The 50,379-nt window shown below is 40.8% G+C and carries 53 protein-coding genes; 4 read left to right on the top strand and 49 right to left on the bottom strand.

Translation table 11 applies throughout. The features are described from left to right. The 11 genes from OCV72_RS10015 to proC form a co-directional block, all read right to left on the bottom strand. Positions 1-937: TIGR03943 family putative permease subunit (locus OCV72_RS10015; protein WP_055283609.1), on the bottom strand; the 937-nt coding region annotated here is incomplete at its 3' end. A gap of 34 nt (positions 938-971) precedes the next feature. Continuing rightward, positions 972-2,090, bottom strand: a complete 1,119-nt coding sequence (locus OCV72_RS10010) for a CobW family GTP-binding protein (RefSeq protein WP_055283607.1) — start codon at positions 2,088-2,090, stop codon at positions 972-974. Positions 2,091-2,357: 267 nt separating this feature from the next. After that, positions 2,358-4,340 (bottom strand): sodium-translocating pyrophosphatase, encoded by a 1,983-nt coding sequence (locus tag OCV72_RS10005; protein WP_055283604.1) that lies wholly within the window; start codon positions 4,338-4,340, stop codon positions 2,358-2,360. A gap of 149 nt (positions 4,341-4,489) precedes the next feature. Then, on the bottom strand, positions 4,490-5,230 hold the full coding sequence (gene truA / locus OCV72_RS10000; protein ID WP_055283602.1) for a tRNA pseudouridine(38-40) synthase TruA: 741 nt from the start codon (positions 5,228-5,230) through the stop codon (positions 4,490-4,492). A 98-nt stretch (positions 5,231-5,328) separates the two neighbouring features. Then, a complete protein-coding gene (locus OCV72_RS09995; RefSeq protein ID WP_028087076.1) occupies positions 5,329-6,153 on the bottom strand; it encodes an energy-coupling factor transporter transmembrane component T family protein in 825 nt (274 codons plus the stop codon). Beyond that, positions 6,150-7,004, bottom strand: a complete 855-nt coding sequence (locus OCV72_RS09990) for an energy-coupling factor transporter ATPase (RefSeq protein WP_055283653.1) — start codon at positions 7,002-7,004, stop codon at positions 6,150-6,152. The genes OCV72_RS09995 and OCV72_RS09990 overlap by 4 nt, the downstream gene beginning before the upstream one ends. Before the next feature lie 5 nt (positions 7,005-7,009). After that, complete coding sequence (locus OCV72_RS09985; protein ID WP_055283600.1) at positions 7,010-7,882, bottom strand: energy-coupling factor transporter ATPase; 873 nt, start codon at positions 7,880-7,882, stop codon at positions 7,010-7,012. A gap of 128 nt (positions 7,883-8,010) precedes the next feature. Continuing rightward, complete coding sequence (locus OCV72_RS09980) at positions 8,011-8,529, bottom strand: peptidylprolyl isomerase (RefSeq protein ID WP_028087079.1); 519 nt, start codon at positions 8,527-8,529, stop codon at positions 8,011-8,013. A 121-nt stretch (positions 8,530-8,650) separates the two neighbouring features. Next, positions 8,651-10,312 (bottom strand): aryl-sulfate sulfotransferase, encoded by a 1,662-nt coding sequence (locus tag OCV72_RS09975; RefSeq protein ID WP_242859248.1) that lies wholly within the window; start codon positions 10,310-10,312, stop codon positions 8,651-8,653. An 88-nt stretch (positions 10,313-10,400) separates the two neighbouring features. Further along, a complete protein-coding gene (locus tag OCV72_RS09970; protein ID WP_055283597.1) occupies positions 10,401-11,036 on the bottom strand; it encodes a hypothetical protein in 636 nt (211 codons plus the stop codon). Between the two features lie 145 nt (positions 11,037-11,181). Continuing rightward, positions 11,182-11,976, bottom strand: coding sequence for a pyrroline-5-carboxylate reductase (proC, locus tag OCV72_RS09965; protein WP_055283595.1), 795 nt, complete (start codon positions 11,974-11,976; stop codon positions 11,182-11,184). Between the two features lie 292 nt (positions 11,977-12,268). Between proC and OCV72_RS09960 the strand changes: the two genes are divergently transcribed. Further along, on the top strand, positions 12,269-12,910 hold the full coding sequence (locus tag OCV72_RS09960) for a GntR family transcriptional regulator (protein ID WP_055283593.1): 642 nt from the start codon (positions 12,269-12,271) through the stop codon (positions 12,908-12,910). 51 nt (positions 12,911-12,961) lie between these two features. Here the strand turns inward: OCV72_RS09960 and OCV72_RS09955 are convergent, their stop codons facing one another. The 3 genes from OCV72_RS09955 to OCV72_RS09945 all read right to left on the bottom strand — a co-directional run bounded on the left by OCV72_RS09955 (position 12,962) and on the right by OCV72_RS09945 (position 14,585). Next, positions 12,962-13,552, bottom strand: coding sequence for a TetR/AcrR family transcriptional regulator (locus tag OCV72_RS09955; protein ID WP_055283591.1), 591 nt, complete (start codon positions 13,550-13,552; stop codon positions 12,962-12,964). Between the two features lie 97 nt (positions 13,553-13,649). After that, positions 13,650-13,922: an acylphosphatase gene (locus tag OCV72_RS09950; protein ID WP_028087526.1), complete on the bottom strand. Its 273-nt coding sequence runs from the start codon at positions 13,920-13,922 to the stop codon at positions 13,650-13,652. Positions 13,923-14,042: 120 nt separating this feature from the next. After that, positions 14,043-14,585, bottom strand: a complete 543-nt coding sequence (locus tag OCV72_RS09945) for an HD domain-containing protein (protein WP_055283588.1) — start codon at positions 14,583-14,585, stop codon at positions 14,043-14,045. A gap of 154 nt (positions 14,586-14,739) precedes the next feature. Here OCV72_RS09945 and ymfI point away from each other — a divergent pair, with 154 nt between their 5' ends. Next, complete coding sequence (gene ymfI, locus OCV72_RS09940; RefSeq protein WP_055283586.1) at positions 14,740-15,474, top strand: elongation factor P 5-aminopentanone reductase; 735 nt, start codon at positions 14,740-14,742, stop codon at positions 15,472-15,474. 104 nt (positions 15,475-15,578) lie between these two features. On the opposite strand, the gene OCV72_RS09935 is transcribed toward ymfI, so the two are convergent. The 6 genes from OCV72_RS09935 to OCV72_RS09910 form a co-directional block, all read right to left on the bottom strand. Continuing rightward, positions 15,579-16,331, bottom strand: coding sequence for an exodeoxyribonuclease III (locus OCV72_RS09935; RefSeq protein ID WP_055283584.1), 753 nt, complete (start codon positions 16,329-16,331; stop codon positions 15,579-15,581). An 87-nt stretch (positions 16,332-16,418) separates the two neighbouring features. Beyond that, the gene (gene truA, locus OCV72_RS09930; protein ID WP_028087522.1) at positions 16,419-17,153 is read right to left on the bottom strand and encodes a tRNA pseudouridine(38-40) synthase TruA; all 735 of its coding nucleotides are present in this window, start codon (positions 17,151-17,153) and stop codon (positions 16,419-16,421) included. Between the two features lie 205 nt (positions 17,154-17,358). Then, on the bottom strand, positions 17,359-17,808 hold the full coding sequence (nrdR, locus tag OCV72_RS09925; protein WP_055283649.1) for a transcriptional regulator NrdR: 450 nt from the start codon (positions 17,806-17,808) through the stop codon (positions 17,359-17,361). Between the two features lie 92 nt (positions 17,809-17,900). Continuing rightward, positions 17,901-18,140, bottom strand: a complete 240-nt coding sequence (locus tag OCV72_RS09920) for a PRC-barrel domain-containing protein (RefSeq protein WP_055283647.1) — start codon at positions 18,138-18,140, stop codon at positions 17,901-17,903. A 209-nt stretch (positions 18,141-18,349) separates the two neighbouring features. After that, complete coding sequence (gene arcC / locus OCV72_RS09915) at positions 18,350-19,279, bottom strand: carbamate kinase (protein ID WP_055283581.1); 930 nt, start codon at positions 19,277-19,279, stop codon at positions 18,350-18,352. A 91-nt stretch (positions 19,280-19,370) separates the two neighbouring features. After that, positions 19,371-20,000 carry an HAD family hydrolase gene (locus OCV72_RS09910; protein ID WP_028087518.1) on the bottom strand — a complete coding sequence of 210 codons (630 nt, stop codon included), beginning with the start codon at positions 19,998-20,000 and terminating at the stop codon, positions 19,371-19,373. Between the two features lie 244 nt (positions 20,001-20,244). On the opposite strand from OCV72_RS09910, the gene dapB reads away from it, so the two are divergent. Further along, positions 20,245-21,042 carry a 4-hydroxy-tetrahydrodipicolinate reductase gene (gene dapB, locus OCV72_RS09905; RefSeq protein WP_055283579.1) on the top strand — a complete coding sequence of 266 codons (798 nt, stop codon included), beginning with the start codon at positions 20,245-20,247 and terminating at the stop codon, positions 21,040-21,042. 54 nt (positions 21,043-21,096) lie between these two features. Here dapB and trxA read toward each other — a convergent pair whose 3' ends face one another. The 3 genes from trxA to OCV72_RS09890 form a co-directional block, all read right to left on the bottom strand. Then, a complete protein-coding gene (trxA, locus tag OCV72_RS09900) occupies positions 21,097-21,405 on the bottom strand; it encodes a thioredoxin (RefSeq protein ID WP_055283577.1) in 309 nt (102 codons plus the stop codon). A gap of 106 nt (positions 21,406-21,511) precedes the next feature. Then, positions 21,512-22,417, bottom strand: a complete 906-nt coding sequence (locus tag OCV72_RS09895) for an aldose 1-epimerase family protein (RefSeq protein WP_055283575.1) — start codon at positions 22,415-22,417, stop codon at positions 21,512-21,514. 20 nt (positions 22,418-22,437) lie between these two features. Beyond that, positions 22,438-22,914, bottom strand: coding sequence for an NUDIX hydrolase (locus OCV72_RS09890; protein WP_028087514.1), 477 nt, complete (start codon positions 22,912-22,914; stop codon positions 22,438-22,440). Positions 22,915-23,055: 141 nt separating this feature from the next. Here OCV72_RS09890 and OCV72_RS09885 point away from each other — a divergent pair, with 141 nt between their 5' ends. Continuing rightward, positions 23,056-23,949 carry an RluA family pseudouridine synthase gene (locus tag OCV72_RS09885; RefSeq protein WP_055283573.1) on the top strand — a complete coding sequence of 298 codons (894 nt, stop codon included), beginning with the start codon at positions 23,056-23,058 and terminating at the stop codon, positions 23,947-23,949. A 73-nt stretch (positions 23,950-24,022) separates the two neighbouring features. On the opposite strand, the gene OCV72_RS09880 is transcribed toward OCV72_RS09885, so the two are convergent. From OCV72_RS09880 to OCV72_RS09755, 26 genes are all read right to left on the bottom strand, one after another. Next, the gene (locus tag OCV72_RS09880; RefSeq protein WP_055283571.1) at positions 24,023-25,420 is read right to left on the bottom strand and encodes an alanine/glycine:cation symporter family protein; all 1,398 of its coding nucleotides are present in this window, start codon (positions 25,418-25,420) and stop codon (positions 24,023-24,025) included. A 132-nt stretch (positions 25,421-25,552) separates the two neighbouring features. Then, on the bottom strand, positions 25,553-26,542 hold the full coding sequence (locus OCV72_RS09875; protein ID WP_055283569.1) for a nucleotidyltransferase family protein: 990 nt from the start codon (positions 26,540-26,542) through the stop codon (positions 25,553-25,555). 31 nt (positions 26,543-26,573) lie between these two features. Continuing rightward, on the bottom strand, positions 26,574-29,729 hold the full coding sequence (locus OCV72_RS09870) for a diguanylate cyclase domain-containing protein (protein WP_055283567.1): 3,156 nt from the start codon (positions 29,727-29,729) through the stop codon (positions 26,574-26,576). Positions 29,730-29,754: 25 nt separating this feature from the next. Next, positions 29,755-31,122: an MATE family efflux transporter gene (locus OCV72_RS09865; protein WP_055283564.1), complete on the bottom strand. Its 1,368-nt coding sequence runs from the start codon at positions 31,120-31,122 to the stop codon at positions 29,755-29,757. Between the two features lie 27 nt (positions 31,123-31,149). Then, positions 31,150-32,001: a bifunctional 5,10-methylenetetrahydrofolate dehydrogenase/5,10-methenyltetrahydrofolate cyclohydrolase gene (locus OCV72_RS09860; RefSeq protein ID WP_055283561.1), complete on the bottom strand. Its 852-nt coding sequence runs from the start codon at positions 31,999-32,001 to the stop codon at positions 31,150-31,152. A 51-nt stretch (positions 32,002-32,052) separates the two neighbouring features. Beyond that, the gene (locus tag OCV72_RS09855; protein ID WP_055283559.1) at positions 32,053-32,697 is read right to left on the bottom strand and encodes a cyclodeaminase/cyclohydrolase family protein; all 645 of its coding nucleotides are present in this window, start codon (positions 32,695-32,697) and stop codon (positions 32,053-32,055) included. A 78-nt stretch (positions 32,698-32,775) separates the two neighbouring features. Beyond that, positions 32,776-33,528, bottom strand: coding sequence for a TSUP family transporter (locus OCV72_RS09850; protein WP_055283557.1), 753 nt, complete (start codon positions 33,526-33,528; stop codon positions 32,776-32,778). A 100-nt stretch (positions 33,529-33,628) separates the two neighbouring features. Next, positions 33,629-34,330: a pentapeptide repeat-containing protein gene (locus tag OCV72_RS09845; RefSeq protein ID WP_055283554.1), complete on the bottom strand. Its 702-nt coding sequence runs from the start codon at positions 34,328-34,330 to the stop codon at positions 33,629-33,631. Positions 34,331-34,479: 149 nt separating this feature from the next. After that, the gene (gene trpS / locus OCV72_RS09840) at positions 34,480-35,541 is read right to left on the bottom strand and encodes a tryptophan--tRNA ligase (protein ID WP_055283552.1); all 1,062 of its coding nucleotides are present in this window, start codon (positions 35,539-35,541) and stop codon (positions 34,480-34,482) included. A 189-nt stretch (positions 35,542-35,730) separates the two neighbouring features. After that, the gene (locus tag OCV72_RS09835) at positions 35,731-36,744 is read right to left on the bottom strand and encodes a DnaJ C-terminal domain-containing protein (protein ID WP_055283550.1); all 1,014 of its coding nucleotides are present in this window, start codon (positions 36,742-36,744) and stop codon (positions 35,731-35,733) included. A 110-nt stretch (positions 36,745-36,854) separates the two neighbouring features. Next, entirely contained in the window at positions 36,855-37,307 is a 453-nt protein-coding gene (locus tag OCV72_RS09830) for an Hsp20/alpha crystallin family protein (RefSeq protein WP_055283547.1), read from the bottom strand. 328 nt (positions 37,308-37,635) lie between these two features. Then, positions 37,636-38,856, bottom strand: coding sequence for a tyrosine-type recombinase/integrase (locus OCV72_RS09825; protein WP_055056264.1), 1,221 nt, complete (start codon positions 38,854-38,856; stop codon positions 37,636-37,638). Positions 38,857-38,960: 104 nt separating this feature from the next. Beyond that, positions 38,961-39,155, bottom strand: coding sequence for a hypothetical protein (locus OCV72_RS09820; RefSeq protein WP_004614488.1), 195 nt, complete (start codon positions 39,153-39,155; stop codon positions 38,961-38,963). A 434-nt stretch (positions 39,156-39,589) separates the two neighbouring features. After that, complete coding sequence (locus tag OCV72_RS09815) at positions 39,590-39,838, bottom strand: helix-turn-helix domain-containing protein (RefSeq protein WP_004613734.1); 249 nt, start codon at positions 39,836-39,838, stop codon at positions 39,590-39,592. 1 nt (position 39,839) lies between these two features. Beyond that, complete coding sequence (locus OCV72_RS09810) at positions 39,840-40,259, bottom strand: RNA polymerase sigma factor (protein ID WP_054752756.1); 420 nt, start codon at positions 40,257-40,259, stop codon at positions 39,840-39,842. A 293-nt stretch (positions 40,260-40,552) separates the two neighbouring features. Continuing rightward, positions 40,553-41,557: a sensor histidine kinase gene (locus tag OCV72_RS09805; RefSeq protein WP_055056288.1), complete on the bottom strand. Its 1,005-nt coding sequence runs from the start codon at positions 41,555-41,557 to the stop codon at positions 40,553-40,555. Further along, positions 41,554-42,213 carry a response regulator transcription factor gene (locus OCV72_RS09800; protein ID WP_015530206.1) on the bottom strand — a complete coding sequence of 220 codons (660 nt, stop codon included), beginning with the start codon at positions 42,211-42,213 and terminating at the stop codon, positions 41,554-41,556. Before OCV72_RS09800 ends, OCV72_RS09805 begins: the two co-directional genes overlap by 4 nt. A 58-nt stretch (positions 42,214-42,271) precedes the next feature. Continuing rightward, a complete protein-coding gene (locus OCV72_RS09795) occupies positions 42,272-44,239 on the bottom strand; it encodes an ABC transporter permease (protein ID WP_055056265.1) in 1,968 nt (655 codons plus the stop codon). Further along, on the bottom strand, positions 44,229-44,999 hold the full coding sequence (locus OCV72_RS09790; RefSeq protein WP_055056266.1) for an ABC transporter ATP-binding protein: 771 nt from the start codon (positions 44,997-44,999) through the stop codon (positions 44,229-44,231). Before OCV72_RS09790 ends, OCV72_RS09795 begins: the two co-directional genes overlap by 11 nt. A 166-nt stretch (positions 45,000-45,165) precedes the next feature. Continuing rightward, positions 45,166-45,396, bottom strand: a complete 231-nt coding sequence (locus OCV72_RS09785; protein ID WP_055056267.1) for a hypothetical protein — start codon at positions 45,394-45,396, stop codon at positions 45,166-45,168. Between the two features lie 15 nt (positions 45,397-45,411). After that, positions 45,412-45,741 (bottom strand): DUF3784 domain-containing protein, encoded by a 330-nt coding sequence (locus OCV72_RS09780; protein ID WP_003061243.1) that lies wholly within the window; start codon positions 45,739-45,741, stop codon positions 45,412-45,414. Between the two features lie 14 nt (positions 45,742-45,755). After that, positions 45,756-45,965: a helix-turn-helix transcriptional regulator gene (locus OCV72_RS09775; protein WP_005342572.1), complete on the bottom strand. Its 210-nt coding sequence runs from the start codon at positions 45,963-45,965 to the stop codon at positions 45,756-45,758. A 1-nt stretch (position 45,966) separates the two neighbouring features. Next, entirely contained in the window at positions 45,967-46,281 is a 315-nt protein-coding gene (locus tag OCV72_RS09770; RefSeq protein ID WP_055056268.1) for a DUF6442 family protein, read from the bottom strand. Between the two features lie 144 nt (positions 46,282-46,425). Continuing rightward, the gene (locus tag OCV72_RS09765; protein ID WP_055283545.1) at positions 46,426-47,328 is read right to left on the bottom strand and encodes a conjugal transfer protein; all 903 of its coding nucleotides are present in this window, start codon (positions 47,326-47,328) and stop codon (positions 46,426-46,428) included. Positions 47,329-47,344: 16 nt separating this feature from the next. Beyond that, positions 47,345-48,352, bottom strand: coding sequence for a bifunctional lytic transglycosylase/C40 family peptidase (locus OCV72_RS09760; protein WP_055056269.1), 1,008 nt, complete (start codon positions 48,350-48,352; stop codon positions 47,345-47,347). Next, positions 48,349-50,379: CD3337/EF1877 family mobilome membrane protein (locus tag OCV72_RS09755; protein WP_055283543.1), on the bottom strand; the 2,031-nt coding region annotated here is incomplete at its 5' end. The genes OCV72_RS09760 and OCV72_RS09755, both read right to left, overlap by 4 nt.

The following is a 50,379-nucleotide window of genomic DNA, read 5'->3' as shown; positions in this document are numbered from 1 at the left end:
CTAAATACACAACCTTATCTTCCGGCTCTGCGGCTGGTTCCATATCGATCAGATACAATACCGGCTGTTTGTTTCCAAAGGAACTTACTGCCTCGTACTCGAATCTTGCACGAATCTGCATCCAGGATTTTGTCTTTGCATCAATTTTCATTTCTGCCTTACATGGATATCCGTAATAACGTACATCGTCCGCACAGCAGGTCATGATCTCTCTGACCGGAACGAACATATTGTCCGGCATCCCCTTTGGTCGAAAGATCTGTCCTTTAAAATCAATCTCTTTATGAAGATATAATTCCGGATGATCATATGCATCCACATACCATACTCCAAAGTCAACATCGTCCAGCACAATCTTATCACCTTTTACGTCATATGGAAGATCTTCTTCAGACGGTTCTATGATCTTACCCTGCATATCTTCAAAAAGGAGCTGTGCCATCGGGTTCTGCACTTTCAGTGCCCGTCTGAATCCTGATCTGTTAACGCCGTCTGCACAGCGGTTTACAACGATCAGTTCTGATTCTGTCAGCTGTTCCATCAGCATATTTCTCATATTCATCAGATACATATCCAATGTCATACCATTAACGGTTGAATATACGCCCTGCAGCTCGAAGCTTCTTGGATATCTGATCGAAAGCAGATCTTCCAGTTTCCACATCCCGTTATATTCAATAACGATCTGTGCCGGATGATAATTTCTTTCACAGTTTTTGAAAAATACAGTGTTCAGCTGTTCGAATTCTTCGATTTTCAGAACTGCCATATTCTTTTCTTTCAAATATTCTTCCGGATACTCTTCTTCTCCTTCTTCACAGAGAAGCAGCAGTGTAAGTCCCGGTTCAATCCATTCCTGTTCCATCAGGGTATCTTTTATCATGGTTGTTTTACCACTGTCTAAGAATCCCGTGACGATAAACATAGGTGTTGCCATACCCGCACCTCTTTCCTTTTTTCTATTTCCTGTCTTATACGTGGAATAACTTCAGAAGTTCTTCTTCCTTCAGATCTGTTCCGATTACGCAGATGCGTCCTGTATAATCCGGCTGACCTTCTCTTACTTCGTATTCTTCCGGTACTAAATCAAACTGTTTCCATCCTCCATCTGTCATCTGAATGATACCTTTTGAACGAAGGATTGTTCCATACGAAGTGGTCTCCGACAACGCTTTCAGCAGATAATCCAATTCTTCTTCTGTATATTTATGAACAGTCTCTTTGCCCCAGCTTGTAAACACATCATCTGCATGATGATGGTGGTGATGATCGTGATCGTGTCCACAGCAGCGATCGTGATCATGGTCATGATGATCGTGGTCATGATGATCGTGATTGCAGTGATCATGATGGTCGTGATCGCAGTGATCATGATCGTGGTGATCATGGTCACAATGGTCGTGATCGTGATCATGATGGTCATGATGATCGTGGTCACAATGGTCGTGATCATGATCGTGATCTTCATGATCTTCAAACAGGCTCTCAATCTCAGCACCCTTTGTCAGTGCATGACTGATTGCCTCTTTGCCAAGCTCATCCCATGGTGTAGAGATGATCGTTGCTTCTGCATTTTCTTCACGAAGTGTGTGTACGCATTCTTCTACTTTTTCATCTGTCATCATCTGTGTACGGCTTACTACGATTGTTGACGCATGCTCTACCTGATCTTTGAAGAATTCTCCAAAGTTCTTCATGTACATTTTTGCCTTTTTACCATCTACAACTGTGATTCTTCCGTCAATTTCAATGTCCGCATCTTTTTCTACAGCTTCAATTGCTCTTGCTACGTCAGATAATTTTCCAACTCCTGATGGCTCAATGATTACACGGTCCGGATGATACTCATCTAATACTTTTACCAGAGCTTTGCTGAAGTCACCAACCAGTGTACAGCAGATGCATCCTGAGTTCATCTCTGTAATCTCGATTCCTGCATCTTTCAGGAATCCTCCATCAATACCAATCTCACCAAATTCATTTTCAATCAGTACAAGTTTCTCTCCTGCCCATACGTCGCTGAGCAGCTTTTTGATAAATGTAGTTTTTCCTGCTCCGAGGAATCCTGAAATAATATCTACTTTTGTCATGTTTATTGCCTCTTTTCTATCTATTTTCAAAATTAATAAAAGTCCCGACACATATATTATCACAAACAGCGGGTGGTTGCCAGTCCCCCAATTCTAATATTTTTCTCAACTTTTTATAAATCACCCGCAAACTCTGCTGCCTGCTGCTCATTATAGATATTTGGATTGCAGACAATTTCTTCTTGTACACATAGTTGCGTAAAAAAACGATATCTGTACCGGATGGTACAGATATCGTCTGCTTTTTATGATTATTCTAAAATGTTCTTATAATAATCCGCCAATTGACAGGAACAATGGTGCAAATACCAGTGATACAACTGTCATCAGTTTGATCAGGATGTTGATAGATGGTCCTGATGTATCTTTGAACGGATCACCTACGGTGTCTCCAACTACAGCTGCTTTATGAGCCTCGCTTCCTTTTCCACCGTGGTTTCCATCTTCAATGTATTTCTTAGCATTATCCCATGCTCCACCTGCATTAGACATGAAGATTGCCATCATAACACCTGTTACAAGTGCTCCTGCAAGAAGTCCGCCAAGCGCAGAAGGTCCAAGAAGGATTCCCACTACCAGTGGTGCAAGCACTGCCATAACACCAGGAACCAGCATTTCTTTTAATGCTGCTGTTGTTGAGATTGCAACGCATGACTTGTAATCTGGTTTTTCTGTACCCTTCATGATTCCAGGCATTGTCTTGAACTGACGTCTTACTTCTTCGATCATCTGGTATGCTGCTCTTGATACAGATGACATTGTCATAGCTGAGAATAAGAATGGAAGCATTCCACCGATCAGCATTCCGATGATTACACGTGAGTCAAGGATATCAATTGTCTTCAGATGTACTGCCTCTGCATAAGATACAAACAGGGCAAGCGCTGTCAGGGCTGCAGATCCGATAGCGAAACCTTTACCCATAGCCGCTGTTGTGTTACCAACGGCATCCAGTTTGTCAGTGATCTGACGAACATGTGGATCCAGCTCAGACATCTCTGCAATACCCCCGGCATTGTCCGCAATTGGTCCATAAGCATCTACAGCTACTGTAATAGCGGTAGTAGAAAGCATTCCTACAGCAGCAAGTGCGATACCGTAAAGTCCGCATGTCTGGTATGCAACAAAGATACCGACACAGATCAGAAGAATCGGAATTGCTGTAGACTTCATACCTACTGCAAGACCACTGATGATGGTTGTTGCAGATCCCGTCTCTGACTGTTCTGCAATTTCTTTCACTGATTTGTAGTCTCCGGATGTATATACTTCTGTGATGATACCGATCAGAAGTCCCACGATCAGACCGGCTACGATAGCAATCGCTGCTTTAAAATCTCCAAAGAATACTTTACTGAATACGCAAGATACGATCAGTACCAATACACTTGCTACATAAGAACCTGTCTTTAATGCTTTATGTGGATTGGAATTCTCGTCACCCTTTACAAAAAATGTTCCGAGGATAGAAGCTACAAGTCCAAGTCCTGCGATCAGGAGTGGGAAGATAGCTCCCTCAGCTTTATAATATACGATTCCAAGTGTCAGTGCCGATACAAGTGCGCCTACATAAGACTCAAAAAGGTCTGCTCCCATACCTGCAACATCACCTACGTTATCACCTACATTATCGGCGATAACAGCCGGGTTACGCGGATCATCTTCCGGAATACCTGCTTCTACCTTACCAACAAGATCGGCTCCTACATCGGCAGCTTTTGTGTAGATACCACCACCAACACGTGCAAACAGAGCAATGGAAGAAGCTCCTAAACTAAAGCCTGTAATAATATCAACATTTTTAGTCAGGATGTAAATGATGCTGACACCAAATACACCAAAACCGGCTACACACATACCCATTACAGCTCCACCGGAGAATGCAATCGAGAGTGCTTTGTTCATTCCTTTTTCTTTTGCTGCATTCGCAGTTCTTACATTTGCCTTTGTAGCAACTTTCATCCCGCAGAAACCTGCAAGCGTTGAGAATAAAGCTCCTACTACAAAGCATACAGCAGTAATCCAGTTACCGATTCCGAATCCGATGAGTACGAATAATACCGCAACGAAAATAACCAGAATCTTGTACTCTGCCGTCAGAAATGCCTGCGCACCATCACTGATCGCTGTGGCGATTTCTTTCATTCTGTCGTTTCCGGCATCCTGTCTTCCTACTCTTGCTGCCAGATAAGCTGCAAAGAGCAGTCCAAGGATTCCAAATACCGGAACGAGATACAATAACATTTCCATAATTTTTCTCCTTCCGTCCGGCTTTCTCAACTTTATGCCGGACAGATGTATTTTAACATATTCTTGTCTTTTTATGGCGTTTTTTTTTATTTTTGTATGTTATTCCGATTTTTTTCTGTATATTGTCCAAAATACCGACTATTCATTGATTATTTATAATCTATTTTTACCAATACCAGTCCGTTTGGCAATGCTGTGGCCCCTTCTGAAGTATGGACTTTGGCTTCCAGAATCTCTTTTACTTTTTCTGGAGTATAGAACCCTCTGCCGACCCGAATCAGGACACCTGCGATAATGCGGACCATGTTGTACAAAAATCCATTTCCTGTGATTCTCAGCACAATCTCATCATCTTTTTTTTCAATCGTCAGATCATATACTGTTCTCACTGTATCCTGTGTATTGGTTCGGATATTACAAAAACTCACAAAATCATGCGCTCCGATCAGATATTTGGCTCCTTCTCTCATTGCACCGATATCCAGCGGAAACGATACAAATGTACAATATCGTGTCTTTAATGGATTCGGCATCTGTGCATTGTAAATATGGTACTCATATGTTTTAGAAATATTATCCTGATATCTCGGATGCCAGTCAAGCGGCACTTCATCTGACTTTACTACCACAATATCTTCCGGAAGCCTCTGATTTAATGCATAGGAAAATCTTTCCGGCGGAATCGGAGATTCTGTATCAAATACTGCCACATTGCCAAGCGCATGCACTCCGGAATCCGTACGGCTTGCCCCGATAACCCGGATGTCTTCTCTGGTAAGTCTGTTTAACGCTTTATTCAGTTTTTCTTCTATTGTAATTCCATTCGGCTGGATCTGCCAGCCGCAGTAATTCGTCCCGTCATATGCTACAAAGATTCTGATTCTTCTCATGATATTTTTCTTTCCTTTCACGTGATCATATCCCGGAATAAATCAGGGACGGAGTTTTTCCCCGTCCCATTTTCTGATGCATAACTGTCACTTATCCTCTAAAATATCCATATATGCAGTGGTACAAATCTTCCGATTAAAACAACGAGAACCACATACGCAATTACAGTAATATAAGCTATTCTGTCTTTCCTGCAGTATTTTAACGGCTTCATCTTCGTACGTCCCTCACCACCATGGTAACATCTTGCCTCCATTGCCATCGCCAGATCATTCGCTCTCCGGAACGCAGACACAAACAAAGGAACCAAAATCGGAATCATACTCTTTGCTTTCTGGATCATATTGCCGCTTTCCAGATCGGCACCTCTTGCGATCTGCGCTTTCATGATCTTATCCGTCTCTTCCAGAAGGATCGGGATGAAGCGGAGTGCGATTGACATAATCATTGCAATCTCATGTACTGGAACACGAATCTTGTTCAGTGGTCCGAGTAATTCTTCAATTCCATCTGTCAGTTCATTCGGGGTCGTTGTAAATGTCATAAGTGACGAACCGATGATCAGATAGATCAGCCGAATTGCCATATATACCGCTGTCCTGAGACCGCCTTCTGTGATCGTGAAAATCCATGCATGGAACAACACTGCTCCATCCCTCGTCAGAAATAAGTTGAACAACACCGTGATCATCAAAAGCATGATGACCGGTTTTAACCCTCTTACAATAAAAGAAAACGGTACTTTTGATATCCTGATAACAAGGATCAGAAACAACGTCGTCATCACGTATCCCGGAATACTGTTGAATAAAAACAGTGAGATCAGGTAGAGCAGCGTTCCCACCAGCTTTACTCTTGGATCCAATCTGTGTAACACACTCTTTGCCGGATAATATTGTCCGATTGTTATATCTCTTATCATATCTTCTTCTCCAGTGCCCGCATAATCTCATCTGTTGCTTCTTTCACAGTCGTCACATTTACCTTTACTGGTAAACCTTTTTCTTTCAGGTCGTGCATGATATATGTTACCTGCGGAGCTGCAAGGCCAATCTTCTCCAACTCCTGATAATGCGCAAACACCTCTTTCGGTGTGCCATTATACATCACTGCCCCCTTGTTCATCACAACGATCCGATCCGCATATCTCGCAATGTCTTCCATGCTATGCGACACCAGAATCACTGTCATATCGCTCTGCTTATGAAGATATGCGATCTGATCCAGAATATCATCTCTGCCCTTCGGATCAAGCCCCGCCGTCGGCTCATCAAGAACCAGGACCTTGGGATGCATTGCCAGAACTCCGGCAATCGCTACTCTTCGTTTCTGTCCGCCCGAGAGCTCAAATGGAGAAGATTTATAATATTTTTCTTTTAACCCTACCAGTTTCAATGCCTCTAGCGCACGCTTTTCACACTCTTCTTTGCTCAGTCCCTGATTCTTCGGACCAAAACACACATCTGTCAGTACATCGATCTCGAACAACTGGTACTCCGGATACTGAAATACCAGTCCGACCTGATTACGGAGTGCACGCATATCATACCCATTTTGGTAAATGTTTTCTCCATTATAATATAATGCACCATCTGTTGCCTTTACCAGGCCGTTCAAATGTTGGATCAGTGTCGACTTTCCTGATCCAGTATGCCCGATGATCCCCACAAATTCTCCATGTGGGATTTCCAGACAAATGTCTCTGAGTGCATGTTTTTCATATGCAGTCCCGGGACTGTATATATAATTCAAATGTTCTATCTTAATTGCAATGTCTGTCATTTCTTCTCACCATTTTCACTTGTCAAACGTTCCACTGCCTCTACCAGTTCTTCTTTTCTCAGAATCCCTTTCGGAATATCCAGTCCGCATTTTCTGAGTTCATCTGCCAGAATCGTCACTTGCGGCACATCCAGCCGGTAACTCTTTAATTCATCTACTTTGGAGAATATCTCTTTCGGTGAGCCTTCCATCACGACTTTTCCGTGATCCATCACGAATATCTTATCTGCATCTACTACTTCTTCCATATAATGTGTGATCAGTATCACAGTGACCTTCTTCTGCTTTCTGAGTTTATGAACCGTCTTTAAGACTTCTCTCCTTCCAACCGGGTCAAGCATTGCAGTCGGCTCATCCATAACGATACATTTCGGTTCCATTGCCACGACACCGGCGATTGCTACTCTCTGTTTTTGTCCTCCGGAAAGCTTATTCGGAGAATGATGCCGGTATTCGATCATCCCAACAGCTTTCAGACTTTCTTCCACCCGCTGCCAGATCTCATCCGTCGGAACGCCCAGGTTCTCCGGACCAAACCCCACATCTTCTTCTACTACAGTGCCAATGATCTGATTGTCCGGATTCTGAAATACCATTCCCGCCGACTGTCTTACATTCCAAAGTTCATCCGGATTACTCGTATTCTTTCCATTCACCCATACGGAACCTTCTGTTGGCATCAGAATTGCATTCAGATGCTTGGCAAGAGTTGATTTTCCGGAACCATTATGTCCGAGAATCGCTATAAACTGTCCTTCTTTTGCTTCAATATCTACTTCATCAATGGCACGCGATGTTCCAATCACATTGCCTTCTTCATCACGTTTTTCATATTCATATACCAATTTTTCTGTCTGGATCATTTCCATCTGTCGTTTTCCTCCGCGTCATATGTGTTGGAAATTTACATACAGCGATCAGACGTATCTGATCGCTGTATGCCTGATTGCTATGATTCTGCCATCTTATACCTGTACGGTTACTATCTGCCGCCGTTTTATGCTTTCTCCGGTTCCGGATACTCTGTTCCCATTGTATCAACAGTTACCTTCTTCATCTTCTGTTCATCCAATGGTCTGTCGCTGTAATCTGTATCTGTCTCAGCGATCTTATTCACAATATCCATGCCTTCGATGATCTTACCAAATGCAGCATATGAGCCATCCAGATGTGGTGCTGCTTTATGCATGATAAAGAACTGTGAACCTGCTGAATCCGGATGCATTGCCCTTGCCATAGAAAGCACTCCTTCTGTATGTGCAAGTTCATTTGCAAAACCATTCTGAGCAAATTCTCCTTTGATCGAATATCCCGGGCCGCCCATTCCTGTTCCGTCCGGGCATCCGCCCTGTATCATGAATCCATTAATAACACGGTGGAAGATCAGTCCGTCATAATACCCTTTTTTCACCAAGGAAACAAAATTATTTACCGTATTCGGTGCAACTTCCGGATACAGTTCTGCTTTCATAATATCTCCGTTTTCCATCTCAATTGTAACGATTGGATTTGCCATTCTATTTTCCCCTTTTCTTTCTTAATTCAACTACTTTTTCAAAAAGCGCCGGCAAAAACCGACGCTTTCATTTTAGCGGATAAATCGTTATCCGTAAAGACTTCCATATGATTTTTATGGATTATTCACTTTTTCCAAAATAATATCCTTCAAAATTATACTTGAATACACGGTAAATGAATTCTTCATAATCCATCTTATATGTTGCGATTGCCTTATGATCCGCATCATATTCCGTAAACGTTCCTTTCAATCCGGAATCTACAAGCACGTGATCCCCAATATCCTGTGCGCTGCTGACGTATCCAGAATATGGAACCTTAAATGAATCCACAAGTTCAAATGTTCCTTCATTTTCGTCTACCAGATATTTATAATATTTGGAATTCTTTCCGTCCACTGCCGAACTGGTCTTAAGTCCGATGGAAGACCAGTCATAATCCGGTCTTGTCTCGCTGATTCCGATATTATTATTAAACATATACAGATAATACTGCCCGTCTGCAAGGCTTTCATCCGTCTCATATGTAATCGTATGCTGACCGCCCTGAATGATAAAATCGCCTTTTTTATTCAGCACACAACTTACGTAGGATGTATCTTCCCAGAAATCCTTCTCACCGATCATGTAAGCAATCGACGGTTCATCATAAAGGTTGTCCACTTTAATGATCGTAGACGTCTCTCTGGAGCTTAACAGCACTGATCCATTTCCCATGTACTGGATCGTATTAATATGCATCCAGTCCAGCTCATCCGAGGAATTCTTCACGCAGGTCTTCTTATAATCACCAAACAGGTCTCCCAGATCCAGTACCTCTGTCACTTCACCTGAATTCACATCCAGCTTCAACACGATATCCTCCACACTGTCCTGTGTGGTATCCGTTGCCAGGATCAGCATATTGCCATTTTCATCAAACACATAATCATGATGCAGACTGTAATCACCAAGATTGTACACCTTTGTCACCTGTCCGAGACGGTTCACCTGTGCCATCTTCTTCTCGGAAATACTGTAATACATGGAGTTATCATCAAAGAGCAGCCTTTGGCTTCTGTAACCCAGAAGCGGCACCTCACCTCTTAGAACTCCGCTGTTATCATAATAATACATGAAATCCATAGAACTGCTGTCATTACCTAATATCACATAAAGTCCGTCTTCCAGTTGATCCGCACTCTGTTTTATATCGGTATCAAGCTGTACCTTTTCCTCTCCGTACAGGCTTCCCATTTCGTATACGATTTCCTTTGTATTGGTAGATCCATCTTCGTTTGTCACATAAAAGGTAATTGTATTCTCCGTATCCGGGATCAGGCCAATCACCTGGAATTCATGTTCTGTCTGATATTCCTCATCCTGATATACATCTCTGCTGAAATCAGAAATGCTATCGTCTTTTACATGGATCGTATAGGATACCTTTACCGCTGCATCCGTTTTAAAATATACATACAGCGACTGTGTATTGGTTCCAAATGGATTATATTCGATCAGCATATTGCTCAGATTATAATCCTGTGACTCTTTCTTGTTCTCTAATGCATCCGCAACTTTTTCCTGCTCTTCCGCATTATAGGTCTGCTTGATTTTTTCGTAGATCTTTTTCTGCTCTGTATTCATTACATTTTTTTCGTTATCCGTTTCCTTCTGTTCTTGTTTTCCATCTGATTCCAAAGTGTTCTCTGTTTTGGTTGTGTTATCTGCTTTTGTGCACGCTGTCATTCCTATCGCAAGTATCATAGCTAACATTCCTGCAGTCATGATTCGCTTTTTCACTTTTTCTCTCCCACCTTTTCTTTTATTTTTTTACGATTATGAATAATTATAATTCAAAAATGTGTAAAAAATATGAAACTTGGTCATTTTAATTCTTTTTCTGCTCTTTTATCTCATAAATTACGATTCCCCCTTTTTCTTCACACCCGGTTTTCCACAGATCTTTCAGGTTCAAACGGACTTTTTCCCCATAAGTAGCCACATCAATCCATGTTTCATGCTTCTCTTTTTCATATCCGACCACCAGGAACCAGTGCCAGATAAAATCTTTGTATTTTTCAGTGTTCAAATGACGGAGCATCAGATATGGAACCGGAAGTTCTTTATCAATCTGTCCGCATATAATACGTTCTGCCTCGTCTGCATCTCCTGTTCCGTCGAATTTTTCCATATGGATCTGGTAATCTGTTCCACATCTTTTATTCACGTCTGAAATATATTTTTCCAATCCCCCGATGTACCACTCAGGCTTTTTCACTCCCTGAACTCTCGGCCGTATATACGGCTTCATAAGCTGGCTGAATTTTTTATAGGCTTCTTTATCCATCTGTTCCAGATCAAATGGATATAGTTCTTTCATTCCTTTGTATTTTGCCAGATAGATGCAGCTGTCACAGGCCGTTGCTGCCCCGCATCCTCCGACATTCATAACAATATTGGTAAACCAGTCCTGATTTCCGCCAAATTCTCCATCAATCATAAAATAATCCAGTTCTTTTTTCATCTTTTATTCACCTGTCCTGTTTTCTTCTAAATGTTATTCTAACACAATTCTTCCCAAATACGAATAGACAACACAAAAAGCAGGAACTACAACTTCTCTGTAATTCCTGCTCCGTATAGATATTTTTATTATTTAAATATATTGATTATAAACTTCTAGACATCTCTTCGCAGACTTTCATTGCTTCAATGATAGAACTTCTGAATCCAAGTTCTTCTAATGTACGAACAGCTTCAATTGTTGTTCCTGCCGGTGAGCAAACCATATCTTTTAATTCTCCAGGATGTTTTCCTGTATCCAGAACCATCTTTGCGCTTCCGAGAACTGCCTGTGCAGCAAACTGATAAGCCTGTTTTCTTGGCATTCCGCCTGAAACTGCTGCGTCTGCCATAGCTTCGATCAGCATGAATACATATGCCGGTGAGCTTCCGCTTACTGCTGTCACAACATCCATCAGACGCTCCGGAACGATCTCTGCGCGGCTGAAGCTTTCCAAAAGACTCTTTACATATGCAATCTCATCTTCTGTAAGTTGCTCATTCGGGCAAACGGCTGTCATACCTTCTCCAACCATAGCCGGTGTGTTAGGCATTGTACGGACAATCTTTACTTCTTTTCCAAACTGTTCTGCAAGCCATGCAAGTGTCTTACCAGGTGCAATTGTAATGATAATCTGGTTGTCTGTTACTACATCTTTGATATCTGCAATTACGCTTGCATAGAACTGAGGTTTTACAGAGAGGATAATTGTCTCTGCTTTTGAAGCAACTTCTTTATTATCTGCTGTTACATTGATTCCATATTCTTTCTGCGCTCTTTCTCTTCCAGGTGCAAAAAGATCTGCTCCGATGATCTCTTCTGCCGGAATTACATTATTCTTAATAATTCCCCCCATAATTGCTGATGCCATGTTACCTGTACCAATAAATCCTAATTTCATCCTTAATTACCTTCCTTTTCCAATATGATATTGTCTTATTAATTGTTCCAGCGCATGAATGATGATTTATGATTTGTAATGGATATTCTTCATGTGCTATTTGTATACGTTTTTTTAATTTGTATACAAATCATTTCTACTGTGACTATAACACTCCTTTTCAAAAAAGTCAACACATAACCTTGAATTTTCTTTAAAAACACGTTATAATTTGTATACAAATATAAAAGATGTATACTTTTATCTTCACATTCATTTTTTCTGGGACGTATACCAAAAGGGGGAATCCGACATGGCAGAAAAGAGTCCGTCTCTTGCCACACAGGCTTATGAGACGATCAAAGAAAATATTATGAATCTTACCTATCCTCCGGGCATGGTTCTCACCGAAGCCATGCTCACCAAAGAACTGGGGATGAGCCGCAGCCCGGTCCGTACTGCGATCCAGATGCTGCAGGTCGAAGGGCTGATCGTTTCTGATTATTATAAATCTATGACGGTGAAAGAAATTACAGAGAAAGATATCAATGAAATCTATCAGTTAAGAGAATTATTAGAGGGCCCGGCTTTTCACCTTATCTTTACGTCAGGCCGGTATGAGGAATATTCTTATCGCATAGAGGAAAAGATCGTGCGCATGTGCGCCGTTGCCGGTGATCTGTACGAATGGGAAATTGCGGATACCGCAATGCATATGGAGATTATCAGTATTCTGGATAATGAACGGATTAACCGGATCTATGAAAATAATCTGTCTGAGCTCATCCGTATCGGACAATATTCCATCCGTAACGGAATGGGAATTCCAAAGACAAATGAAAATCTCAAGAAAATGGTTGCATATATGCGGAAAGGAAATTATGAAAAGGCGTTTGAAATACTGAAAAATGATCATTTCGGTACCGGACGCAACACTGCTTTGAAAATGCATTGATCTACAGAATAAGAACCTGCCATTGGCAGGTTCTGTGTATTTATTATCTTTTTATCTTTTAAAATGTTCCAGCATGACCGGCATACATTTTTTCGAATACTCTCTCAGTGAATACTCTCCCTTATTCAGACACCAGTCTGAAACCAGCGCCCTTTCGCACATGGAATAATATCTGACCAGATCGCTCACCGAGACTTCATCCGATATCTCGCCACGCTTTTGTCCTTCATCGATCACACTGCTGATCAGCTTATAATATGTCCGGTTCTGATCCAGCAATGATCTGTGTCCCTGTGCCACAAGCTGTGTAGAATACAGAGATGCCAGAAGATCAATGTTGATCTTTTCTTCTATCATAGAATGTGCTTCATAATTCAGATACAGTAACTTATCATAACTGTTCATATCCGGATCCATTTTCTCTTTCAATATTTCATAATTATCATCCAGGATCATAGACAATGTATTCAGAAGCTCGTCCTTTGTATTAAAGTAATAATAGAAAGAACCCTTGGATGTTCCGGACAGATCAATGATATCATCCACCGTTGTTCCATTATATCCTTTTTCATAAAACAGCTGCCACGCCGCAGCTACAATTCTTCCTTTTACGCTCTTTTGATTTTCAGTTTCTATCGTCATTTTTCTTCTCCTCGTCCACCCTCATCTTGAATACTTCCAGTATAACATATGTATCTTTCAAGTGTATATACCGAATCACTTTTCCCGTCCTGTAAACTTAATATTTCACTTCAAAACTGCTTTCCGTTTCTGTTTCCTTCTCTTCTGTATCAATCCAGTCAATCTGGATAAACTGATTCCTGTTCAGTCCTTTCATCAGTTCGAAGATCATTGCCTCTCTTCCCTGTACTTCCATCACTACGGTTCCGTCATATTCATTTTTCACCCATCCGGTCAGATTCATTGATCTTGCCAGATATTTGGCAGTATAACGAAAACCTACTCCCTGCACTCTTCCGTGAAATATCATGTGTTTTCTTACATCAGCCATCTCATCTTCTCCTAAACTATTAGAAACACGCTCTGCTCGTTGTTCGCGTAAATAAGAATCAGGGTACTGCTTTTGCACAACACCCTGGATATCTTCTGCTATATGATCTGTCTTTATGATTCATTCCTGTTCAAAAATCTTATTCACCAGTCTGGTATATTCTTCATAAGCCTCTACACCTTCAAACGACTCCTTCAATGCATCCCGGATCCCAATATAATACCAGCCGATAATCCCTTTGTCCTTCATTCTGAAACGGTTCCACAATTCTTCTCCGTATACCGGATAATCTCTGTCAATATCCCTCATATTCGAAAGTTTGTCTGCAAGTCCTACCATCTGCACTTCTTTTGGTGCAGTACGGATATGCTCGATCGTTGCTGATTTCCGTTCCATCCATGTCTTGGATTTGTCTTCGCTTTCCTGTGCCACAATTCCCGCTACCCGTTCTGAAAATTCTTCTGCCAGAAGCTCTCTTGATACTCCTGCACAATCTTCTATTGTATCATGAAGAACCGCTGCACTGATGATCTCCTTGTCCTTCGTCATCGTTGAGACAATATCTCCCACTTCGATCGGATGCACAATATATGGTCTGCTTGTCCCTTTCCTGAACTGTCCTGCATGTGCTCTCGTGGCAAATTCAATTGCCTTATTAATCATAATGGTACCTCTCTTTTATCACGTCTGGCTTTTGGAACCAATCTTCTACGGTCCGACTGGTTATTGTTATATAAATAATATCACCTAACACTTTAAATGACAATGATTTCAGTATATAATAGAAGAAAAGTTAATTGATCAGGGGAGAAAAATTATGGAACAAAAGACTATTTTAATTACAGGGGCTTCCCGGGGTATCGGGAAAAGCATTGCTTTACGATTTGCATCGCGCGGATATCACACATTTTTAAATTGTTCTTCTTCTGTAGATGAACTGAAAAAGCTCCGCGCCTATATCCGCAAAAAATACCACACACCTTGCACGATCGTTGTCGGGGATGTCGGCAATCCTGACCATGTAAGAGCCATATATAACCGTATCTATCATGACTGTTCACACCTTGATGTTCTTGTGAACAATGCCGGAATTTCTCATATCAATCTCTTATCCGATATGACAGATGAAGACTGGAATCATATTATTCAGACCAATCTTTCTTCTGTATTTTATTGTTGCCGGCAGGCCATCCCTCCGATGGTATCAAAGCGTTCCGGTAAGATCATCAACATTTCTTCAATGTGGGGTCTCTCGGGTGCTTCCTGCGAAGTTGCATACTCCGCATCCAAATCCGGTATCAACGGATTCACAAAAGCTCTGGCGAAAGAACTCGCACCAAGTAATGTCCAGGTGAATGCAATTGCATGCGGTGTCATCGATACTTCTATGAACGATCAGCTCACACCGGAAGAACGAAAAGCCCTGGAAGATGAAATTCCTGCCGGACGTTACGGAACTCCTAAGGAAATTGCCCAGATGGTATGGAATATTGTACATGCTCCGGAATATATGACCGGACAGATCATCGGGGTTGACGGAGGCTTTTTATAAAACTCTTTATCTTTTTAAATATGTGGAGCTGCCGCAAAAACAGATTGTTTATCTACTTTTGCGGCAGCTCCATATATTTTCCATATGATTATAACACTGTCGGATTACTCTATATCAAGTTCTACCGGACAATGATCCGATCCCATGATCTCCGTGTGAATGACTGCATCTTTCAAACGTGGCTGCAGGCTCTCTGATACACAGAAATAATCAATACGCCACCCTGCATTCTTCTTTCTTGCGCTGAATCTGTAGGACCACCATGAGTATATTCCTTCCTTTTCCGGATAGAAGTAGCGGAACGTATCAATAAATCCCGCATTTAAAAGATCTGTAAATTTCCCACGTTCTTCATCTGTGAATCCTGCATTTTTACGGTTTGTCTTTGGGTTCTTCAAGTCTATTTCTTTGTGTGCTACATTTAAATCCCCACAAAAAATGACCGGTTTCTTCTTTTCCAATTCTTTTAGATAAGTAAGGAATGCATCTTCCCACTGCATTCTGTAATCCAGTCTTGCAAGCTCACTCTGTGAATTCGGTGTATACACGGTAATGAAATAGAATTCCTCAAATTCCAGCGTGATCACCCGGCCCTCTTTGTCATGTTCTTCGATTCCCAGACCATAACTTACTGATACCGGTTCTTTCTTTGTAAAAATCCCGGTACCCGAATATCCCTTCTTCTCTGCATAATTCCAATACTGATGATATCCGGGCATATCCAGTTCTAACTGTCCTGCCTGCATCTTTGATTCTTGAATACAGAAAATATCTGCATCTAATTCATTAAAAACATCCATAAATCCCTTCTGTACACACGCACGGATTCCATTGACGTTCCACGATATAAACTTCATATATTCCTCCCGGCTTTTTCCTGTCCTTTTTTTGCGGACAGTACTTTTACTTTTTCTGACATATATCCTATCTGTTTTATTCTATTCTTAATAATATACTTTTCTTAAGAATAATCCCCTTGCCGGAGCCAAAAATCCTGCAAGGCTTCTGTCCTCTGCCGCAATTACGACCGGAAGCATAGACGCATCCCTCTTGCCTGCACCTATCTCCAGAAGCGTTCCCGTCAGGATTCTTACCATGTGATATAGGAAACCGGTACCATAATAAGTAATTCTTACCTTTTCCCCGCTCCTGACGATCTTAATATTCGTAATCTTCCGAACCGGATCTTTACATTCCTTGTCATCTGTAAAGCTGGTAAAGTTCTTCGGTCCGATCAGATATCTAGTCGCATCACGCATTGCTTCGATATCCAGTTTTTCTGGATAATGATAACAATATCTTCTTGAAAATACATCCGGCTTTTCACGGCAGTCGATGTAATATTCATATTTCTTACCTTTCGCACTTTTTCGCGCATGGAATCCATTCTTTGCCAGTTCTACTTTCACAATACGGATATCTTCCGGAAGATATCTGTTCAGCGAATCTTTCAGTTCTTTCGTATCGTACAACTTAGACAGTTTCACACTTGCGACCTGCCCACGCGCATGTACACCTGCATCTGTTCTTCCTGATCCATCTATATGCACACGGTATCCGACTAATTTACCAATACTCCACTCCAGAATATACTGTATCGTATTGTCTGTTGTGGCCTGTCTCTGCCATCCCTGATACCTGCTTCCGTCATAGGAAATAGTTAACTTATATGTTCTCATATTATTTCACCCAATCTATTCTAACAAGCTATTTTAAATACACATCTATTTATAACAAATCTGATTCTCTTTTGAAAAAGGGAGAAGCAAATACTTTTGCTTCTCCCATATATTTTATCACTTTATTGCTTTATAAGCAATTCCTTCTTCATCCAATATTCATTATTCAGTCTGACAGATTCTGCATTCCCATTCCATATCGAATTTATTTTAATATCTTTTTTAATTCGTCCATAAATGTACTGACATCCTTAAATTCTCTGTAAACGGATGCGAAACGAACATAAGCAACCTCATCGAGTATTTTTAATTCATCCATAACAGCCTCACCGATCGCACTGCTCGGAATCTCTTTTTCTTCCATGCTAAATACTTTTGTTTCTATTCTGTCGACAACTTTCTGGATATCTGCCGTTGCAACAGGTCGTTTATAACAGGCACGAACCACGCCGTTCTCTACTTTCCGGCGGTCATACTGTTCTCTGGTATTGTCCTTCTTTATTACTGTCAGCGGAATTGTCTCTACTTTTTCATATGTAGTAAAACGTTTCCCACATATATCACAAGAACGGCGGCGTCTGATACAGCTTCCGTCTTCCGCCGGTCTGGAATCAATCACTCTTGTATCCGGATTATTACAATATGGGCATTTCATCTGATTCGTTCCTTTCTGTCCTTTATAGCAGTTCAAATACAGTATATCTTTTTCAAAAAGAGAAGTCAAACACATTTCCGCCCTATTTTTTGTTATTTTTCCTCATGTATCTCTACCAGAATTAAATCAGGGCCGATTCTTTTGATGCAGGAAAATGGTATGATATACTCTGTTCCATCTCCAAAAAAGTTACACCATTTCCCACCTTCCGGGACTACAAGTGCTTCAATACAGCCTTTGCAGTCATCAATGATCAGGTCATCGATATATCCAAGCTTCTTGCAGTCGCAGCAATTGATCACTTCTTTTTTGGACAGTTCGCACAGCCGGATTTTGGACATCTGTTTTCCACCTCCCTGTCGGACACAGCATAACTTATCCACATTGTAGAGTTCCTGTTCCTTATACTATATGCACCTGCTCCTTATTCTGATTGTCTGTTAAAATACAAAAAAACCCGCACATTCACAGCTTTCACTATGTCTGTGCAGGTTTTTATCCTGCTTTTGAAGACAGCCGATTCTTCTGATCTTGTAACTTTTTATCTGATCAGTGTACCTGTCTTTCCTTTGAGTGCTTCATCCAGCTTATCAAAAGATGTGATCAATGCACTTCTTCCTTCTCTCTTTTCAAGAAATTCTACAGCTGCTCTGAACTTCGGATACATGTTATATTTTCCGAAATGTCCTTCTTCCATATAGGCTTTTGCCTGATCAACACTGATCTCTCTCAGTTCTTCTTCCTCCGGTCTGTCCATGTTGATCTTAACTTTTTCAACACTTGTAAGAATGATGAGTGAATCCGCATCTGTCTCTTCTGCCATCTTTCCGGCTGTCAGATCTTTTTCGATTACTGCACTTGCACCTTTCAGACGGTGATCCTGCTCTAATACCGGAATTCCGCCTCCACCACATGCAATGACAACCTGATCTGCATCCAGCAATGCTTTGATCGCATCAATCTCTACGATGCTGACCGGATTCGGAGCTGCAACGATACGGCGGAATCCTTTGCCAGGTTCTTCTACAACATAGTTTCCCTTCTTGCGTTCTGCACTTGCTTCTTCTACATCCATATAACGGCCAAGTACCTTGGTCGGTGTATAAAATGCTTCATCGTACGGATCAACGATCACTTGTGTCAGGATCGTGCTGACTGTTCTGTAGATTCCACGATCCATTAATTCTTCGCGGATTGCATTCTGAAGGTCGTATCCGATATATCCCTGACTCATGGCAGAACATACCGACATTGGGGCTGCCGTGTAATCTTCATGCTCTTTTGCGAATTCATTCATTGCAGTATGGATCATACCGACCTGTGGCGCATTACTGTGTGTGACCGCAACCTGATATCCCTTTTCAATCAGATCACCGATTACTTTTGCGGTCTTCTTAACTGCTTCTTTCTGTTCTGGTAATGTCGTACCAAGTGCTCTGTGTCCTAATGCAACTACAACTCTTTTTTTCATAATCTATACCTCTGCTTTTCTAGTATTTTTTCAACGAAATAATATAAGAGAATTATAGTATTTTTGCATATAAAATGCAATATTTTTCTGATTATAGTCTGTCAAAATCTATATTCTGCAGTTCTGTAAATGCACGGATCGACGGATATTCTCCTTCCACTTCTCCAAACCCATATGACGCAAAGATCATCGGTACTTCTGCTTCCTTACATGCATTGGCATCCCCCTGGGTGTCTCCTACATACACTGCTTCATCCAGTCCGTTTCTTTCCATAATGATACGGATATTTTCACCCTTTAACCTGCCTGTATAAGCCGGACATGTAAAATCTTTGAAATACCCGCCCAGTCCGGAATTCTTAAGAAACGCTTCGATATATCCATCCTGACAGTTACTAACTATATACAGTGGATATTTTTTACTCAGTGCTTTGATTGTCTCCGGTACACCATTATAGATCACACATGGACCAACCGCTACCAGTTCATTTTCATATGCCATCATCTTACCTAGAAGTTCCATCCTGTCTTTTTCCGGCATTTCCGGGAAGAGACTTTCTGCAATCGCATCCATCGGCTTTCCAAATTCTTTCTGCAGCCCTTCTGCGGTTAAGATCTCGTGGCCTTCCATCTCATCCTGCAATACTTTATTCCATGCAACCGCAACTTCCCTTGTCGAATCCCACAAAGTTCCGTCTACGTCAAATATAATTCCTTTCATTCGTGCCTCCATTATCTTTTTTCATAATCACTTTTTCATAGTATACTATTTTCATACCTTTCCTACAAGAGCAGACTCTTATGGAGCTTTCTCCTGAATTCTTTTTTATTTATACAATGTTTCCTGCCGTTTTCAGATTTCTTCATATCCACAGGATAATTGCTGTGTTATACTGGTCTTAGTTTATAGCAGTTCCGGATATACCGCTATAAAAATACGACCGGACTGCGAAAGGAGAATGGATATGAAAGTTATTGTAATCGGACCCAGAGGGAAAATGGGAAAATTAATCACACAGGTCGCTGCCAGCCGTGATGATATGGAACTCGTCGCCGGGATAGCACCAAAAGGACGTGACTACGTAGGAAAGGATCTCGGAACTGTCGCAATGACAGGATCGGAACTCGGCGTTCCTGTAACAGATGATCTGGCAGGCGTGATCGACTCCTGTGATGTCATCATTGATTTTTCAACAAAAGAAATGGCTATGGAGGTCCTGGATCTTGCCATCGCACATAAGAAAGCACTGGTATGCGGTTCTACCGGATTCTCCGCCGAAGAGATGCAACGATTTGAGGATGCCGGAAAGCAGATCCCAATGCTTTATGCCGCCAATACTTCTAAGCTTGTCAATATCATGAACAAGCTTCTGGAACTCGTAACCACAACATTAAAAGATGAGATTGATATCGAGATTCTGGAAATGCATGATCAGTGGAAGAAAGATGCTCCAAGCGGAACTTCCAAAGAAATGGGTGAAATCATGGCGCATGCTCTCGGCAAAGAATTAAGCAACATTGCCGTCTACGGACGCGAGGGAGAATCCCCACGTGAACCTGGAACAATCGGCTATCATTCTCTCCGTGCAGGTAATATTCCAAGCAGCCATACGGTATTCTTCGGAGGCATGGGAGAACGTCTTGAGATCACACATCATTCCTATAACTGGGAATGCTTTGCGAGAGGTGCCTGTGACTGTGCAGCTTATCTTGACGGGAAGGCTCCTGGATTCTATTCTATTAAGGATGTACTCGGACTTTAATACTTTTATATATACATAAAGCGGCTTCACCATCCGGTGAAACCGCTTTATAGATTATCCAATAAGTCCTTCAACTTCTTCTTTAGACATCACACCCATGTCTCTCTTTACAACTTCTCCTTCTTTAAACACAAGGAATGTCGGGATAGACATTACACGGTACTGTCTTGCAAGCTCTGGTTCCTGATCTACATCAAGCTTGCATACTTTGATATCTGCGCGCTCTTCTGCAATCTCTTCCACCAGCGGTCCCATTGTCTGGCATGGCCCGCACCACGTTGCCCAGAAATCTACCAGTACCGGCACTTTTGATTCTAATACTTCTTCCTTGAAGTTGTCTTTTGACAAATGTACAATTGCCATATCTATTTCCTCTCTTTCGTAATGACTGTTATCATGTAACTACATGCTTATTATAACCGATTCCCCAAAGTTATCCATATATATTCTATAAAATATTCTGAAAAAATTATTCAACAACGATTCTATAGGATGCCTCAAATTCCTCTCCTGCTGCCAGTGTATTTTCCCAGTCTCTGTCTTTTAATTCTCCCTCAAATATCTCACTGTCACAGCGTCCATACCATGGTTCAATACATACAAACGGTGCCTGTTTTTTCGGCGGTGACCAGATTCCGACTAACGGTGCATCAAACTCCACTGCCAGATATTCCTTCTTCTGTGGATCCATTAGTACTACTTTCTGAATCTGGTGGTCTTCGATCACCAGTGCATCTCCGTCAAAGAGATGTTCATCCATCGGAAGGCATCCGTCTGTCAGCTTATATTCTTTTTTCTGCGTCGTAACGACACCACCTTCTCCAAATACGGTATTCACCAATGCTTCCGGTACTTTTCCCTGTCCATTACGGAATCCCAGACAATACTCAGACTGTTTCTCACCTTCATGAAGCGGACAGAAGAATGCAGGATGTGCACCAATTGCAAAATGCATCTCCTTATCATTTATATTCTTAACTTTCCACATCACACTGACCGAAGCATCTTCCAGTCTATATCCTATCTCCAGATGAAAGTGAAATGGATATACTTTATATGTCTCTTCTGTATCTTCCAGTGCAAACCATACTTCATCTGCGCTCTGGCTTACCAGTGAAAACTCCATGTCTCTGGCAAATCCATGCTGATTCATCGGATATTCTTTCCCCTCATATCTGTAAACTTTATTCTTTACTCCTCCTACAAATGGAAATAATACCGGTGATGTACGTCCCCAGTATTTCGCATCTGCATTCCAGAGGTATTCCTGATCTGTTGCTTTCTTCCTCAATGACCGGAGTTCCGCTCCGTGATAATTCACAATAACTTCGATCTGATCATTTTCCAATTTAATCTGTTCTGTATTTTTCTGCATATTCCGATTCTTCCCTTTCTTTATTTTTTTATCTCTTTCCCGTTCAACACCGCCGATATCAGACCGTCATGTCCGTCATAGACCAGCTTCAGCGAAAAGAACGGTACTTTCTCAGCGAGCAACCGGAGGAAGATCTTGTCCCCTTCCCAGATGTGTAAAGATTCAATCTTATCGATATCCACCCATTCCAGTTCACCTTCGTCACATGCAATCGGTTCTCCTTCGAATCCATCTGCAGTGAATAAATGCATGTATTCCGTCACACCATTTCCAGATACAAATGTAACGATTCCACAGAACCGATAGGACGTCAATGTATATCCTGTCTCTTCTTTTACTTCTCTTAAAATGCATTCTTCCGGACTTTCATCTGCCTCAAAATGTCCGCCGACACCAATCCATTTGTCTTTATTTACATCATTCTTCTTTACCGTACGGTGAAGCATCAGATATTTTCCGTCTTTTTCGATATAACATAATGTACTGAGCCCTGTCACACTTTTCTCCTTTCCCTTACATATCATCCACTTCAGCCTTTCTTATATATTCTGCCTTTATTTTCTTACATGGATTATGATATGATAGATATCTACAATCATATGTATTATCATTATACGCTATATCACAGGAGAATTGCAATGAACCGTACGATACAATATACAATTACAGAAAAAGACAGTGGACTGCGCATCGAACAGTTTTTAAGACGCAGAGGGTATTCCGGACAGAATCTTGCTGAAATCAAACGCATGCCCAAAAGTATTCTTGTCAATGGCGTACATTATTATATGCGCCAGATACTGACTGCCGGAGATATCCTTCAGGTTATCATCTGCGAGACAAAAAATTCTGAAAAGATCCCGCCGGTTGAGATTCCACTGGACATCATTTATGAAGACGAGGACATCATCGTAATCAACAAACCTGCCGGTATGCCGATTCATCCGTCCATGAACAATTATTATAATTCCCTTGCCAATGCGCTCGCATGGTATTATCAGGAACAAGGAAAACCTTTCATCTTCCGTTGCTGTAACCGTCTGGACCGGGACACTTCCGGTCTGACTGTTGTATCCAAACATCTGATCAGCGGAAGTATTCTTTCTACTATGACCAAGAACCGCGAAGTGCACCGGGAATATCTTGCCATAGTAAAGGGCAGTGTCACACCTGCGGCCGGAACCATCTGTGCTCCGCTTGCCAGAAAAGAAGGCACCATCATCGAACGCACGGTTGATTTTGAACACGGTGAAGAAGCCATCACACATTACCGACTTGTAAAAGAAGCCAACGGACACAGTCTGGTCTCTCTGAAGCTTGAGACCGGCCGGACACATCAGATCCGCATCCATATGAAATATCTGGGTTTCCCACTGATTGGAGATTACTTGTATAACCCGGATATGGAACACATGAGCAGACAGGCACTGCATTCCCATCATATGGAATTTGCCCATCCGATTACCGGAGAATGGATGTCATTTACAGCTCCGCTGCCTGCAGATATGGCAAATATTATGACAGATAAATGATAATAAAAAAGAGCACTATGATATGCCGCATTTTTATTTCAACGGTATATCTGCTGCTCTTTTTTAATCTTTATCATGATTTCTTATTCTTTTTTGACGCTTCATACACTTTCAATTCATCCAGTGCCTGTCCACCCATCAGATACAGTGCTCCGATATTGAAAATGGTCATCAGCCCGATTCCGACATCTCCCAGATCCCATACAAATGTATAGGTTGCAATTCCACCGATGAACAGCATCACAAGTGCGAGCACTTTATATGCTGTCTGCCAACACCATTTATCACCAAACAGATAAGCCACATTACTTCTTGCATAGAAGAGGATTCCCAGGAATGTCGAGAAACTGAACAGGAATAAAGTTACTGCAATGAAGATCACTCCAAATTCTCCCAGATGATACTTCATCGCTGTCTGTAAAAGATCCATTCCTTCTTTTCCTGCCACCAGTTTTTCCGGTGCCAGAAGCATGATCATGGCCGTACAGCTGCAGATCACAATCGTATCTATAAATACCCCAAGTGCCTGTGTAAATCCTGCCTTTACCGGTTTGTCACATTCTGCTGCCGCTGCCGCACATGGTGCGGAACCGGATCCGGCTTCATTTGAAAACAGTCCGCGCTTTACTCCATTCATCAACACTGCTCCGAATCCACCCGCTACTACCTGACGGGCTCCGAATGCCTCCTGGATAATCCTTACAAATACTCCAGGAAGACTTCCGATATTCGTTACGATGATGAAGATTGTAATAAAGAAATAACATACCGCCATAAACGGAACCATCAGATCCAGCACTTTCACTGTGGCATTTTTACGAAGTACAATGACAGCCGCAAGGATTACCAGCACAATCGTCGTGTAAAGCGGCGGAATCGAAAATGCATTTTCAAAAGAAGCGGCCACCGAATTACTGATCACCTGGCTGATCCCACACCAGCAGATCAGTCCGGAAACAGCAAATAACACCGATACCAATACATGTTTTTTCTTTTTTCCTGTCCTGCCTTCTATATAATCATGGATATAATATGCCGGACCTCCGCGGAATCCACCATACAGGGGATCTCTTTCTTTATGAATCTGTGCAAGCGTTGCCTCTATGAATGCAGTTGACGATCCGATCAGTGCCGTCACCCACATCCAGAAGACAGCTCCTGCGCCTCCGGCCGATACTGCCGCAACCACACCTACCAGATTACCCATACCGACACGGGTTGCCGTTGATACGATCAATGTCTGGAAAGTAGACAGACTGTTCTTATCATCCTTTTTACCGGTCAATGCCACCACCATATCCGGGAACAGGCGGATGGGAAGTCCCCTTGTGCGGATCGTAAAGTAGATTCCCGCCGGGATCAGCAGGATGATCAGCAATGAAATCCCGACACTTCCGCCGCCCGGAAGCGGTATCTGTAACAAATCTCCCCACAAAAAGCCATATATCCGTTCTATCAAATTAACTATCATAGTATAAATATCCTTTCAAAATCTCAGGACTTTAAAGCACTACACTTTAAAGCCCTGAATCATATCATACTATATTCTGCTTTGTATTGCAAATTCAAACTGTATTTTCATCACTTTTTCTGCGATTCTTCTCTAATCGATCAGATCATTCTGAAATCTGGACAAGTGCTCATACGGCAGGATCAGACGTCCCCGGTAAAGTCCACATCCATCATTGATCAGACTGTTATTAACCGCAGAGAACATATTCACATCCAGTTCTGCAAGATCCAGATTCAGCAGTTTCATTCCTCTCTCATAGGCCTCATCAAAATACTGACATTCACCCTCCGGGACTGCGTCTCTCCTTGCCCTGTCATGCTCCTGCTCTTTCTCATATCCAATATGATTCGCCGTACCGATCTCTGCCACATCATCCATCATTTTTGTCCTGAGCTGTACCTCCATATAACACCTGGAGCTGTTATCATAGAAGGTGATATGAAGAGACTGATAATTATTCAGGCTGCTGCTGCAGATATAATCTCTGTAATATGGTTTCACCGACTCGTTCAGAAGCGGGGATGTACTCTCCTTAATCCCCATAGCCGGTTCCGCACTGAATCCCTGTTCCTCCAGGAAACCAGGAAGGGCATTTGCAATCTGATATAGATATTTCCGTTCCTGTTCTTCCCTGTCCTCTTCACTGTTCAGATGACATCTCGGAACAGAAATAATGATCCTGTAAGCAATTAAATCTCTAAAGCAACGCAATCGTTTCTTTAGTTCTGCCACACTTGGATACTCCCCATATTCCTCATAATAATCATAGATGAATTCCACAATATATCCGTTGAATTTCTCTTCTGCACGGATCAGAGACTTGATTCTTCCCTTGAAAGTAAATGCCATAAACGGATATTCCTGTGCCATGTATTTGTAGAATTCTCTCATCTTCTGCGACTGGGCTGTCAGGAAGTCATTATGTTCCAGTAATTCCTGAATCTGTAAAAGAAAATTACAATGAATCATGTCAATTTCATTTCCTGTCATTTTGGCATCTTTTCTCAGGTCTTTGATGTAATTATGAAGAATCCGGAGTACTGTATCTCCTGAATAGAGATAATCATTTAATGATACCATGTCTGTCACCTTCCTCTTTTGTCACTTTTCTTTAACGCTTCTGATACATTCTCAATATCCGGATCAGATTCTCCGGATCTACCGGTTTGGATATATATGCATTCATTCCCGCCAGACTGCAGCTTTCTTTACTTTCTCTTTCCGACTGTGCGGTCATTGCAATGATCGGGATTTCTTTTCCCCCATTCTTTTCCTTGCGCCGGATATTCCTTGCGGCTTCTATACCATTCATCACAGGCATCATGATATCCATCAGTATTGCACTGTAATACCCCTTTGGTGTACCTTCATATTTCTCTATAGCCTCTTTGCCGTTCCATGCTTTCTCTACGATTATTCCTGCATCTGTCAGATAGAATTCTGCAATTTCCATATTGATATCATTATCTTCTACCAATAATACACGCATTCCTGCCAGGTCATCTTTCGCGTCTTCCTTATTATCAGCCGCCTGCTGCTTTTCCTCTTCTGCCAGACGAAATGCCAGCCGGAATGTGAATTCACTCCCCTCTCCCGGGGTACTGCGGACACTGATCGTACCATTCATTCTATCAATCAGACCTTTAACAATCGACATTCCAAGTCCGGTTCCTTTATACTGCGTTCTTGCATCTGCCTTTTCCTGCGTAAACGGCTGGAACAATTCATGTTCCATATATTCCCTGCTCATACCGATCCCACTGTCTTCAATCCTGAATTCATACAAAACATTCTTACCGTCACACGAAATCTCTGTCGCATAAGTATCTATGGTTCCATTTTTTTTATTGTATTTGACTGCGTTGCCAAACAGATTCATCATAATTCTCTGTAGCTGAAGCGCATCCCCTTTCAGCATAGTATGTTGCATATTTTCCCTGTGCTTGCGGTGTATAATTCCAGTTTCTTCCAGCTGTCCCTGCATCAGTACTGCTACTTCTTTCATAAGATCTTCCAGATCAAACGGTTCTTCATGCACTGTCAGATGTCCCGATTCAAGCTTACTCATATCAAGTACATCATTCACCAGGTCCATCAGATGTCTTGTCGAAATCTCGATCTTATCTACCGAATCTTCCAGCTTCTCCTGATTGTTCCAGCTCTTTCGGATCACATGTATCATTCCCAGGATTCCATTGATCGGGGTTCGCAGATCATGACTCATACGATTCATGAATTCTGTCTTTGTCTTACTTTCCATATCTGCCTTTTCATAGGCAATCTGCAATTGTTCTTTTTCTTTCTGATCCTTTTCGTGGAATTCCGAAGTATTCCGGAACATAATGATTCCGCGAACCACTGTATGCTCCCGTTCTTTCTCGTTATCATAGACTGTATCCTGCGACATCAGCACTGTCTTCTGGATCCAGATTTCTTTTCCGTCTTTGTTGCTTTCCTGATATTCCACAGTCACCTGCTTCTCACCGGCATAAAAACGATCCAGAAGACTCTTTGATGTATCTATGATCTTATACGTTTCCAATGTATCTTCTGTAATATGCTGCCGTATTTTCCTACAATATCCATCATACGAACATGGAAGTTCTCCCTGAAAGTCAAATATACGCTCTTCTTTCTTTCTATGATGAAATATCTGTTCCAGACGATCCTGTGTCAGGTTCACTGTATACAAAGCTTCCGCTGTTTCAAGAAGCGCTTCTATATAATTACTATTTTCCAGAATGGACTGCTTCATCTGCTCATAATACTGTTCCAAGTGCAGCCTCTCATCTTCCAGGACCTGCTTCATGTCATGAAACACTTCAAATCCAACAATAAAGTGATGCAGCTTCCCGGCTGCCGTATCATCCAGACGCAGAAATGTCATACGGCCTCTCTGTATCTCTTTTCCATTCTTCCTGCAATAAGGAAGTTCATATTTTGCACTTTCTTCTTTCTTTTCCGAAAGATTGGAAATGATATATGGGATCTGCAGCCGTTCCCACATTCTTTTTCTTGATGAATCATCTGCAAGTTTCTGCACGATCTGTTCTACCGCTCCTGAATAACTTCCATCTTCTGCAAGGAAGAAATTCGAGCTTGCACGTAAAACTGTATACTGATCCTGCAAAGCATCACAATACAGGCAGTCCGAAAATTGAAATCCCTGCTGTCTGATTCCATCCAGGATCTGAATATGAAGTGCCCGGCGGTCCGCTGCCTCTTTTATCTTCGCCTGATTCTTATCTATATACATATTCTTATCGGCATACCGGAAGAGTTCACGCATCGTACATCCTTCAAAATCTTCCGCCAGTGCATATCCTACCGCATAACTGATCGGCATCTCCGGATGTTCCTGGGAATATCTGGCAATTTCCGAACGTATTGTCCCCAATATTTCCCGTACTTTTTCATGATCCACACACTCAAGTACAGCAATAAACTCATCTCCGCCATCCCGCCCTGCAAAATATTCTTCCGGCAGCGCTTTTCTTAACTGCACCGCAAATGAGCGGATATACGCATCCCCTTGATCATGTCCGAGCCTGTTATTAATAATACGCAGATTATTCAGATCGAATACACACAATGCTACTGACCCATCCGTACATTCCGGCATTTCTCCGTCTAAGATCTCCTCACAGCGGTTCTTATTCGGAAGTCCGGTTGCCTCGTCCAGATAGACTTTTTTCTTAAGTGCTTTATTCTGCGCCGCGTATTTTACAGCCTTGATCAGTTCATATGCCAGAAGACACACCAGACCGATAATATCTGCGATCACAATCTTTTCCAGCCGTTCCAGTGCAGTTGCTTTCTTCTGTGCATACTTTTCCGCAAGCCCGGTTGCTTCATCACAGATTACAAAGAACGCTTCGCTTTTTTCTATGATTTCCGTATTCTCATAGCCCTCTTTACGCACTTGCCGGATCTCTTTTTGCAACTTCTGAAAATGTTCATCCAGTTCTTTCATCTTATTCTGGAATGCATGGTCATCCAGACGGACCAGATTCAGCTCATCACTTCCATACCGAAGTCCTTCTATAAATGAAGCTACCGATTCAATCATCTCATCCTGCGGTTCTTTTGCATTCTCTAGTTTGATAATACGCTGCGTCTTTCCGCGGACCAATCCGGCGTAATTTACGACACGGGCTGTTCCCTGAATCTTACTCACCAGAACCATGATCGTCAGAAACAATGCAATCAATATGACTGTCAGAACCGTCATCAGTCCTCTTGTTATTTTTGAAATCTTTTTATCCATATCTCCCCTAAAAATCACATCATTTTTATTCTCTTGCTTCCATTCTTTTCAGCTCCGGCAGTACCGTACAAAGCATCGTGATAAAGCAGATACTTCCACCGATCACATTCGAAACCGGTTCTGCAAGAAATACCCCATCCGTTCCCATATGCAATGCATACGGCATGAAATAAGTGAGCGGAACTACAATTACCACTTTCCGGAGTATTGAGAAAAAGATTGCCTGCTTCTTTTTATTCAATGATTTGAATACTGTCTGCCCCATATACTGCAGATCCATGAAAATAAATGCGGCGAAATACTGTCTGAGTGCAGGTACCGCATCTTTTAACAGCATCTTATCAGAACTGAAAATATGGATAAGAACTTCCGGAGTTACAATAATACTCCCCCACATCACAGCAGTATAGAGAAGGATCATAACTGCAAGCACTACCATAGCTTTTCTCACACGTCCGGGACGGCGTGCGCCGTAATTATAACTCAGGATCGGAGATGTACCTTCATTTATCGCACTGATCGGTGTCTCCACAAGCTGACGCACACTGCTAATAATTGTCATAACCGAAATGTAGATATCTCCTCCTGTAACGGAAAGTACATGATTGCAGCAGATTGATACCAGACTGTTCGTAAGCTGCATAATAAATCCTGCCATTCCAAGACTTACAATGTTTCTGGCATATCCGCTACATACTCCAATCTCTTCCCTTCGCAAAAGCCGGACTTTCAATTCTGCTCTTCTTGAAAGGAAGAAATATACAAATATTGCGGATATCGTCTGTGACAATACTGTTGCGATTGCTGCTCCTCTTACGCCGAGTCCAAGGATAAAAATAAATACCGGATCCAGGATTAGATTTGCAGCTGCTCCGACAACAACCGAAGACATCCCTATCACCGAGTATCCCTGTGCATTAATGAACGGATTCATTCCCACCGCAATCATCGAAGGTAGTGTACCGATCAAATAGATCATCATATATGGGTATGCATAGAGCATTGCATCTTTGGAAGCTCCAAACAAAATCAAAACAGGATACGCAAAAAGGAATCCTCCGATCATCAGCAGTACTGCACTGGCACAGATCATGGAAAACGATGTATTCATAATTCTGACTGCTGTCTTCTCTTCTTTTTTTCCTCTGTAAATCGAAAACAGCGGCGCACCACCGCCGCCGAAGAGATTTGCAAAAGCAGTAATGATCATGATTAACGGAAAACAGATCCCGACTGCCCCGAGTGCTGCCGTTCCCACATGCGGAATACGTGCAATGTATACACGGTCTACAATGTTATACAGCAGATTTAACAGCTGGGCAGCAAGCATTGGAAGAGCCGCTCCAAGAATGTTCCCTGTTACTGTTCCATTTTCGAAATCTATCCTCTTCATTTTCTCCGCCTCTCGCCTCTTAACTCTCTATCTGTTCTGTGCAATCGCAGCATCCACCACATGCTCCAGCAGAATGGAAGTCGTTACCCCTCCGACTCCACGCGGAACCGGTGTGATCGCATCTACAATCTTCTCTGCTTCCTCAAAATTCACATCTCCACAGAGTTTTCCTTCTTCATTCACATTAATTCCGACATCAATGACGATCTGTCCTTCTCTCAGATAGTTTCCATCGATAACTCCGGCTTTTCCGGCCGCTACAACTACAATATCCGCCTCTTTTACCACAGACGGCATGTCCACTGTTCTGGTATGGCAGACAGTTACGGTCGCATTCTTCTTCAGCAGCATCATGGCTGCCGGTTTTCCGACTACCAGACTTCTTCCGATAACTACCACTTTTTTACCTGTGCAGTCTATTCCGTAATGCTCCAGCACCTTCATGCAGGCACTTGGCGTACATGGTGCGTATCCCATATCTTTTCCCATGAAAACTCCTGCCATAGAAAGATCCGTAATTCCATCTACATCTTTTTCTACCGCCAGCGCATTGACAATCCTGTCCTCGTTCAGATGCTTCGGAAGAGGTCTGAACAACAAAACGCCATGAATTTTATCATTCTTATTTACCTGACTGATCGTCTTTAATACCTCTTCTTCTTTTACATCTGCCGGAAGAAGGAATTTCTCATATGCTACGCCAAGCGTCTCACATCGTTTTGCTGCACTCTTTTCATATGCGATATCGTCTTCTCTTTCGCCGATACGGATGATTCCAAGCGTCGGTGTAATATCCTGTGCTTTTAACTTTTCTACTTTTGCCTTGATTTCTTCATTAATAGAAGCATTTACTTCTTTTCCTAATAGTAATTTTGCCATTATTTGTCCTGCTGCTTTCTTTCTACTTTCTTTTTCTTTCTAACACTGTCTTTACCGGATGCGGCTGCTTACTTCCGCAAATATACGGTCTGCTTTTGCTTCATATTCTTCCCGGAGGGAATCTGCCAGCTGATTGAGTTCTTCCGCTCTTTTTCTGTCTTTCATTGATTTCGTATTGATATATACATTCAATGATGCGCCCTGCATGGCAGATTTTAAAAGTGTTGCTCCGACTCCAGCGTCACTTAATGCGATCCGGCTGCCCTTTGCAGCAAATACTTCGACAAGGTCAATGCCTCTGGCACAGGTCTTCAGGATCTCGATCGGAACACCACATGCCACATTCAGTGCATTCTCCATGATCTCTTCTTTTTCTGCAATCTCTTCCGGCGTAGACTTCGGAAGTCCGTATGCTCTACTGAGCGGCTCAAATGCTTCCGCATCCTTATCCATCAGTTCTAAGAATTCTTTTGCGATCTCATCCGCCTCTTTCTTGCATTCGATAATTTCATCTTCTACATCTGCATATGTTTTCTTTCCCACTGTCAGGCTTCCAACCATATTGCCAAGCGCAATTCCGATAGCCCCGGTTAAAGCGGCCGCTCCGCCACCTCCCGGAACAGCCGCTTTACTTGCAAGCACTTCTATAAAATCTTCACATGTCTGTAATTTAAAGTTTCTATTTGAATCTTCCATGTTATACCTCATTTCCTAAAATTATGGGTACATTATACACTGCGGGCTCTTTTACTGCAATATGCTAAATTGTTCCATCTATATTCCGAGAATAATCTTGATCATCAGTAATACGAGCACAAGTAAGATAATCGGCTTGATGACCTTTACCCCGTTCTTCACAACCATGTGTGCACCAAGATAATGTCCTGCAATGCTGAATATGGATGCCGAAAGTCCCAGTACCCATAAGATCTTCCCTGCCAGAATAAATGTAATTAACGCCGATATATTCGATGTCAAATTGACAACTTTTACGTTTCCTGTTGCTTTCTCTATATCGAGCTTTCCTAATTTGGTAAATGTAAGCAGTAAAAATGTCCCGGTTCCCGGTCCGTAAAATCCATCATAGATACCGATCACGAATGAACATGCCGCCATGATCAGATACTGTTTCTTTCTGGTAAATCCTTCCGGGATCACCGGCTTCAGATTTTTGTCACGTAACACACAGAACGCCACAACCGGAAGAACAAAGACCAGTACCGTCTTTAATACTTTGTCACTGATGATCAGTGCCAGATTCGCCCCTGCGATCGAACCAACGAACGCACATGCTACCGTTCCCGGAACCAGAAACAGATCCACACATCTGCTCTTCACAAGATGCCATGTTGACACCGCCGTTCCCGTTGCCGATGATAATTTATTCGTTGCAATTGCATTGTGTACCGGAACCCCTGCGAACATATAGGCCGGCAATGAAATCAGGCCTCCTCCTCCAGCAATCGCATCCACAAATCCGGCAAGAAATACCAGCGGGCATACGATAAAAAATTCATGTAAATTCATAAGTTTCTCTCCTTCATACTCTCTAATCCATAAATTAATCTATCGCATCGCTGTATTCATGTCAAGCTTCTGAGTCCTGATTTCTAATGCCTGTTAGATATCAATAACCAAGAGCCTCTTTTCTCTCCATCCAGAAATGAATCCCTGTCGTGGAATCCATCCATCTGTCCTCATTAAAATCTTTCACCTCAACCCACTGTCCTTTTCTGTATACAAAATTTTCATCGACCAGCGACCAGGCTTCTTCAAATTCTTCCGTCTCATCAAAACTTTTTATCGAAAGCACCTTTGCCTTACTGCAGCGGCAGGATGGAAGTGTTGCCGAAGTACGCTTTGCATCAGCAGGAATCAGAAGCTGTACCACCCTGTCATTCACACATTTCTTATATCCCAGGATTGGTCCGGTCTCCGGGCAGTGCATACGGAACCACTGGGTTGTATGATCGGACTGAATGCCGTCTAACTTTGCATGCTCAAGTACTGCTCCATAAAGGTTCGCTCCCCTGATATTGCATTCACGCATATCGCATTCACGAAATGCTGCTGTCTTCATATTCGCATTCTGAAAATCCGCACCATGCAGGGAATTCCCGTCAAACAATGCATTTTCCACACTGCTGTTTTTCAAATTCACATACTCCAGATTTACATTCTGAAACGAACTTAATGTGAAGTCCATATTATGCAGATCTGCTCCGCTCAGATCCATGTCTTTGAACTCACATTCCCGGAACGCCGGATGTTCTCCGGTATCTCTTAATTTTAAAGCTTCCAGAAGTGCTTCTTTTGTTATCTCTTTCATATGATCACGCCTCTTCACTCCCATTATTATCTATACAATTTCCATTTTTTACTGATAGTTTTATTATACAACAATTCCCAATAAAAGAAATCCCCAAAATACCAGGTATCGTCTGATATTTCGAGGATTCTATAATATCTCTGCTATTCTTAATTCAGGAAATCTGCATCATCAAAATAGTTGATTCTCATAGCAGCCTTTACATCCTGCAGTGTCTCTGCTGCTTTTGCCTCGGCTGCTTTGCTTCCTTCTTTCAGTATTGCGAATACTTCCGGAAGCTTCTGCTCCCATTCTTTTCTTCTCGCACGGATTGGTGCCAGCTCCGCCTGAAGTACCTTGTTCAGGAACTTCTTAACTTTGACATCACCAAGACCTCCTCGCTGATAGTGTGCTTTTAACTCATCCAGATTCTTATATTCCGGCCAGAATTCTTCAAAATATTCATCTTTGCAGAATGCATCGAGATAAATGAATACCGGATTACCTTCTACCTGCCCCGGATCTTCTACACGAAGATGGTTCGGATCTGTAAACATAGACATCACTTTCTTCTTCACAACATCTTCTTCGTCAGAAAGATAGATACAGTTGCCAAGCGATTTACTCATCTTGGCCTTTCCATCGATTCCCGGAAGTCTTAAGCATGACTTGTTAGATGGAAGTACGATTTCCGGATCTGTTAATGTCTCACCGTATACACTGTTGAACTTGTGCACGATCTCTTTACACTGCTCGATCATCGGCATCTGGTCTTCTCCAACCGGAACTGTTGTTGCACGGAATGCTGTAATATCGGCAGCCTGGCTGATCGGGTAACAGAAGAAGCCTACCGGGATACTTGCTTCAAAGTTTCTCTGCTTGATCTCTGCTTTTACCGTAGGGTTTCTCTGCACTCTGGATACTGTAACCAGATTCATATAATAGAATGTTAATTCTGTAAGCTCAGGAACCATTGACTGGATAAAAATGTGACATTTCTCAGGATCGATTCCACAAGCCAGATAATCCAGTGCTACGTTCATGATGTTCTGACGTACTTTTTCCGGATGTTCGGCGTTATCTGTCAGTGCCTGCGCATCTGCGATCATAATATAGATCTCATCATATTCTCCTGAATTCTGTAATTTTACACGTTCTTTTAATGAACCTACATAATGACCAACGTGAAGACGTCCTGTCGGGCGGTCACCTGTTAAAATAATCTTGCTCATCTTACTTATCTCCTTAGCATATATTTTCATAACCTGTATGGAAATACAGATTCTTTTTCCTAATTATTTTATTATAATTCTTTCTAAAGAGAGCGTCAATACAGAAAAAAATGCATCCTTCTACCTTTCCGAATCCAAGCTGGATTCTTCTGATAAAACAATGCATTTATTCTATATTTATATGAAAATTTATGCTGCTCCCCGGCTTCCGTTCCTGCATGCAGCTTCAAATTCTTTTAATTTTCTCTTAGCTTCGTTACTGAGATTCTTTGGTACATCTATCTGAACAGTCACATACTGATCTCCATATCTTCCTGCATCCTTCATAGACACGATTCCTTTGCCTTTTAACCGGATCTTCGTTCCGGACTGCGTTCCCGGATTGATCTTGCAGACCACTCTTCCGGTAAGTGTCTGTACCACTGCTTCTCCTCCCAGCACTGCTGTAGTAAACGGAATCGTGACTTTTGAATATACATCCATATCTTTTCGTTCGAATCCCGGACGTTTGCCGACTCTGACTTTTAATAACAGATCTCCTGCTTTACCTCCGGACACTCCCGGCATTCCTTTTCCTCTCAGACGGATGCTTTTTCCGTCGCTGATACCTGCCGGAATATGCACTTTCAATGATTTTCCTGCCACATTGCTGCCCTGTGCATCTGACAGCCGGATAACTTTATCTCCACCGAATGCAGCCTCATCAAATGTTACATCTATTTCAGCTGTCACATCGGAACCATCCTGCCGAAAATTTCCGCCACCGCTAAATCCTTTTCCGAATCCTCCAAATCCGTGAAAGCCGCTTCCTGCTCCTTCCGAGAATCCACCGCCGAACATATTCTTCAGAATGTCATCCATATCGCCGCCTTCAAAATGATATTCATGAAAGCTCCCATTCGGTCCGTTATAGCTATAGGTGCCGCCTCCTGGTTCACTTCCATAACCGTAAGCTCCACTGCCCCCGGCACTGCCGTCAAAAGCTGCGTGGCCAAACTGATCATACAATTTCTTTTTTTCCGGATCACTCAGCACATTATAGGCTTCCGTTGCTTCCTTGAACTTCTCTTCCGCCTGTGCATTTCCGGCATTGGTATCCGGGTGGTATTTCTTGGCCAGTTTACGATATGCTCTTTTGATCGTTCCCTTGTCTGCACTCCTGCTGATTCCAAGAACATCATAATAATCTCTTTTTGCCGCCATTGTTCTCCCTCCCGTCATTTGCTTTTCTATATGTGTTTTTATGATATGATACCCCACAGGCTCAATACCTGTGGGGTACCATCACTCTTTTTTATGTCTATGAGCTTTCATTAACCTTCAATTGAAATGTAATGTTTCTTCTCTTCTACCGGTTTTGCTTCCTCTTTCGGAACACTGAATGAAAGGATTCCACTTTCATATTTCGGGTGTACATCCTCTACCGTTACATGTTTTCCTACATAGAAGCTTCTGCTCATGCTGCCCGCATAACGTTCTTTTCTGATATAGTTACCTTTCTTATCTTCCTCATCTTTATCCAGTCCTTTAGCTGCATTGACGGTAAGTACACCGTCTTTCAGTTCCATCTGGATCTCATCTTTCTTAAATCCCGGAAGATCAATATCAATCTCGTATGCATTTTCGGTCTCTTTTACATCTGTCTTCATCAGATTTTTAGCATGTTTTCCATACAGTTCTTTGTCGACATTCGGAAACGTCGGGAATGAAAAATCATCCATAAAGTCATCAAATAAGTTTTCTCCAAAAATACTAGGCATCATCATAAGTCATATCTCCTTCCAAATGATAAAAAATATATTATTTGCACGTTCGGAGAATTCCGAGGTGTTGTTTACTGAAACTTCAGGATTCCAGTTTTCGAATCATCTATGAATGCTGTCTGCTTCATACCTTTGATTCTTTTTCTCTCTTCCTTTGTTCTATCTGTACTATATCACCTAATATTAGCACTGTCAACCCTTGAGTGCTAATTTTTTGAGATTTTTTTTGCAAACCCTTTAAAATCAATGGTTTGCAGTATCTTATTTCTTTTGAAATTGTGATTTTTTCTGTTTTGACACCAATTTGACACCAATTTCTCTTTTTGTGGTGTCAAGCATTTAACACCATACTATCTAGTCTTGCAATCTCATTTTCAATCCTTGTCAGCTCTCCAATATGGTTATACACTTCCATTGTTACATCTATATGAGCGTGTCCCATAATATATTGAAGAACTTTTACATCCATACGGCACTCTGCCATTCTGGTACAAGCTGTGTGACGCATTACATGAGCTGAAAACTTTGGTAACAGCTCTGCTTTCCTATGCTCTTTTTTTGCTCTCTCTACTTCGGTTTTGTTATATGCGTCTACAATGTTGTATAAAACACTATTTACGCCATTCGGCATAAGCGGTCTGCCCGATTTTGCTGTAAAGACAAACCCCGAATACCCGTCCACCTCAATGCTCTTATCCTTTGCAAGCATAAAATTGATTTTCCTTTGTTCCTCAAAGGCTTTTGCAACTTCTTGTGTCATAGGTATAATACGAATACCCGACTCCGTTTTTGGTGTAGAGATATGGAACTTGCAACCGTCGCCTAAATTCTTATAAATGAGCTGGTGGTCTACATTAACCGTTTTTGCCTTGATGTTTATATCTTTCCATGTAAGACCAATAAGCTCCCCACACCTTAACCCCGTACCAATCATTATGGTAAACATAGGATAATATGTGTTATAGACATTGCTCTGTTTTACAAACTCCATAAACTTTTCTTGTTGAGAAACTGTTAAGGCTTCTTTTTCCTCTGCTGTTTTTCCATAATCACTAATGGAACTTTTTGCAGGGTTCTTTCGGATAATATCATCATCAACAGCCATTTCTAATGCAGGATAAAGCAGGTTGTGAATATACTTGATTGTAGAATAAGCATATCCAGCTTTGGAAAGTTTCGCATAATACGCTTTAATATGTGAGGGTAAAAGCTGAACAACTTTAATATTTCCAATCTCGTCTTTTACTCTGTTTTCCCAAGCACGAACATAACTAACTCTTGTAGTATCAGCCAGCTCACGAGTTTCCATATAACGCTCAAATAACGTGTTGAGCGTCATTTTTTTGATTGCTCCTTCTGTCAATATGTTATCTTCCATATCTTTTGCAATCTGCTTCTCTTTTTCTCGAAGCTCTGGTAAATCTTGTGCATAGACTGTCAATCTCTTGCCTGTTCTTACATCTGTATAACGATAACTGTATCTTCCATCATTACGCCAGTTTTCGCCCTCTCTTAATTTTCTTCCTTTTGGGTCTTTTCTACTAATTGCCATGAGAACCATTCCTTTCTGAAAAAGCCTCTTTTCTTGTTCTCACAGCATGCTTTGTCCTTTCTTATTATACTACACACGCCAGAGAACATAAATAGAAAATCGCTCTATTCTTCCAAATATAACAAGTATTTCTTGACTTTTTCTATGGAATAAAGAACCCTGCGACCTATCACAATTTTTGCTCCTGCCTGCTCGCCAATCTTTCTTGCAGTAGCACGACCACAAGATAACATAGCAGACAGTCCCTCTATATCAACAGCAATCGGCTGTTCCGTTGCTCTTATCTTCGTTTTATTCATATTCCAACACCTTACCTCGCTGGAACATCACATCATTTAACACATCAGTATTTAACATAATGTAACACCCCCTTTACTGTGTGTCTATTTATAAGTTACATAAGCAGACAGACGGCTTTGGAAAGCTCCATTAGTATCTCAACTATTCCCATTCTTGTGGGCAGAACCGCACCATGCGGACGTATCATTATTCTGTGAGGATAGGTCATGGCAAAACGACTTTTCCAACAGTCGCTCTCGGATCACTGCGTGGGTCGCTCGCTTTCTTTTGGAAAGGTCGTGGCGTACAGTCCCCGTGGCTCGCTATCTCACAAACGTATCTGTCTGCTTTATTCAGTTGTCAAAGAGCTGTGGCGAAAGCGTGTTGCTTTCATGTAAAAGCAGGGCAGAGCAGGAAAGAGGGGGACATTAAACCATGCTCTGCTAAAAACTGCTTATTCTTCTTCGATTTCTAAGGCAATATCAAACCCTAAAATCATTTTGATAAGTGCTTCTCGGATAAGTCCCTTTAACTCCATATCTACAACAATATAGACATTGCCGTATTCATCATAAAGTGGGCGCAAACAGCACTTTGATATGTACGGGTCATAAAATGCCAGTATTTTTTCAATCGCTTTTTCGTCCCCGTCCATTGCTTGCGAAAGCAAATAGTAGGACGGCTTCTTAAATGTTTGCTTCATTTTACTGCTTCTCCTTTAGTATTTTTTTCATAGTTTCCAAAGCATGATGTCGGTTTCTAAATACACCGCTTTGCGTAATCTTTTGTAAGTTGGCAATTTCACTTTCTGTCATTTCCAAGAAGTAATACATTAACAGAGTATTTCTCTTTCTTTCTGGAAGTTTTTTCAAGGCTTCTGCCAGCTCATCATCAAGGACACGAATATCAATGCCACATACTGAAAAGATTGTATAATCTGTTTCGTAGTCGTCCCTCACAGCAAAATTTTCAACGAAAATTTCTGGAAGTTCACAGAATGGAATTTCTTTATCTTTTCGTCGTTTCAATCCTTGTTGGTAGTCCTTTACAACATGACGGACAACTTTCTTCAAACAACTTTCAAAGCGACATTGAACTGTTTTCTGGAAGTCAGACGGTTTCATCAATCTCACCCCCTTTCCACTATGATTTGAAAAGTGTTTATCCCTCTTTCCGCACCATATAGGGAATGAAAGGTGTGATTTAATGACCTCTTTTGAAAAATTTTTAAATTTTTTTCGGGTATGAAAAAAGCCCGCACAAAACATATAGTCTGTACGAGCCTTTAAAGCTAAAACATATTCAATTTTTAATAGTGTGCTATTAGGTGGAATTTGATTGCAAATAATTGTACTTAAAGTTTTCCATAATGCAAGCCCCCTTAAAGCACCGTATCAATGTTGGCATGGTTTTCAAATTACTCTGAAAAATTATGAACTATTCCTTTTGGAAATGTAATGGTCAGTCTTGTATATTCTTTTTCCGTAGAAGCAATATCCAATTTCAAGCCCAACCTATCGCATAATTTTTTCGATAGATACAGTCCCATACCCGTTGCATTTGCCTTGTTTCTATTTGAACCCGTAAAACCTTTTTCAAATACTCGGGATAAATCAGACGCTTTTATTCCACAACCATTATCTTCAATCACAAGCAATATATTTGTACCATTGTCTTGACTGTATATCGTCAGTTTATTTTCTTGCTTATCAAAATACTTAATCGCATTTTGCACGATTTGAGATAGAATGAATGTCAGCCATTTTTCATCAGTATAAATGACATTTTCTATGTCATGGATATTGATAATTGTTTTTCTTTCCATAAGCGAATGACGGAATTTCAGAATGACATTATGTATCACTTCGTCTAACTGCAACTGTTTTACAAAATAGTCCTTTTCCGTATTTTCGCTTCTTGCATAGTAGAGCATTTGTTCCACTAACTGAAATATTTTGTCTGTTTCTTTTTTTAATGTGTAATTTTTTGTATTGTCAAACGTCAAAGACAATGCTCCTATCGGTATTTTAATTTCATGGACGAAACTTTCCACATATTCTTGATAGTCCTGCTTTTCCTCTGTGATTTTGCCGATTTCATCATTCATAGATTTGCAGGCTTTTTTTAGTGCGTAGCAATAGGCTTTATTTTGAAATTCTTTTGGCTTTGGTAAAACGTCTGCAATATAATAGGTTTCTTCCAGTCCGTCTACTAAATCAATAATATGTTGTGAAACGTTACGTTTCTTCCGATACAAACACCATTGAAAAAGCCCTTGTATGCTGATGAACAGAATTACCAACGATACAACAAACAGCGTATCTACACCGTAGAAAATCAAGAGAAATGCTACTACGGCAAGAAAGAAAAGCTGAAACAATATCTCTGTTATTTTTTCTTCTAAGAATGTAAAAAAACTCACAGTTTCCAACCCTTTCCTCGTATATTTTCCAATAAATGAACAATACCGATTTCTTTCATTTTCTTTTTTAGACGGGTCATATTAACCAATAATACATTTTCGTCTATATAATATTTGTCATTCCACAGCTTTTCCAATAGTTCTTCTTTGCTAATAACTTTATCTTCGTTCATAAAGAAGTAGTACAAAATACGAAATTCATTTCTTGTCAGTTCAATGCTTTGCTCTTGATACTTCAAAATGGATAAATGTAAATCAAGGGTACAATCTTTTTTGACAAGCTCACGGAAATTATTCGGGTTTGACAACTGCAATGCACGCTTGATCTTCTCAAGAAGAATAAGCGTGTCATACGGCTTTGTTATGAAGTCAATCCCACCCACTTGAATACTTTTCAATTCGTCAGCATTTGTATCTCTGCTTGTTACAAAGATAATCGGTACTGGCATGACTTGTTTTATTTTCCTGCATACTTCATAGCCATTCTCATACGGCAGGTTAATATCAAGCAGAACCAGTTCTATGGAATATTGCTTTAATTCATCTGTCAGGTTTCCAAAGTCAGTCAATAAAACTGTTTCATATCCTTGTGTGTTCAATAATTTAGAAAGCTCCAAACGAGTGATTTCATCATCTTCGATAATTGCTATTCTCATTTCAACACCCCCTTGATTTATCATTATAATAATTTCACAGTAGGAGAGCTAGAAAAGTCTAACTCTCCTCGTTGATATTTCGTTTAAAACCAATATACGTTGCAATCCAGTAAATACTATAAATTAGGAAGAAGATAATTAAATTCAAGCCAAAGTAGATTAGATAAAGGTGTTTATCTCCCAAAATTTGTTGATACACATTATTCAATGACGACATCATCACAAAAGAACATAATATTGCTGATATTGCAGGGACACAAAATAATATCAATAATTGTTTTCTGATTGTCTTAAATAGCGACTTATCATTTATTCCTAATCTTCGCAAGGTCAAGTAGCGATATTTGTATTTAGTAGAGTCGCTCAATGATTGAACTGCCAAAATTGTCCCTACTGCGGAAATCAAGATAAATGCAATGTACATAAACAGACTGGCTACTATTGCAACCATTGCTTTTTGTTGTTCTATTTCTGCACCTCTTACATTTACTCTATACGATTCGTCATTTATTTCTCCATTTTTATCAACCTTTACTAATTGATGTTGCATATCTTCTTTTATCTTGTTTTCTAATTCTGCATCTGTTTCTTCTTTTGTATCTATAATCAAATGATTTTCTGATACTTCAAGTCCTTGAACATATTTATCTGGAAGTACAACAACAAATCTGCCAGTATTAGTTATAGAGTTCCAATAAGACTTAGTGTCATATCCTTTTAATTTCAAATTTTTATTTGCTACTGTTATAGTTTCAATGTCTTTGTTATCTTCAACCTCATATGCAAACTTGCTATTTGTAACTATATAGTATTCGTTATCATTTAAAGAAAGCAACGGCATCTTTCTTAATTCTAGTAACCTATTATAATCACTTAACTTCAAGACTGGGTCAAAATCATAATATTCTGATTGGAAGAAATTTTGTACCTGATGATTCGGCTCTTTATAAATGTCGTACTCAATGGTATTATCAATCGTATATTCTTCTTCAATTACTCGAATATATTCATCAAATACCTGCTTATCATCAAAGAGTTGTACATCATATGGTGCATTTAAATTCACGCTGATATCATACGAAGCTTTGTTGATACTAGAATAATTCAGAGCCAGCAGTGAAGTTAAAATCAACATAGACAATGTACCAAATGTGAAGCTCATTGTTCTTGCTTTAGAAGCAAATGTTCTTGCTACAAACAGATTGTCATTTTGATATTTCATTTTTTTATTCTTTAACAAAACAGTCAAGAACATATCTGCACAAGTTGTAGATATACCATAAATGCTGATAATCAACATGATTACGCTCACCATCAAATAGGTAAGTGTTTCTTGCTTATTAAAATTATCCATAGTACAACGTGAATTCCAGAGAAAAAGAGAAATCGCACCAAGAATAATACTTAAAACAAAAATGACATTTCTTTTTTTACTGTCACGGAACATTTTCTTTTCATTTTGTTTATCAAAGTAAAGAAAATCACGTATCGTCATTTTACTTATTCTTCTTAATAGATTAAGTAAAACCAAAACATAAATAGTTAAAAAACAAATTATCAATAGTCCAATAGAAACAAAATTCAAAGAAATAAAGAGAGTTTTTGGAATACCCAGTAAGTTTACAATTACTAACGACACAAACTGGCTGAATAAAAAGCCAATAGGAATAGCTAATACAAATGCTAAAATTCCCAACAGTATATTTTCAATTATAACTAAGTGGGCAATTTCTTTTTTCTTAATGCCAAGAAGCATATATGTTCCTAATTCTTTACTTCTTTTTTCAAACATAAATTTCGTTGTATAGTTGATCAAAAAGCATATCACAAAAATAATAAGGATATTTACAGCGAACAATGAATTCTTAAATGCATCCATACTGGAACATAACTTTACAATTTCATCAGAGCTTGCCACCAAATTAAAAGCAAATATAAGAGAAACGGATGCAGTAACGGTTATCAGATAAATCAAATAATCTTTAATATTTCTTTTTGTATTTCTATACGCTAACTTACCTAACATTTCCCACTTCACCTCCAAGCAAGGTTAATATATCCAGTATTTCATTGAAGAAATCTTTTCTGCTTTTTTCCCCTCTGAAAATTTCATTGAATATTTTACCGTCTTTCAAGAACAAAATACGTTCACAGAAAGACGCACTAAACGGGTCATGTGTTACCATTAAAATAGTAGCCTGCATTTTCTTGTTGATTTCAGACATTGTTTCCAGTAATAATCTGGAAGCTTTTGAGTCCAAAGCTCCCGTCGGTTCATCAGCTAATATCAGTTTCGGTTCATTGATTAAGGCTCTTGCACAAGCACAACGCTGTTTTTGTCCGCCAGAAACTTCATAAGGAAATTTCGATAAAATATCACGAATACCCAATTTATCAGCGATAGCATGAACTCGTTTGTCAATATCAGCAGGGTTCTGTTTGTTGATTACCAATGACAAAGAAATGTTTTCTTCAATCGTTAAAGTATCTAAAAGGTTGAAATCTTGAAAAATGAACCCTAGATTTTCACGTCTGAAATCAGCAAAATCTTTATCCTTGATTTTTGTAATATCTTGATTATTGACTGTAATGTGTCCACTGGTTACAGTATCAATCGTAGAGATACAGTTTAATAGGGTAGTCTTTCCAGAACCACTAGCTCCCATGATTGCGACAAATTCGCCCTTGTCTACATACATAGAAATACCGTCTACTGCCTTTGTGATATTTCCAGAATTACCCCCGTAGTATTTTTTTACTTGCTCTAAATTTAAAATGTGTTCCATTAAAAATCGCTCCTTTCTTCCTGCCACATTTATTTGTTTTGGAATACAATTAAATTATAGCAAGGGCAGTATTCAATTACACTTACAGTTTTGAAAGTAAACAGAGAGTAAAAGAGCCGTGATAATGCAGATCACAATTCTGTGAAGCATTTCCACGACCCTTTTATTATAATTTTACCTTTGTCTTTTTCGTAATGGTATAAATGTATTCCTCTGGTGTAGGGCGTTTATTTCCAAAATACTTTTTGAAATTTGCCTGCACTTCTGGGTCGGTGCTGTTAATAGCTTTATCAATCGTAGCTTCTATATCCGCCCGAACATCAGCCAATGATACACCGCCAGCCTTTGCACCAGCTTTCAATGCCTTTTTTATATCTCTTTTGTTCAGTCCTATCATATTCATACCTCAATTCTACTTTTTAAAGCTAATAAGTTTTCCGTTGTATTTTACAATGATGAATATGATATAAAACACTCCTACAACAATCAAAATAAGACCTATGTAATAGCCTAATTCAGAATGAGAGATTAAATTGATAATCGGCATAACAAGAATACCAATACTAACCAGTAAAGTGCCTATTCCTATTTTTTTTGTAAACACCTTTTTATCTTTAGGGTCAAGTTGTGTATAATGATAACCATGTAATAAAGTAATATTCTCTTTTATTCCTATTTGATAAGATGTAAAAAGTAAAAACAATCCTATAACTATTTCAACAATCAATTCCTCTAATTCCATAATCGTTCTCTCCTTTAATCAAAATAAAATAATTCTTCAAATTTTTTATCTAAAGCTATACAAAGCACTAATGCCAATTTTGCTGTTGGATTAAATTGTCCAGTTTCAATAGAACTAATTGTATTCCGAGAAACCCCGACTAGTTCAGCTAATTCTGTTTGTGATAATTTTTTTTCTTTTCGTACAGTTTTTAATCTGTTTCGCAAAATTAAATGTTCGTCCATTCTATAAACCTACCATTAAAAATTTATAAAAGTAATACCCCGTAAATAGAAGAAAGAATAAAGCAATAACAAATTTGGATTTATTTTTTGAAATATGTGCTTCATAACCCATAGAGCCAAATGCCACAGACCCAATAATTGTCATTATGTCATAGTAAGGTTCTTTACAAACTGCTTTAATGAAAAGAATTAAAATGCAGATAAATAAAACAAACATTAAGCCAAAAGATTTCCCTTGAAGTTTAATATGTTTTTCGTATTCATCAAGATATAGATTCTCTTTTTTGTTTTGTGATAGTATTTTTTCTTTATCCATTATATAACGCTCCTTTCAAATAATACCAAGTACACTTGTCATTTATATTATAGCATTCGGTCATTACAAGTCAATATTTTTGCACAGTTTTCTTGTCGTTTTGTAAAAGCGTGCAAATCTGATAGGAAATGCACGCTATATCATTTATCCTACAATCTTCCAGTTACTATCCTTATGTAGCACAAGCTCATACTGCGATACCTGCGTCGCTTTTGTCTGATTATCAATGAATTTTACCGCAACCTTGACTTTCACATTGTCGCCGTCCTTTATAAAGATAGGGTTTACCAGTTCAGAATAAATGTAGTCCCTGCCGATAGGTTCAATCACATTTCCCAATACATAGTAAGCAAGCTCTTTTTCCGTCGCTGTTGGGTACAGCTTAAAGAATGTTTCCAGAAATGCGGTAGCGTCGTTTACAGTATCAGCGTCTACACTTGCGTCTGCTTCTGGTGTCTTAGGCTCATAGTCTGATTTTTCGATTGCTGGTGCAAGGGTAGGGTTCTGAACGATTACCATATCCCCGTCAGCGTCTATATGGACTTTTACGGTATAGGTTGCTTTCACATTGCTTGTCTGTTCTCCCTCTTTTATCTGCTGATCTACTTCGTAGGTAGCAGAAAAAGTGTCCGTTCCCAACTGTTCGATACTCCACACAATCACATCTGTAACTGTGGAGCTGGTTGGTATATCCGTTCTGATTGTATCACCATTCAAGTCCTGCAATTCCTTTGTCAGATAACCGCTGATTGCCTGCGTCCTTGCTTCAATCGCTTCTTTGCTGTTATTCCATGTGTAATAGGACTTTGCGAAGTTCTTCACAAAATTTTCAATCCCGTTGGTGTCCTGCAAGCGAAGCTCAATGATTTCTTTTTCGTGGGTCGTGTGCTGGTCGATAGCGGTAAAATTCTTATATACCCCAAAGCTCACGCTTGCGATAAGCACCACCCATAACGCAATCACGGTTTTCTTATGTATGCCTACCTTGACAGTACGCACCTTTTTTTCTTTGACATTTTCTGTCTGTTTCTTATTCTTCTTAAACATATTTTTCAAGTCCTTTCTATTGTTTTACTCGTCCTGCACCGATTAAGTGCTGTTGCCAGTAACTACTACTTAGGTCTGCATATCCTATCGGGTCGCCTGCATGGTACATTTTGTTATTTCCCACATATATTCCCACATGGGTTACATACGAACCAGCGTTATAGGTAGAATGAAAAAACACCAAGTCCCCAGCCTTTGCCTGCGAAAGCGGAAGATGTTGGGTAGCGTCATACTGTGCTTGTGCGGTTCTCGGTAAGGAGATACCAGCTTTTCCATAGCACCATTGCACAAGTCCGCTACAATCAAAGGAAGTGTTCGGGTTACTGCCACCATACACATACTTCCAGCCTTGATATTTCAACGCTTCATTCATAATCGCTTGTGCTGTCGCATTATCAAAGTGTGCCACAGTCAAATATTGATTGACTAATTCCACATAGAACATATTTCCATAGCCATACCGCCAGCCCCCGTTCTTCGCAACGGCTATCGGGTTGGTGTAGGTTACTTTTTTACCGCCCGACTTCTCACGGGCAAAATTTTCTGCAAGATTAAAGGTATGCTTTTTCCCGTTTCCAGCCACATATCCCACATAGCCACCGCCGTAATTATAGGACTGTATCGCTACATTCAAATCGTCGATACCTTGATTTTTGCAGGAAGAAAGCAGGGACGCAAAATATTTACACCCCTGCTTGATTGAGCTTTCCGTATCTAAAGAGTTGGGCGGTAAGCCAAGACTTTCCGAACTCTGCATAACATCTTCTGCCGTACCACCACTTTCTACTTGAATGATAGCCAATAGCACATTGACATACTCGGAAATGCCGTATTCTCTGGCGTATTTTTCTACCATAGGCTGATGTTTCAAGACTTCTGCGGACAAATTCATACCCGTAATGCCAGAAGAAAAGTTGCTGTTCTCGTCGTCGCTGTCCGCACTAATCAACACACCAAAGAAAAGCACCAGAGAAAAGAGGATAGGAAACAGACTGCCAATGATAGCGATATGTTTCAGTTTCATTTTTTCTTCTGTCCTTTCTTCATCACAAGGTTACGAGTTTTCTCTGTTGTCTGCTGGTTCTTTTGGACGGTTTGCGTCTGCTGAACCTTTGTCCTACGGTCTTTTGTGTAATTCTGGCGTGTTTCCTGCGATACCACTTTTTCTACATTCTGCCTATGTACTGGCTGTGCAGACTGGGTCGCTTTCCTATCAGAAGCACCAGAAGATAATGGACGCTCTTTGATAACATTTGTCTTGACTGGCTCGCTTGCTTTTGAAGTGGTCGCTGTGGCAGGACGTTTGACTTCCTGCGTTTTTTCAACACTCGGCTTTGGAATGGTTGAAGCTGTGGCTGGTCGCTCATGGGGACGGGTAGCTCCCGTTGTCGCTGATCCGTCAGCCTTTCGCTGTGCCTGCCTTGTTTCTTGTGCCTTTTGAAGCTCCATACGCTTGTCAGCGATATTTTGTCTATGCTGTTCCTGCTTTTCCAATCGTCCCGTCTGTCTGGACTGCTGTTCCTGCACCATGCCACGCTTGAAGTCGGACACGCTGGACTTTGCCTTTTCCTTTGCGGAATACACCGCATAAGCGGTCTGTGTCGGCATATCCTTGATATTTTCTTTGACAGCATTTGCCTTGTCTTTCACTTTATTTTTCGTATCTAAGACAGCACCCACCTTTGAGCCTGCACGCTGTCCCATGCTGGAAGTGGTATTGCCCCGACTGTCTTTTGTAGCTGTGTTCCTTGTCGGTTTTCTGTTTGAAATCGTGCTACCTGCCACCGCACCAGCGACACCGCCAGCAGTAACCGCACCAGCAAGCCGTCTTTCCATACGTCTAGCCCTATGTGCCAAGTATAGATATGGTCTGCGGAAAATTCTTCGTCCCATGCTTTGACTGTCGTTAGCATTCAAAGAGAACATACTCATTAAGTCGCCCAGCTTCATGTAGATACCAGCGAAACACACTATCTGCAAGAACGCCACCATGAAAAACGGATAGTCCGTAGATATGTTATAAAACATACTGGAAATGCTGAACGCCACCGTTACAATGAGCGTTATTCCTGCCCGTGTCATTATGGTATTAAACACCCTTACGATTGCCTGCTTTGCCATGCTTTCATAACTCGGTATCATGGAGAGTAGAAAACTGATAGGCAGAAACATAGCGAAGATAATAAAAAGTATCTGGCTAAATAACATCATGCCCGTAAGCAAGAATACAAATATCGTTATCCCTAGGTTAAAAAACAATAGGAAGAACACCATGCCTAAACGGTTCACGACCTGCGGTATCGTCAGATTGTTGTTGTCGTTGTCCTCGATTTCTGTTTTCACGACTTCCTCTCTGGTCTTGCCGTCCTCGTCCTCTGGGCTTGCCGATACGAGAGCTTCCACACGGTCTGTCCCGATTTCCTCTGCGTTGCTGTTCCCGAATTGTAAGAGTAACCACGGCTGTTCCACTTGAATGGAAAATAAGCTGTCCCGTATCAAGTCCACGCTGTCCTTGCCCTCGCTGTCAGAGTTGGGGAGCATGATTTTTGTTCCCAAGTCAAGTGAAGCGGTACTGATGTCTGATGAAAACTCATTTATCTTTTTGATGTAATCGGGAGCATAGGCAATAAATGAAGCAGACAACACGAATACCACCACAAAGTTGATAACGGCGTGAAGTGCCTTGCTGGTTTCTCTTTTTATCAGTCCCGTATAGGCAACATAAAGTCCCACCACTAAGATAATGAGAAGCAGAAAACCGATATAGAAGCCCGTAGAAGAAAAGCCGTTCTGTGTTACACCTGCAAGGGTCTGTATGCTTTTTCCGATACTGTCTGCCATATCGTTAATAAAATCAAGTTTGTAGGCTTCCTGCACCACATAGCCCGTAGCATTGCTTAAATAAAGGCTTATCGTCCAGACAAAGTTGGTAATGCAGTAAAGCCCGTATTGCACCGATTTTCCGATACCGTCCAGCCAGTTCCACGGAAGCCACGACCAGCTATTATCCACATAAAAATCAAGCTGGTAGTTGGAAAGGGGATATTTTGA

This window comes from Dorea amylophila (assembly GCF_025567265.1).
GTDB classification, from domain to species: Bacteria; Bacillota; Clostridia; order Lachnospirales; family Lachnospiraceae; genus Dorea_A; species Dorea_A amylophila.
The sequence above is the reverse complement of the archived record's forward strand: the minus strand, read 5'-3'. Positions and strand labels throughout refer to the sequence as shown.

Coding starts and splice junctions, on each gene's coding strand:
- proC (WP_055283595.1), bottom strand. CDS start 11,976: ATGAAATTAGGATTTATTGGTACAGGTAACATGGCATCAGCAATTATG.
- truA (WP_055283602.1), bottom strand. CDS start 5,230: ATGAGAAGAATCAGAATCTTTGTAGCATATGACGGGACGAATTACTGC.
- OCV72_RS09910 (WP_028087518.1), bottom strand. CDS start 20,000: ATGAAAGGAATTATATTTGACGTAGACGGAACTTTGTGGGATTCGACA.
- OCV72_RS09855 (WP_055283559.1), bottom strand. CDS start 32,697: ATGGAAGATTCAAATAGAAACTTTAAATTACAGACATGTGAAGATTTT.
- OCV72_RS09885 (WP_055283573.1), top strand. CDS start 23,056: ATGAACCGTACGATACAATATACAATTACAGAAAAAGACAGTGGACTG.
- dapB (WP_055283579.1), top strand. CDS start 20,245: ATGAAAGTTATTGTAATCGGACCCAGAGGGAAAATGGGAAAATTAATC.
- OCV72_RS09770 (WP_055056268.1), bottom strand. CDS start 46,281: ATGGATAAAGAAAAAATACTATCACAAAACAAAAAAGAGAATCTATAT.
- OCV72_RS09970 (WP_055283597.1), bottom strand. CDS start 11,036: ATGAAAAAAGAACTGGATTATTTTATGATTGATGGAGAATTTGGCGGA.
- OCV72_RS10010 (WP_055283607.1), bottom strand. CDS start 2,090: ATGACAAAAGTAGATATTATTTCAGGATTCCTCGGAGCAGGAAAAACT.
- OCV72_RS09790 (WP_055056266.1), bottom strand. CDS start 44,999: ATGGAACACATTTTAAATTTAGAGCAAGTAAAAAAATACTACGGGGGT.
- OCV72_RS09785 (WP_055056267.1), bottom strand. CDS start 45,396: ATGATAGGACTGAACAAAAGAGATATAAAAAAGGCATTGAAAGCTGGT.
- OCV72_RS09760 (WP_055056269.1), bottom strand. CDS start 48,352: ATGAAACTGAAACATATCGCTATCATTGGCAGTCTGTTTCCTATCCTC.
- OCV72_RS09895 (WP_055283575.1), bottom strand. CDS start 22,417: ATGCAGAAAAATACAGAACAGATTAAATTGGAAAATGATCAGATCGAA.
- nrdR (WP_055283649.1), bottom strand. CDS start 17,808: ATGAAATGCCCATATTGTAATAATCCGGATACAAGAGTGATTGATTCC.
- OCV72_RS09980 (WP_028087079.1), bottom strand. CDS start 8,529: ATGGCAAATCCAATCGTTACAATTGAGATGGAAAACGGAGATATTATG.
- OCV72_RS09795 (WP_055056265.1), bottom strand. CDS start 44,239: ATGTTAGGTAAGTTAGCGTATAGAAATACAAAAAGAAATATTAAAGAT.
- OCV72_RS10005 (WP_055283604.1), bottom strand. CDS start 4,340: ATGGAAATGTTATTGTATCTCGTTCCGGTATTTGGAATCCTTGGACTG.
- ymfI (WP_055283586.1), top strand. CDS start 14,740: ATGGAACAAAAGACTATTTTAATTACAGGGGCTTCCCGGGGTATCGGG.
- OCV72_RS09815 (WP_004613734.1), bottom strand. CDS start 39,838: ATGAAGCAAACATTTAAGAAGCCGTCCTACTATTTGCTTTCGCAAGCA.
- OCV72_RS09800 (WP_015530206.1), bottom strand. CDS start 42,213: ATGAGAATAGCAATTATCGAAGATGATGAAATCACTCGTTTGGAGCTT.
- OCV72_RS09960 (WP_055283593.1), top strand. CDS start 12,269: ATGGCAGAAAAGAGTCCGTCTCTTGCCACACAGGCTTATGAGACGATC.
- OCV72_RS09880 (WP_055283571.1), bottom strand. CDS start 25,420: ATGATAGTTAATTTGATAGAACGGATATATGGCTTTTTGTGGGGAGAT.
- OCV72_RS09870 (WP_055283567.1), bottom strand. CDS start 29,729: ATGGATAAAAAGATTTCAAAAATAACAAGAGGACTGATGACGGTTCTG.
- trxA (WP_055283577.1), bottom strand. CDS start 21,405: ATGGCAATTGTACATTTGTCAAAAGACAACTTCAAGGAAGAAGTATTA.
- OCV72_RS09775 (WP_005342572.1), bottom strand. CDS start 45,965: ATGGACGAACATTTAATTTTGCGAAACAGATTAAAAACTGTACGAAAA.
- OCV72_RS09995 (WP_028087076.1), bottom strand. CDS start 6,153: ATGATAAGAGATATAACAATCGGACAATATTATCCGGCAAAGAGTGTG.
- OCV72_RS09985 (WP_055283600.1), bottom strand. CDS start 7,882: ATGGAAATGATCCAGACAGAAAAATTGGTATATGAATATGAAAAACGT.
- OCV72_RS09935 (WP_055283584.1), bottom strand. CDS start 16,331: ATGAAGTTTATATCGTGGAACGTCAATGGAATCCGTGCGTGTGTACAG.
- OCV72_RS09875 (WP_055283569.1), bottom strand. CDS start 26,542: ATGGTATCATTAAATGATTATCTCTATTCAGGAGATACAGTACTCCGG.
- OCV72_RS09860 (WP_055283561.1), bottom strand. CDS start 32,001: ATGGCAAAATTACTATTAGGAAAAGAAGTAAATGCTTCTATTAATGAA.
- OCV72_RS09830 (WP_055283547.1), bottom strand. CDS start 37,307: ATGATGATGCCTAGTATTTTTGGAGAAAACTTATTTGATGACTTTATG.
- OCV72_RS09955 (WP_055283591.1), bottom strand. CDS start 13,552: ATGACGATAGAAACTGAAAATCAAAAGAGCGTAAAAGGAAGAATTGTA.
- OCV72_RS09865 (WP_055283564.1), bottom strand. CDS start 31,122: ATGAAGAGGATAGATTTCGAAAATGGAACAGTAACAGGGAACATTCTT.
- OCV72_RS09820 (WP_004614488.1), bottom strand. CDS start 39,155: ATGAATAAAACGAAGATAAGAGCAACGGAACAGCCGATTGCTGTTGAT.
- OCV72_RS09835 (WP_055283550.1), bottom strand. CDS start 36,744: ATGGCGGCAAAAAGAGATTATTATGATGTTCTTGGAATCAGCAGGAGT.
- OCV72_RS09850 (WP_055283557.1), bottom strand. CDS start 33,528: ATGAATTTACATGAATTTTTTATCGTATGCCCGCTGGTATTTCTTGCC.
- truA (WP_028087522.1), bottom strand. CDS start 17,153: ATGAGAACATATAAGTTAACTATTTCCTATGACGGAAGCAGGTATCAG.
- OCV72_RS09780 (WP_003061243.1), bottom strand. CDS start 45,741: ATGGAATTAGAGGAATTGATTGTTGAAATAGTTATAGGATTGTTTTTA.
- OCV72_RS09950 (WP_028087526.1), bottom strand. CDS start 13,922: ATGGCTGATGTAAGAAAACACATGATATTTCACGGAAGAGTGCAGGGA.
- OCV72_RS09810 (WP_054752756.1), bottom strand. CDS start 40,259: ATGAAACCGTCTGACTTCCAGAAAACAGTTCAATGTCGCTTTGAAAGT.
- OCV72_RS09765 (WP_055283545.1), bottom strand. CDS start 47,328: ATGTTTAAGAAGAATAAGAAACAGACAGAAAATGTCAAAGAAAAAAAG.
- trpS (WP_055283552.1), bottom strand. CDS start 35,541: ATGAGCAAGATTATTTTAACAGGTGACCGCCCGACAGGACGTCTTCAC.
- OCV72_RS09945 (WP_055283588.1), bottom strand. CDS start 14,585: ATGATTAATAAGGCAATTGAATTTGCCACGAGAGCACATGCAGGACAG.
- arcC (WP_055283581.1), bottom strand. CDS start 19,279: ATGAAAAAAAGAGTTGTAGTTGCATTAGGACACAGAGCACTTGGTACG.
- OCV72_RS09825 (WP_055056264.1), bottom strand. CDS start 38,856: ATGGCAATTAGTAGAAAAGACCCAAAAGGAAGAAAATTAAGAGAGGGC.
- OCV72_RS09845 (WP_055283554.1), bottom strand. CDS start 34,330: ATGAAAGAGATAACAAAAGAAGCACTTCTGGAAGCTTTAAAATTAAGA.